Here is a 54,593-nt window from a genome sequence, read left to right as displayed (position 1 = left end):
CATTCCGCAAATATATAAAACTCAGATCATCTGATTACCTTTGCGGGTAATGAGAAAGTTAAGCATGGATGAATTGGGCCGTAAAACAGTGGCCGAGTTCAGGGCGGCCGATAAAACGCCCATCGTTCTGGTGCTGGATAATATCCGTAGCATGCATAATGTAGGATCTGTTTTCCGTACGGCAGACGCTTTCCTGTTACAGGGCATTGCATTGTGCGGCTATACACCGGTACCTCCGCACCGCGATATTCACAAAACAGCGCTGGGAGCAACGGAAACGGTGGAGTGGCAATATTTCCCCACGACTATGGATGCTGTGAATCAGTTGAAAGCAGAAGGCTACCGGGTGCTTGCTATTGAACAGGCGGTGAACAGCTCTTCACTGGATTTGTTTGTACCACCTGCAGATCAGCCATTGGCGCTGGTTTTTGGTAACGAAGTAAGCGGTGTGGATACAGACCTGATGAAGGTGGTGGACGGATGTATCGAGATCCCGCAGCTGGGTATGAAGCATTCGCTTAATATTTCTGTCAGCACCGGTATTGTAGTTTGGGATATATTTGTAAAACTGAAGTCTGTTTCCGGGTAAAACGGGGAAGCTAAAACATAAAAGCTATTGTCATTCATGTTCTCTACTATCAATAAATACTTATCGCTGGTGAAGTTCAGCCATACCATCTTCGCCATGCCTTTTGCATTGACCGGTTTTTTTATGGCCACTACTATCGGTGGCGGCAGTTTCAGCTGGCGCCTGTTTCTGCTGGTGGTGCTATGCATGGTATTTGCCCGTAGTGCAGCGATGGCGTTCAACCGCTGGCTGGATGTGGACATTGACCGGCTGAATCCGCGCACGGCTAAAAGGGAGATTCCCGCTGGCGTTATTTCCCGCGGTAATGCGATGGTATTTATTATCATGAATGTGATCCTGTTTATTGGTACTACATGGTTCATAAACCCCGTTTGCTTTTATCTCTCACCGGTAGCGTTGCTGGTGGTGCTGGGATATAGCTATACCAAGCGTTTTACAGCCCTGTGTCACCTGGTGCTGGGTGTTGGCCTTTCGCTGGCCCCGATCGGCGCATTTCTGGCGGTTACCGGCCATTTTGCGCTGCTTCCTGTGCTGATGTCGTGCCTGGTGCTTTGCTGGGTGTCTGGATTCGACATTATTTATTCCCTGCAGGACGAAGATTTCGACAAATCACAGCAGCTGAATTCTATCCCGGCATGGCTGGGACTTTCAGGCGCACTGCGTTTTTCTGAATTGTTGCATGTAATCACGGCAGCATTAGTGGTGACGATCGGGATCACCGGTCATTTTCACTGGCTGTACTGGATCGGCGCTGCTGTGTTTGTGGCGATGCTGGTGTCGCAGCACCTGCTGGTAAAACCCGATGATCTCAGCAAGGTAAATATCATGTTCATGACTACCAATGGTATTGCCAGTGTGGTGTTTGCGGTTTTTGCCATCAGTGACATGCTCATCTATCGGTAAGATATTAACATATCAACATTAATAAATTCAACAATATTCATGGCCCGCATACTGGCAATAGATTACGGAAAGAAGAGAACGGGACTGGCTGTGACAGATCCTTTACAGTTGATCGCCAGTGGGCTCACTACGGTAGCTACACATGAACTGATCCCGTTTCTTAAAAAATATTTCGCCGCCGAGGAAGTAGAAACTATTGTCATCGGTGATCCCAAAAGCCTGAGGGGTGAGGCCACCGATGCTACCGCGCTGGTGAAGGAATGTGTACGTATCCTGAAAAAAAACTTCCCGGATATCCCCATTAAACAGGTGGACGAGCGGTTCACCTCCCGTATGGCCTTCCAGACGATGATCGACAGCGGCCTGAAGAAAAAGGACCGCCAAAATAAGGCCCTGGTTGATGAGATCAGCGCTACAATTATATTACAGGAATATCTTCAGCATAAAGCGTAAATATTTTGGGATTCAGGGATTTTGAGATGTAGGAATTTTATAAATGCAGCGGAGATCCCCAAATATTGTCCAGCAAAACGTAATCTCTGCCGCATTTATAAAATTCCTACATCTCAAAATCCCTGAATCCCAAAATATTTTATGGTTATCTTTGCGGATTAAACCAAGAACAAGATTATGATTTTGCCAATAGTTGCTTACGGACATCCGGTATTAAGGAAAGTGGGAGAGGACATTACGCCGGATTATCCCCAACTGAAAGAGTTGATTGCCAACATGTGGGAAACCATGTACGCCTCCAATGGCGTAGGTATTGCTGCACCTCAGGTAAATAAGGCTATCCGCCTGTTTGTAGTGGACAGCGAACAGATTATCAACAACCTTGAAGACGACGAAAAGAATGAGTATCCTGGCGATAACGGTGTCAAGGAAGTGTTTATCAATGCGCATATTGTGGAAACAGGTGGAAAAGACTGGGCTTACAATGAGGGCTGTCTGAGCATTCCGAAGGTGAGAGAAGATGTGAACCGTGCCGAAACCGTTACGCTTCGTTATGTAAATGAGCAATTTGAACCACAGGAGAGAACCTTCACCGGCGTTACTGCCCGCGTGATCCTGCATGAATATGATCATATAGACGGAAAATTGTTCATAGATCACCTGAAACCGTTGAAGCGCAGAATGCTGAAAAGCAAGTTGGACGATATTACCAAGGGCAAAATAAGAGTGGATTACAGGATGATGTTCCCTAAATAGGAAATAATTTTGTAATGTAAAGAAAACCCGTTATTTTGGTAGTATAAAGACAACATCCGTATCCATCTTGGGAGCCACCATAACATATACTGAACTAGAACTTGTACATGGCCTGCAGGCCAGGGATGAAAAAGTATTCAGCTATTTGTATGACCATTACTCTCCCGCATTGTATGGAGTAGCGCTCAAGATCGTTACGGATGAAGCTTCTGCAGGAGACGTGTTGCAGGAAGTGTTTATAAAGATATGGCGTAATATAGACCGCTACGATGCTACCAAAGGCCGTTTATTCACCTGGATGCTCAATATTACCAGGAATACTGCGATAGATAGCCTGAGATCCAAGGCTCACAAACTGGAACTTAAAGTTCAGGATGTAACAAGCACCTCGCTCATGCATGAACCCCAGCTGGCTGTGCATCTTCCAGTGGATCATCTCGGACTGACAAAAGTATTGGATGGTCTTCCTAAAGACCAAAGAGCGATAATCGATTTTGCTTATTTTAAAGGCTGTACACAAGAAGAAATTGCAAAAGTTCTGGATATACCTCTGGGCACCGTTAAAACGCGGATGCGCAATGCTATTATACAATTGAGAATTTTGTTAAAACAATTGTGACATAAGTGGATGTCCAACACTACATATCATCTGGTATCCTTGAAAGCTACGTATTCGGCCTCCTGTCATCACCTGAACAGGAGGAGATAGAATCGATTGCGTCTCAATACCCCGAAGTGAAAGCCGCTGTGGATGCCCTGCAGGAGGACAAGGCGAAATTTGTGAAACTCTTTGCTGTTGTGCCGCCCGTGGCTATCAAAGACAGGATGTTGGATGTACTCAGACATGAAAACACGCCCAATGGCCATCAGTTGCTGCCAGCAGAGCTTCGTACAGTCGCTCCCGTAGTGAATGGGAAGGCCCGGAATGGCAAGCATACCCCGGTTGTGAAGCTACAATCTCCCAAAAAGAAAAGAGACCATATCTGGAAATACCTTGCTGCCGCCATAGTAGTACTTTTGCTGGGCAGCGTCTTCATGAACTTCTTCTTTTACAACCGATCCACCGATTATAAAAGCCGATACAAGTCGTTGATTGCCGCCAGGGAAAAACTGGAGGCAGAGAAGGCACAACAGTCATTGACCAGTCAACCACTTGTTGAAAAAGAACCGGCCATACTCAAAGACCCCGCTTACCGCCAGTTCAGACTGGAAGGGAGTGGCCGTTTCAGCAATTATGTTGCTACTGTCTGCTGGAATCCCCAGACGCATATGCTGTTTCTGATCGCGCAGCTGATGCCTGTTCCTCCTGAAGGCAAACAGTTCCAGCTCTGGGCAGTACTCAATAAAAAACTGGTCGATGCCGGCGTATTTGAGAGTGGCGCCGCTCTTGCCGGTAAGCTCCAGCAAATGAAACCCATTGCCGATGTCCAGGCCTTTGCAATAACCCTGGAGAAAACAGGTGGAAGCACCAGCCCCTCTTTGGACCAGTTGTGTATGGCAACCAGACCGACGAAGTAGAAGTTCGCGGTCTGCAGCCCAATCTTTTTGCCTTGTAGTGTTATGTCGTGTGATGAAGTTACCTGTAATTTATTCGTAAACCATTATACCCTCAGCATTGTGGAATATTCTGCCACATACACAGAAGCCGAACTGATTCGCGGATTACGCGACCATGATCAGAAAATTTTCAGCTACCTGTATGATCATTATTCACCCGTTTTTTACGGCGTGATAGTGAGAGTGCTGAATAATGACAACAACGTTAGTGATGTGCTGCAGGATGTTTTTCTGAAGATATGGCGCTATTCAGACAAGTACGATGAGAATAAGGGCCGCCTCTTTACGTGGATGCTTAACATCACCCGTAACACGGCCATCGATATGCTCCGTACAAAATCCCATCAACCAGATCTCAAAAGCCTGCATCTTACAGATGAAACATCCACAGACAGCCATCTTGCCGTATATCCCTACATCGATCATGTAGGCCTTGCCAAAGTACTGGAATCCCTTACAAGAGAGCAGCGCCTCCTGATTGATCTTGCTTACTATAAAGGTTGTACGCGCGAAGAAATTGCCAACATTCTTGAAATACCGCTGGGAACTGTTAAAACAAGAATCCGTAACACGATCCAGCAATTGAGAAATATCTTAAACAAATAACCTATACCATCCCATTGAACGCACAGGACTTCATATCATCCGGACTGATCGAGCTGTATGTTACAGGTATCGCCACTGAACAGGAAGCAAGGGAGCTGGAAGCTGCCATGCAAACCTTTCCGGAAGTAAAAGAAGCGGTGGAGTTATACCGCCGCAATATGGAAAATTATGTGAGCCTCCAGGCGATGAAGCCCCGTGACGACGCCAAAACAAGTTTATTTCATCAAATCAATAATGTATCCGATTTGCAGGACGGTAACTCTCTATCCGACCAGCCCCTGCATCAACCAAAAAAAGAGTCCATGAAAGAAACAAAAAGCATGTCCTGGAAACTGATCGCTACGCTAGCCGCGTTGCTGCTGGTGATCAGCCTTATTTTGAACTATGTGTTCTTCAACCGCTACAAGGAATTCAGAGAATACAAAGACAAATATGAGTCTTTGCTATTGTCCCAGAACTCCATCCTCTCAAAAAGCAACGACTACAAAACGCGGTTAGAGCAAATGCAGGAGTCATTGGATGTGATCCAGGACCCCAATGTATTAAAAGTTAAACTGCCTGGTACAAAACCATTCCCTGAAGCATTGGCTACTGTATTCTGGAACCCTGGCAGCCAACAGGTTTACCTGAAGGTTAACAACCTGCCGGAACCTGCTGCCGACAAACAATACCAGCTGTGGGCCATCGTCGACGGCAAACCTGTGGATATGGGTGTGTTTGAAATGGGCGATACAGCTAAAGTGCTGCAGAAGATGAAGGTTACCGGCAAAGCGCAGATGTTCGCAGTTACCCTCGAGAAGAAAGGTGGTGCGGTATCTCCGACAATGGATCAGATGTATGTGGCCGGGAAAATTCCTGGATGAGTTGAATAGCTATCAGCCAATTGGCTTTTAGCATATAATCACAGCGAAAATGATGGCAGATGAAAGGTCCGCCGTCGTTTTCGCTGTGATTTTTTAACAGGTCCTTAACGGCTAAAAGCTAAACCCTGACGGCTCTTTTTACTGTCTATTTCCCTAAATTGCAGGTATGTCGCATTTTTGGAAAAGTATAGCCGCTACCGTAGTGGCTTGTTTGATGTTCAACCTGAACCTGCATGCCCAGGATACAGCCTTATATAAAGGAATGACTGTAAACCTTGACGAAGTAATCGTTGCCGCAAAGCGTATAGGCTTTGACGTTAACAGCTTCATCAAAAGAGTGGAAGAAGACACTACTTTTTACCGTGCTTTTAAGAATCTGCATATCATCAGTTTCAGCGCTGAGAATGACATCCGCATCACCGATAAGCATGGCGCACCGCAGGCCTCCCTCAAAAGCACTACCCGCCAGGAAGTTACCGGAAGATGCCGCAGTATGAAAGTGCTGAATGAAAAAACAACTGGTGATTTTTATACCCGTAAGGGCAATTACAACTATTATACTGCAGAACTGTACGCCAATCTCTTTTTCACACAAGGTACCATATGCTCTGACGCCAACGGCGATTCACCGGATAACTCCGGCGGCAGCCTCGCCAAACATAAGGCACAGCTGAAACAGCTTATATTCAACCCCGGCAAGCCTATCAAAGGTGTGCCTATCGTGGGGCAGAAGGTGGCTATCTTTAATCCTGATGTGATCCGCTTCTACGATTTCTCCATTACCGCTGAGAATTATGTGGATGGCACCCCCTGCTACGTGTTCTCCGCCAAAGCCAAGCAAGACCTGGGGCGTATAGACCGCGCTGAAGTAGTGATAGATGAACTGATCACCTATTTCAACAAAGATAATTTTGAGATCGTAGGCCGGAAATATGCGCTTTCCTACAGAACGCTGCTGTTTGATTTCAATGTGAAGATGAATGTACAGATGACCAAACAGTTTGGCCTGCTGATACCGGCACTGGTTGCTTATGACGGTACCTGGAATGTACCTTTCAAAAAACGGGAAACTGCGTCATTTACGGCAAAATTCTACGATTTTAAGGCCGCCAACTAGGTTTTAATTTAATTCAGCAGTGTAATGGTGCCTGTTTTGTGCACCGCTATTTTGGTATCTACTTCTTTGTAATCCAATATCCATACATAAGTACCGATGTCGGCAGTATTGCCGTTCACGCGGCCAGTCCAGCCAATCTGTGGATCGGTGGTATAAAATACTCTTTCCCCCCATCTGTTATAAACACTGAGCGTATACTGGTAGATAGGACAGCGGTAGACCGGCCTGAAGTAATCGTTCCGTCCGTCGCCGTTGGGTGTGAAGGCAGTGGGGAAATTCACGGCGCAAGCACAGTCGTGATACTTCACCACGATGGAGTCTGTGGTTTTGCCACATTCATTATAAGCAGAAACTGAGTAGTAGCCGGGCTGCGTAACTGCGTATACGGGAACGCTGGTGCTATCCTGCCATTTGAACGTTCCGCCTCCGATGCCTGCCGGTCTTAGCAGGAGGACTTCATTCCTGCAGAGTAATGTATCAGGTCCGAGCCTTGCCCGCAGCGTATCAACAAAGGATACATGGATGGTGTCAGTGGATTCGCAGCGGCCTATCTGTGCATGCACATAATAGTTGCCAGGTTTAGTAACATAGTAGGTAGCCTGGTCTGATCCGTCCTGCCAGCGGTACTGTCCATTGCCGAAATCGGCGGAGAGGACAAGGAAGTTGCCTTTGCAGATAGTGGTATCATTCCCGAGATTGAGTTTTTTGAGACGATTGAAGTTGATGAAGATGGTATCTATCACATTACAGATATGATTAATCTCCACCATTGCCCATACATTAGCCTGGTAGTTGATGGTCACGGAGGGAGCCGTGGAGCCGGTGCTCCATTTCCAGGCGGTAGCCTCAGGCACACGGGGCGCCAGCGTGATGGATTCGCCCGGACACATCAGTGTATCAGGACCCAATGAAAATGGGTATTGCGGACCGGTAAAAGTAATGGTTACCTCATCATCAATCTCACTGCACCCTTTTGGAAAAATGCGAACACGATACGTGCCGGAAGTGCGTACATCCTGCGTTGGTTCTGTATTTCCGGTGCTCCATTGATAGGTGCAGTTCTGTGCAGTGGCATCGAGCATGATCTGTTCACCGGTACATAAGGTGAGATCAGGGCCCAGATCTATTTTGGGAATGGGTGTGTAGAAAACGTTTACGGAGTCGCGTACCAGGCAACCGTTGATCTTCACTTTGTAGGTAGCAGAGGTATCCACGAGGATGGATGATGCCGTGGAGCTATCCTGCCACAGATAGGTGGCGCCTGGTATATCCGGCGCAAACAGTGTAGTGGTACCGCCCTGGCAGAGTGTAAGGTTATCGGGTCCGATATCCGCCACCACCGGTGTTACAATGGTAATGGGTTGTATGGTGGTGTCTGGAATGCCGTTGCGCCAGCAGATCAGCGTATCGTTGTAAGTCCCTGTGGCTGTGTAAACGTGCCAGGGTCGCCTGTTCACAGACGAATCTCTGGCACCGGAGGCAGGATCGCCGAAATACCATTTTACGGAATCAATACCCGTAGGGTTGGTGATTCTGAAATTTACAGTATCGTTGAGACAAGTGGTAGAAGCCGTAAAAGCGGTGGCACGGTTGCCTGCCTTTACATGCTGGGGTATTACTAAACCCGCCAGCAGCGCTGGCGATATAAATATTAAGATAGTACGGAGCAATTGAAGGAGCCTCATGTGATGACATGGTAATGCCCGCTAATATATGTAAATTAATATTAATAATACTATTAAGTTTTAAGTATGCAGCTGTCAGCCTTCGGTAAATAATGCTAACAGCTGCGTGCTTAAAACTTAACGTTTATTCCCACTTCAGTGGTTTATCGGGCAGTTCGTCTTCCTTAGGCCTTGCGGAGGAGTAGCGGCGCCATTTTTCCAGCACAGTGGTGAAGTCTTCCGGGAGCGTGCTTTCAAAGTAAAGCTGCTTGCGGGTGCGGGGATGTATAAAGCCAAGCTGCTGCGCATGTAATGCATGACGCGGCATGATGGTGAAACAGTTTTCCACAAATTGTTTGTATTTGGCGAAGATGGTGCCTTTCACAATACGGTTGCCACCATAGGTATCGTCATTGAAGAGTGAATGACCGATGTGCTGCATGTGGACACGTATCTGGTGGGTGCGGCCTGTTTCCAGCCTGCATTCCACCATTGTTACGTAATTGAAACGTTCGAGTACGCGGTAGTGGGTAATAGCTTCCTTGCCGTGCTCGCCGTCGGGATAGGCATCCATGATCTTACGGAACCGCTGATGGCGCCCCACATGGGCTACCACAGTGCCTTCCTCTTCTTCAAAATCGCCCCATACCAGCGCTATATACCTGCGATGTACGGTGTGATCAAAGAATTGTTTGGCAAGGTCCGTCATGGCCTTCTCCGATTTGGCCACCACCAGCAGGCCGCTGGTGTTTTTATCGATCCGGTGCACCAGTCCGAAACGTGGGATGGCAGGCTCCGTTGGCTGGGTTTTGTCGCCCAGGTACCAGGAGAGGCCATTCACCAGGGTGCCGGTGTAGTTGCCACATCCAGGATGAACCACCATGCCGGCAGGTTTGTCTACCACCATCACATCCTCATCTTCATACACTATATTCAAGGGAATCTCTTCCGGTATTACTTCAGTGCTTTCCGGGCTTTTACTGGAATATAGGACGATTCTGTCCAACGGTCTTATCTTATAGTTGGACTTTACCGGCTTATCGTTTACCAGTACCATTTCGGTATCCAGCGCATTCTGGATCTTGTTGCGGGTAGCGCCTTCTATACGCGCGGTCAGGAACTTGTCGATGCGCAAAGGCTCCTGGCCCTTGTCTACCACCATGTTGATCTTTTCATACAGTTCTTCACTGCCATCGCCGTTTTCCAGCTCATCTTCCAGTTCCAGCATATCTTCAGCCATCAATATAAGTTTGGGCAAAGGTAAAACAAAAGGAGGCTTCAGGCAAAGGAACGGCAGTAAAGGCGGACAGTATGCGTATAAGCAAACATTGAGTTACCTTTACACCGTTGCTTTGGCAACATTGCGCATATGGAAAAGATCAGGCAAGAGATTATACTGAAAGACCTTGGTATTATTGACTATCAGCAGGCATGGGATTACCAGGAGCAGTTGCTGAAAGCAAATGTACAGCTGAAACAGCAGTTCCCGGAAGAGCATCCCAGACCCACTACCAACTACCTCCTGTTTTGCGAACATCCTCCTGTATATACAATTGGCAAAAGCGGTCATATGGAACACCTGTTGCTTACTGAGCAGCAGCTGGAAGAGCGTGGTATCAGCTTTGTACCCACCAACAGGGGTGGGGATATTACCTTTCATGGTCCGGGCCAGATAGTGGGCTATCCGATACTTGATCTCGAGAATTTTTTTACAGATATAGGTAAATACCTGCGTTGCCTGGAAGAAGTGATCATACGCACGCTGGCGGAATATGGCGTAACCGGAGACCGGTCAGCGGGTGAAACAGGCGTGTGGCTGGACCCGCACGACAAAGGAAGGGCCCGCAAGATTTGCGCCATGGGCGTGCGTTGCAGCCGATGGGTCACTATGCATGGCTTTGCGTTGAATGTGAATACCCATATGGATTACTTCAGTAACATTGTTCCCTGCGGTATTGCAGACAAACAGGTAACCTCCCTCCATAAAGAAGTAGGACATGACGTATCTATAGGAGAAGTGAAAGCAAGGCTGGTAAAGCACTTTGCGGCCGTGTTTGAAGCGGAAACCGTTACTGCCTATAGTTCAGCGGAATAAAGAAACTCCACTTCTCTTTCAGTTTACCTTCTTCAAACAATTCAAAGTTGAACCATCCCGCATGCATGAATATGGCCTTTTCCAGTATGAGGAAGGGGCCTTTGAGGTGCTCTATATCGAAGAGGAAAGTGCCATTGGATTCATAGAACTTCACAGCGTATTTCTTCTGTAGTGCATCCGGCACCTTGATATTTATATTACCGTCTGCTGTAGTATAGATAAAGTTGGAAGGGTGCCAGGCTACTTTTTCAACGTTTTCTTCTTCTTTCCCGCGTAGCGCTTTGGAAGCGTCTTTGATATCTGTGTACTCCAGTTTCTGATCGGCACGGATAGTACTGTCCGGAAGGGCCAGCATCACTTTAGTATACATGAACCTGCCATTCTTAAAGAGTATAAAGAGGCGGTAGTAGTTGTTGCCCGGCAATGGTTTATTGTCGAGGTAGGCATTGCGCGTTTGTGTAGGATAGCTGGCATAGCCAATAGTGTTGAAGTTCAGTACGCTGTCCAGCGAGCGCTGAACACCGATCTCTTTAACTTCTGTAAAACCGGAGATCCAATCCAGTTGTATCTTCCCTGTTTTAATGGATGCACTGAAAGCCGGCAGTACCGGAGGCATATATCCCTGTTCCTGGGCTTTTGATGCTAATGCTGTCAATATAAAAAATCCTATAACAAAAGATATACGAGCTATCTGCTTCATACTAAAAATCCATGATCTCTTAAAGTTGGCAAAAATACACTACGGTTCAAATATAATGAACAGTTTTTACAAGGAGAGAACGCCTGAAGGTAGCGAAAGATTGCCTTGCAACCCGCCTGTATGTATTAACAATACTTTGCTATTGTCCGGAAAGTGGTGCTGCGACAATAATTCATGGAAAGCCATGATAAGTTTGCCTGTATAAATAATATCTGTTGGAATACCGGTTTCTGCATAAAAACTATTGATAAAATCTATCAGCTGCGGAGAGGTTTTAGCATACCCGCCACCGTGGTAGTTGTATAACAGCTGCCAGTGGTCGGTATGACCGGGTTTCACCAGATTCGTCACTTCGGCATCGAGGTATTGTGCGCCCTTCAGTACGGCAATGCCTGTTACCTGCTGATGGGGGAGTGCACTGTTGGCAAGTCCGGCAAGCGTAGTACCGGTGCCGGCGGCACAGAGTATGTGAGTGAACGATTGAGTGGAATGTATGGAGAGAATTTCTTCGCAGCCCTTTGCACCGGCTGCATTGTGCCCGCCTTCCGGAATGATATGGAAACCGGGATACTGTGCTTCCCATTTCGTGCAGGCGTTCCTGTTTCTGTATTCCTCGCGGGAAACGAACACCAGTTGCATGCCATTTGCAGCAGCCATTTGCAGGGTGTGATTGCTGCCTGCATTATTTTCTTCCCCGCGGATAATCCCCGTGCAGGGAATATGAGCTTCCATGCATGCAACAGCAGTGGCTGCAATATGATTGGAGTATGCGCCGCCGTAAGTAAGGATGCCGCGTGCATTTGCTACCTGGGCGGCTTCAATGTTATACTTCAGCTTAAACCATTTGTTACCGGAGATCCCGGGATGCAGTTTGTCCAGGCGTAGTATGGCAGCTTCTATACCGGCAGGCAGCCACTTTGTGGTGAAATGGTCGAGGGTGATATTGTTGTAACTGGTATCCATAAAAATTGCTTTTAGGCATCAGCTTTTAGTATTTAATGACGCTAAATACTAAAAGCTGATACCTTTTTTATCATCCGCCGGTGAGGAATCCTCCCTTACCGCGATACAGCTTAACAGGCTTGTCCAGTTTCACTTTGAGCACGGTCACGTATTTATCCTGCACATTCTCCGGTACATCAATGTATACCAGACCGGGTACGCTGCTCCAGGATATTTTTCCTACTACTTTATGCGTAAGTTTAGTGCCATTGCCTACTACGGTGATGTCTTGTATTTTGTTGTCCAGACCTTTGATCATTACTTGTCCGCTGGTTTTGCCGGGGAGGAAGAGATACAGGGTACTGGAATCTTTAGAGAGCGTGGTGGGGCCATAGAAGTGGCCTTGCGGTATACCGCCCACTGTATTGAAGATCGCTTCACCGTTCTTTTTATTCCAGGCGCCCAGTTCTTTCAGCACATGCACCTGCTCATCAGGGATGGAGCCATCAGCTTTAGGACCTATATCGAGCAGAAGGTTGCCACCATTGCTTACTGCATCCACAAAGATGGTGATGATTTCGTAGGGTGTCTTCCAGTTAGTGTCCTGTGGCTGCCATCCCCAGTTATTGTTAATGGTCATGCACAGTTCCCACCAGTGGTAATGCGGGCGTGTAACGGGGAAGTTTTGTTCTGGTGTATCGTAGTCGCCAAATCCTTGCAGGCGTCCGTTGATGATGGTGTTGGGATTGTGCGTGGTAAGCATGTTACGCATTTTGGCTGCTTCCCATTCTTCAGCAGAATGCTCCCAGTCGCCGTCAAACCACCAGAGGTCAGGGTTGAAGTTGTTCATCACTTCAGCCATCTGACCTTCATAGAATTTCAGGAAGCGCTGCCATCTTGCAGGGTCTTTCCTGGCATCATAGCGGCTGCTGTCTTTCAGGAATCCCGGGTAATCGGGATGGCTCCAGTCTATCAGGGAGAAGTAGGCGCCACATTTGATGCTATTGCGCCTCAATGCAGCGTAGAGTGGGGTGAGTACATCTCTCTTTGCAGGAGTGCTTTTAGCGGTGTTTAGTTTGCTGAAGCGGGTGTCCCACAAAGCCACGCCATCGTGGTGTTTGGTGGTCATTACCGCGTAGCGGGCGCCGGATTCTTTGATGAGGTCTGCCCATTCCTGCGGATTGTAGTTGCTGGCTGTAAAGCCTTTCAGCTGCTGCATGTAGTCGGTGTAGGGGATCTTTCTGTTGTGGAAAGACCAGGACTCGTCAACGCCCTTGACTGAGTAAATGCCCCAGTGGATGAAGATACCGAGTTTGGCATCGGCAAACCACTGCATTTTTTCTTTAATGTCTTCAGGATTGGTTTTCTGTTGCCCTTTCGCGGTGAAAAGCTGCATGACACAAGCTCCCAGCACTAAAAATCTTTTCATCGTTCTGTTTAAATTTATTCTTAAAATATGTGTTGTATGCAAAAGAAAAGTGTGAAAATAGTTTTTAAAAGCTAAATTTAGCGCCGATATTTTCGGGTAAATCATTGAAAAATATAAACTAATAACTAAAAAATGCAACCGACTTTATTGATCTTGGCGGCCGGAATGGCCAGCCGGTATGGAAGTTTAAAGCAAATCCAGGCATTTGGTCCAAGCGGTGAGACTATCATTGACTACTCTATTTATGACGCTATCCGTGCCGGTTTTGGCAAGATAGTGTTTATTATCCGCAAGGAATTTGAAAAAGAGTTCAAGGAGATTTTTGAGCCTAAGCTGAAAGGCCGCGTGGCCACGGATTACGTATACCAGGAAATGGACGCATTCCTTGGTAATCACACTGTGCCTGCGGAAAGAACAAAGCCCTGGGGTACCGCACATGCAATTCTGTGCGCGAAGAATGCCATCAATGAGCCGTTTGCAGTGATTAATGCAGATGATTTCTATGGCGCTGATGCCTTTGTAAAAATGGCTGCTTTCCTGAATGGCGAAGCTAAGGCAGATATCTACAGCGTTGTAGGTTATGAATTAGGTAAAACAGTGAGCGTGCATGGTTCTGTATCCCGTGGCGTGTGCCAGGTGAATGATCAGGGAAACCTTGCTGCTATCAATGAAAGAACTAAGATCTATACAGAAGATGGTCAGATTGTTTATGAAGAAGCTGATGGCAGCAAGCATCCGCTTGCAGCAAACACGCCTGTGTCCATGAACTTCTGGGGATTCCATCCCAGCGTATTTGAACTGAGCCAGCAACTGTTCATTGAGTTCCTGGATAAAAACATCGGTAATCCTAAATCGGAATTCTTCATCCCGATTGTGGCAGATGAGTTTATCAGCCGGAATGTAGGACAGGTAAAGGTGTTACCTACCACAGCACAATGGTTTGGGGTTACTTACAAAGAAGATGCACCGGGCGTGCAGGCCAGCTTGTCGGCTTTGGTTAAAAATGGAGAATATCCCGACAATTTATGGAAATAAAACCCAACAAACTGATCCTTCAGGCTTTCGGACTGGGGCCTGAAGGATTGCAGATCCGCAAATTCGGATCAGGCCACATCAATAACACCTTTTTGCTCGAAAAGAAGCAGGACGGCAGCAAGTATGTTCTACAGAAGATTAATGTAAACGTATTCAGGGAACCAGAGGTTATTGCCGCCAATCAACGTATGGCAGCTGATTATCTCGCAGTACATCATCCCGGCTATCTGTTCATCACGCCGATCCCTACAGTGAACGGGGAAGAGCTTTTTGTGCTGGACAACGAATACTGGCGTATGATTCCATTTATTGCCGATTCCGTGACGGTGGATCAGGCCGACAGCCCAAAGCAGGCATTTGAAGCAGCTAAACAGTTTGGCCGCCTTGCCGGTTACCTTTCGGGCATCGATCTGAAGCCGTTTAGAGCTTCAATTCCGAACTTTCACAATCTTACCCTCCGCTACAGTGCTTTCCAGGAAGCCATCCGTACGGCCAAGGAAGACAGAAAGGCAGCAGCAGAAGCGCTGATTGAGGCCTTCCTCCGATATTCTGATATCGCAGTCACGTATGAACAGTTAAAAACAAATCCTGAATTCAGGGATCATCTCATGCACCATGATACCAAAATCAATAATGTGCTGCTCAACAAAGAGTCATATGAAGGTATCTGCGTGTGTGACCTGGACACACTGATGCCGGGAAAAATCATCTCCGATCTTGGCGATATGGTACGCACTTATGTGTGTCCTGTTTCAGAGGAAGAAAGGGATGTCAAACAGGTCATTGTCCGCGAAGAATACTATGAAGCCCTGATGCAGGGATATCTTGGAGAAATAGGCGGAACACTGACGAAAGTAGAAAAGGAACAACTGTTCTTCGCCGGTAAGTTCATGATCTACATGCAGGGAATACGCTTCCTCACTGATTACCTTAATGGGGATGTTTATTACCCTGTGAAGTATGCGGAACATAACTACGACCGTGCACACAACCAGCTGGTGCTTTTACAGCGCCTCATAGAAAAACAGGAAATATTGCAGCAGATCATCGATAAGTGTCTGCATGTAAGCGAACAGGTTAGATAGTGAACAAATGAAATGAACTCATTTCGTCCCCCACGCCTTTTGGTGTGGGGGATTTTTTTTGCCTGGCCGGGTTCCGGGGTGGTATAGGGGCTAAAAGGAGTGTTCCCTGCCGGAAACTACCGTGCTACAACCGTGATCCACGGAGGAATAGAGGAGTATAGGCGGACTTGATGTGGACTTGATGTGGACTTGATGTGGGGATGTATGCCAGCCGGACGGGGCCGGTACGATTTTTCCAACCAGCCCTGAAGTATATAATTAACAATGTCTTTATAGTATGTTTAGAAAATACGCAGCTATTGAACTGTTTTTTTGAATATTTTCAAAAACGCTTTATGTGATTAATTTTTCACGAAAAATTTGACCGCTTGTTGTTTTTTATTTTTTTCACAAATACATTTGTATCGATAGAAAAAATCAATCGCCTCCATGTGGGTAAATAAAGACAATATAAAACTTAATCACATCGTACCTCAGCTCAACTGGGCTATCACGAAGGTCGTGATTATTGTCGTTGTCATTATTAGCCACCAGTATGGAGGATAGGTACACGTGCATAAAATCACAAAATGATAAACGCCTTCCTCCGCAAAGAGGAAGGCTTTTTTTTTGGGCCGGCGCCCTTCAACCAATAAACAGGATAATTCTAATTTTTATGTATAGCTACTACAACGACAACACCATTCTTTACATTAACGGTGAGTTCCGCAAGGCTACATCCACCACCACAGACCTTTTCGGTCAATCGTTACATTACGGCTATGCCGTGTTTGAGGGCATCCGCGCTTATAAAACAGCGAACGGAGAAGTGAAGATATTCAAGGCAAAAGAACACTTCGACCGCCTGCAGCGCTCTTGTGAGCTCATCCACATACCTTACAAATTCAATAACGAAGAGCTGATAGCCGCTTCTTACAAGGTACTGGAGATGAACAATATGGAAGAAGCATACATAAGGCCGCTGGTATTCTGTCCTCCTAACATGACCCTCAAGGCCGCATCGGAATCGCAGATACTGATATGCGCCTGGGAATGGGGAGCGTACCTCGGAGAGAAGCTGCTGCGCGTAATGACCTCCTCTTTCGAGCGACCAAACCCGAAGGCGTTCAAGATAGAATCCAAGTCGGCCGGTTTATATGTAAACTCGATACTGGCCTCACAGGAAGCAAAAGAGAAAGGTTACGATGAAGCGCTGTTACTGGATATGAATGGTTTTGTAGCAGAAGGCCCTGGCGCTAATATCTTCTTCGAAAAAGACGGCAAGATCTTCACCCCACCTGCCGGCAACATCCTCCCAGGCATCACCCGCGCCACCGTTATAGAACTTTGCAAAGAACTCAATATTCCTCTTGAAGAAAAACTTTTCACCATCGCTGAACTGAAAGAAGCAGAATGTGCTTTCTTCTGCGGTACCGCTGCAGAAGTGATTGGTCTTGAGTCACTCGATGGACAGGCATTCAGTAAGTCATGGCAGTCTTCTCTTGGTAAAGTACTGCAGCAGGCTTATAAGGCAAGGGTACTCGAAAAGTCCTTTCAGCGCGAAGCACAGCTGGCGTAATAGCTATCAGCTTTTAGCCATTAGCTTTTAAACTGTAAATCAAGAAACTGAAAGCTAACGGCTAAAAGCTAAAAACTATTCTATCAGGGTTGGGTCTTGTAAAACGAAAAACTTACAATTCTCTGTAGTAAAGGATTTGAGAGCCATAAGGGCAGATTTGAAGACCGGTTATTTTGGAATTGTTAGTTTGAATTTGACAACACTACCCGGTAATTTGTGCAGACATTTTTAAAATAGGATAACTATCCATAAAAGGTAATCCGGGAAATATCTATCAGCAATGGAATTAAATAAATACAGCAGAACGATCACGCAGGACCCTACGCAACCCGCAGCGCAGGCACAGTTATATGGCATCGGGCTTACGGAGGAAGATTTGAAGAAAGCGCAAGTCGGCATCGTCAGTATGGGCTATGATGGCAACACCTGCAACATGCACCTCAACGATCTCGCTAAAGAAGTGAAAAAGGGCGTATGGGACAACAATCTCGTTGGCCTTATCTTCCACACCATTGGCGTGAGCGACGGTATCAGCAATGGTACGCCGGGTATGCGTTACTCACTGGTAAGCCGTGATCTGATCGCTGATTCCATTGAAACTGTTTGCGGTGCGCAGTACTACGATGCACTCATCACAGTACCCGGATGCGATAAGAATATGCCCGGTTCAATCATGGCGATGGGTCGTCTCAACCGTCCTTCCATCATGGTTTACGGCGGAACTATCGCACCAGGTAAATACAAAGGCCAGGACCTCAATATCATCTCGGCATTTGAAGCACTGGGACAGAAGATGGCAGGCCAGCTGGATGAAGGCGATTTCAAAGGTATCATTCAGAACTCATGTCCGGGTGCAGGTGCGTGTGGCGGTATGTATACTGCCAACACCATGGCTTCTGCTATCGAAGCACTGGGTATGAGCCTTCCGTACAGTTCATCCAACCCTGCCCTGAGCAAGGAAAAGCAGGAAGAATGTCTCGAAGCAGGCAAGTACATCCGCGTGCTCATGGAAAAAGATATTAAGCCCAGGGATATTATGACGAAGGAGGCATTTGAAAATGCACTCACTGTGATTATGGCACTGGGTGGCAGTACCAACGCTGTACTGCATTTCATCGCTATCGCCAAATCAGTAGGCGTATCGCTTACACTGGAAGATTTCCAGCATGCCAGCGATAAAACGCCGCTCATCGGCGATCTGAAGCCGAGCGGCAAATACCTGATGGAAGACCTGCACAATATCGGCGGTATTCCGTTGGTAATGAAATACCTGCTCAAACAGGGACGCCTGCACGGACATTGCATGACCGTAACGGGTAAAACCATCGCCGAAAATCTGGACAGCATACCAGATATTGATTTCGGAGCGCAGGACATCATTACGCCGCTGGAGAAACCATTGAAAGAAACCGGTCATATACAGATACTTTACGGTAACCTCGCTGAGCAAGGCTCAGTAGCGAAAATAACCGGTAAGGAGGGTGAGCGGTTCAAGGGACCAGCCCGCGTATTTGATGGCGAGTTTGAACTGATAGCAGGCATTCAGTCAGGAAGAGTGCAGTCTGGCGATGTAGTAGTAATCCGCCAGGTAGGCCCCAAGGGCGCACCCGGTATGCCGGAAATGCTGAAGCCTACCAGTGCCATCATGGGCGTGGGGCTCGGCAAAAACGTAGCGCTTATCACTGACGGCCGTTTCTCCGGTGGTACACATGGTTTTGTGGTAGGACACATCACACCCGAAGCATTCGAAGGTGGAACAATAGCACTGGTAAAAGACAACGATATTATTGAAATAGATGCAGTGAACAATACGATCAATGTAAACATCAGCGCTGAAGAGCTGGCAGCCCGCAAGGCACAGTGGATACAGCCCGCATTGAAGGTATCCAATGGAATCTTATTTAAGTACGCAAAACTTGTTAAAAATGCAACAGAAGGATGTGTTACCGATGAAGGCTGAGACAGCTGATAAACGGTTGACCGCTAAACCTGTAATCACCGGCGCCGAAGCTCTTATACGCTCACTGATAGCAGAAGGAGTAGATACTATTTTTGGTTACCCCGGTGGCGCTATCATGCCTATCTATGACGCGCTGTATGATTTTCAGGACCAGGTCCATCATATACTTGTAAGGCATGAACAGGGTGCTACGCACGCTGCCCAGGGATATGCCCGCAGTTCAGGCAGGGTAGGAGTGGCTTTTGCTACTTCCGGTCCGGGCGCTACCAACCTGGTCACAGGGCTGGCAGACGCTTATATGGACAGTACCCCCATGGTGTGCATCACCGGCCAGGTAGCTGCTTCATTACTGGGTACAGACGCTTTCCAGGAAACAGATGTAATAGGCATCACCATGCCTATCACCAAATGGAATATTCAGGTTACACGCGCAGAAGATATTCCTGCCGCTGTTGCCAAAGCTTTCTATATCGCCCGCAGCGGCCGCCCCGGCCCTGTGTTGGTAGACATAACCAAGAATGCGCAGTTTGCCGAATGTGAGTATGAATATACACCATGTACCTATATACGCAGTTATCAGCCCGTACCAGAACTGAACCGGGAAGATATTTCCACAGCAGCTGAGCTGATCAACAATGCGCAGAAACCTTTTATTCTCTGTGGTCATGGCGTATTACTGGCAGGTGCTGAGAAAGAACTGATCGCACTGGCAGAGAATGCAGGCATCCCCGTAGCATCCACACTGCTGGGCCTTTCAGCGGTGCCTGTAGATCATCCGCAATACGTGGGCCTGCTGGGTATGCACGGCAACTACGCGCCTAATATCCTCACCGGTGAATGCGACGTGCTCATCGCAGTGGGTATGCGCTTCGATGACCGTGTAACCGGAGATGTAGAAACCTACGCCAAAAATGCAAAGGTGATACATATCGAAATAGATGCAGCCGAGATCAACAAAATCATCAAAGCAGACGTGGGTATACACGCTGATGCCAAAACCGCGCTGCAAGCATTATTGCAGGAAGTGAAGCTGGCAAAGCATGAAGCATGGATGGCTGAATTCAAAGCCGCTCACCAGAAAGAATACGATAAAGTACAACATAAAGAACTGTATCCGGAGGAAGGTGAACTGAAGATGGCCGAAGTTATTCGTCTCATCTCAGAAAAAACAAAGGGAGAAGCTGTACTGGTAACAGATGTTGGTCAGCATCAGATGGTCGCATCCCGCTACTATGGCTTTAAGAATCCTAATACCAACATCACCTCCGGTGGTATGGGAACCATGGGCTTTTCGTTACCGGCAGCCATGGGCGCCAAAATGGGCACGCCTGAAAAAGAAGTAGTGGCCATCATCGGTGATGGTTGCTTCCAGATGACCTTACAGGAACTGGGTACTATTTACCAGTCCAGCATCGGTGTAAAGATTGTCATCCTGAACAATAACTTCCTTGGCATGGTTCGCCAGTGGCAGCAGTTGTTCTTCGACAAACGTTATTCATCCACCGAAATGGTCAATCCTGATTTTGTGCAGATCGCCAAAGGATTTTTTATCCCGGGTAAGAAAGTAACAGCACGTGAAGACATTTCCGCCGCCGTCGATGAGATGCTGGCCCACAAAGGAGCTTACCTCCTGGAAGTGGTAGTGGAAAAGGAAGACAACGTATTTCCAATGGTTCCGGCCGGAGCACCAGTTGCGGCCATCAGACTGGAGTAGTACCACCGGATTTTTCAGCAGCGACAGATAATTTTTTAATCAGAAATAAACCTTCTCCTCACCGCAGTGAAGAGAGGGACCGACCAAGCTTTTTCTTATGCAAAAGGAATATACAGTAACGGTATATACGGAAGACCGTATAGGCATCACGAACCGTATCACTATCATATTTACCCGCAGGGGTATCAATATTACCAGTCTCACAACGGCTGAAACTGAGATCCCTGGCGTGTATAAGTTCATTATAACGGTGATGTCTACACGTGAAAAACTGGATAAGGTGGTTGGCCAGATCGAAAGGCTGATTGAAATACACCGCGCCTTTGTTCATGACGAAGACGAGGTGGTGTACCAGGAGCTGGCCCTGTATAAAATATCTACCAAATCACTGCACACCGGTGACATCGAAAGACTGATCCGCGAGAACCAGGCACGCATCCTGACTATCACCGCCGATTATTTCGTGATCGAGAAAACCGGTCATCAGCAGGAGCTGACAGACTTTATTAAAAAGCTCGAACCATACGGGCTCATAGAATATTCCAAAAGCGGCCGTGTAGCCATTGTGAAATGGAGCCGCCGCTTCCATGATCATCTGAAAGAGCTGTCCAAAACCGAAGCGGGCAGTCTGTAATTCTGTAAACAACTAATCTTTTTAAAAACAAACATTATCAAAACATGGCAACTATCAATTTTGGAGGGGTTCTTGAAGAAGTAGTAACCAGGGAAGAATTCCCTATGGAGAAAGCAAGGGAAGTACTGAAAAATGAAGTGATAGCAGTGATCGGTTACGGCGTGCAAGGCCCCGGTCAGGCTCTGAACCTGAAAGACAACGGCTTCAACGTTATCGTAGGACAGCGTAAAAATTCCAAAACATGGGATAAAGCAGTAGCTGACGGATGGGTTCCTGGTGAAACCTTGTTCGAGATCGAAGAAGCTGCACAGAAAGGTACTATCATTCAGTTCCTCCTGTCTGACGCTGGTCAGATCACCCTCTGGCCTGTGCTGAAACCATACCTGACTCCAGGCAAGGCATTGTATTTTTCTCATGGATTTGGTATTACGTATAAAGATCAGACAGGTATCATTCCTCCTGCTGACGTTGATGTGATCCTCGTTGCGCCTAAAGGTTCCGGTACTTCTCTGCGCCGCCTGTTCCTGGCTGGTCAGGGTCTGAACTCCAGCTACGCTATCTTCCAGGACGCTACCGGCCGTGCAAAAGAGCGCGTAGTAGCACTGGGTATCGGCGTTGGTTCCGGCTACCTGTTTGAAACTGATTTCAGAAAAGAGGTATTCTCCGATCTCACCGGTGAACGCGGTTCCCTCATGGGTTGTATCCAGGGTATCTTCGCTGCACAGTACGAAACGCTGCGCAAGAATGGCCACTCTCCTTCTGAAGCTTTCAACGAAACTGTAGAAGAGCTCACACAATCACTGATGCCGCTGGTAGCAGAGAATGGTATGGACTGGATGTATGCTAACTGCTCTACCACTGCACAGCGCGGTGCGCTTGACTGGTGGAAGAAATTCAAAGAAGCTACCCAGCCTGTATTTGATGAGCTGTACTCCAGTGTAGCTGCAGGTAAGGAAGCTGCCCGCTCTATTGCGTCCAACAGCACTCCTGACTATCGTGAGCGCCTCAACGAAGAACTGAAAGAACTCCGCGAAAGTGAAATGTGGCAGGCTGGTGCAGCTGTTCGTAAGCTGCGCCCTAATGCGTAAATAGATTTATTTATCAGTACTAAAAGCTATCAGCTTTTAGTACTGATATCCAAACAACACGATTTTTATGTCCAATGTAGCAGCAGGAGTGAGTCCCCTGAATATCCTTGATGCAGCGGTAAAGCTGAAGCCGGTGGTGACACGTACGCCACTCACCTATAGCGCCACACTTTCGCGGCGTTATAACTGTGATATATATCTGAAAAGAGAGGATATGCAGATTGTACGCTCCTATAAACTGCGTGGAGCTTACAACCTGATCAGCAGTCTTCCTGCCGACCTGCTGGCCAAAGGCGTTACCTGTGCCAGCGCAGGTAACCATGCGCAGGGTTTCGCTTATGCCTGTAAAGCCATGAACATCAAAGGCGTGGTATTTATGCCTATCATCACACCCAAGCAGAAGGTGAACCAGGTGAACATGTTTGGCGGCGACAATATAGAAATACGCCTCGTTGGCGATACTTTTGACGATTGCTCTGCAGAAGCGCAGGCATTTACCAAAGAAAACGGAATGACCTTTATCCCTCCGTTTGATAACCCAAAGATTATTGAAGGTCAGGGCACTGTGGCAGTGGAGATCTTAGAAGATCAGTCAAAGATAGACTTCTTGTTTGTACCTGTTGGCGGCGGTGGCCTTGCTGCAGGTGTAGGTACTTACTTTAAAACTTACAGCCCCCGTACCCGCGTCATCGGCGTAGAGCCGGAAGGCGCCCCTTCCATGCTGCGAGCACTGGAAAACGGAGGCCCTGTTACCCTCGATGAAATAGAGCGCTTTGTAGATGGTGCTGCTGTGAAAAGAGTGGGTAACCTCAACTACGAAATATGCAGGGAAGTGCTGGATAAAATGCACCTGGTACCAGAAGGTAAGGTGTGTTCCACCATCCTTAAACTATATAATGAAGATGCCATTGTTGTAGAACCTGCCGGAGCGTTGGCTATCACGGCCCTCGATGATTTTGCTGAAGAGATAAAAGGTAAAAAGGTAGTATGCGTCATCAGCGGCAGCAACAACGACATTGACCGGATGCAGGAAATAAAAGAGCGCTCGCTGCTCTACGAAGGATTGAAACACTATTTCATCGTTCGTTTTGCCCAGCGTCCGGGCGCCTTGAAAGAGTTCGTGAATCACATTCTCGGCCCTACAGACGACATCACACGCTTTGAATTTATTCAGAAACATAATAAGGAAACAGGCCCCGCGCTGGTAGGTGTAGAGCTCAAGAACAAAGAAGACTACGATGTGCTGATCGCTAATTTCCGTAAGTATAACTTCCATTTCACCGAACTGAATAAAGACGATAACCTCTTCGGTTACCTTGTTTAGTATAGATGGATCATCATCTTTTGTCAATAGTTGTTTTAAGAATACATATAGCCTGGTCATGTTTTCATGTGCCGGGCTTATTTTTGATTCTGATGATTTTGAATGATGGTGATAAGCGAGGATGAATAAGCGTATAATAGTAATAATGATAAAAGCAAAGAACCCGTTTTGATAACCAAAACGGGTTCTTTATTTGTATTAACCAATCAACATTCATTCTTTACTGCAATCTATCACCATTCTCACCAGTCTTAGTTCTTTAGCTTAATCACATCAATTACACTAATTATTGTTTCGTCAGTTTTATCTGTGTTCTCTTAGTTCCCTGCCATACATCCAGGATATATATTCCGGGAGACAATGAAGAAACGTTATCCAGCTGTAATCTGTTGTTGCCTTTCACGACGGTGTTGCGCTGTTGTTTTACTTTATTCCCGTTGATGTCGTACAGGGTGATCAGTGCTGGATCTGATGATGCGGACTGATAATTTATGTAGATAACATCAGAGAAAGGATTCACTGCTGTGAGTGCAGTATGTACACTTTGTTCATTAACACCGGTGATGGCCTTTGCCATCATGGCGGTTCCATTGACTATCTGGATGGTGTAATCTTCCACTTCACCCTGATAGTTGTCAACGCCGCAGGGCTTCACATTACTGCCATAACCCATTCTCACGCGCATGAGCGTTGCTCCGGTTTTGGCATTGGCAGGTACGGTGATGGTTTGTTTGTAAGGACCAGAGGCACGTTTCACAAACACTTTTTCAGTGGTATCGTTCAGCAGTTTATCTCCATTCCAGTCGATCCATGCTGCTACAGAAATATCAGGCCAGTATTCGATGTTGAGGTTTATTTCCAGCGGGTATGACTGACCTGCGGTAACAGTGGCTTTCTGCGAAGTAAAGTCTTTGTAGCCGTTCCATCCGGAGCTGTTGTCGAGATTGGCGAAGCGCACACGTGTGATGGTGTTGTAGTTGAGCGCGGTGGAGGCGCTGCAATACTGTTGTGCGTTCACAGTTGTATCAACGCCGCCGGGTGGCTGGGTTTTCTGTCCTGTCATAATACAGGCGCCAGGTCTGGTGTTATAAGCGTAGTCCATCAGCGTATAGCTGTCACCGTTAGCAGATACTTTAAACCTGAACCAGCCGTAGAATGTTTCTCCATCTGTGGTGAAGTTGAAGCCGGCAAAACCGGTTTTACCTTTCCAGGCTGTATAGTCAGTGCTATACAGCATATGTTCGTCCGGAAAATCGCCGCCTGCCACGAAGTGGGAGCTGTCACTGATGAAGGTGTTAACCGGTAGGAGGGAGATGTTTTTGGTAGTGCCGTTGCATACCATTGGCTTCCTGTAGGTTTCAAATCTGAGGTTACCTGTACCGTTATTGTCTATCCACAGGCCGTATGAAGCATCCTGAATGTTATCCACGAGGAAGTAATACCAGTTACTGGATGCATTGGCGGTGTAAGTAGTGTCGTTAACATCTACATATTTGATCTGATATGGATCGCGGAAGGCAATGCTGATCTGCTTACTGCTCTCAGCAACGGACACGTTGCCGGTAAAGGCGGCAGGGAGGAAGGTAACGGTGACGATGGTGTTATCTATTGCCGCGTTGTTGGGTGCTATACCGGTCAAGGTAAGCCTTGCGAGGGAGTTATTTACAGCCTGCAGACGTGGTGTCATACCAGCAGGGATGCCATTTATCGTGTAATGGGTATTGTTGATGAACAGTCCGTTGCTGATGGCAAAGGATGCGCCTCGCACAGATACCTCAATTGTATCACGGATGGAGCCATTGTTGGCTTTGTATTCTTTCATTTGTGAAGCAGACCAGGATAGTGAGGCAGGATCACCAGCATTAATTCCGGCATCAGGTGTTTCGTTATAGGCATAGTCTCTTATAGTGAGGGTACTGCCGTCGGCAGATACAGTCATGCGTATCCAGCCGTAGTGGGTTCTTCCGTTGAGCGTGAATTTGATACCGGCATAAGCAGTTTGCCCAACCCATTTCGTATAGGTGGAACTGTAAACATCGTGCTCGTCCGGATAGGCGCCGCCTGCCACGAAGGAAGAAGCACTGGATATAAGCGTTCCGAGAGATAACGGAGAAATATTACGGGTGGTGCCTTCACACACAGCGGCTTTCTGGTAGGTTTCCAGTCGCAGTTTACCATTGTTAAACCAGCCGCCAAATTTGGCGTCGCCCGGGCCTAAATCCAGTGCAGTCCAGGTGCTGGTACTGTTGACGATAATATCAGGAATGTCTCTATAAACGATTCTGTACGGATCTATGAAATTTATGCCCAGCATGGCATACGGCCGGTATATGCTACCAGCACCTCCCTGTATGGCAGGATCAAGGAAGGTGATTCGTACGCTGTCGGTGTTAGCGGCTGCATGCTGTGACGCTTTGCCGGTAAAGGTAAGTGCAGCAGTGGTGTCATTAAGTACTGCAATAGTAACTGTAAGTCCGGCAGGCAATCCCTGTGTGGTGAAATGAGTACCGCTGCTCATAGTACCGCTGCTGACAGCAAAATGGGCGCCACCTGTGGCTCTCAGTGTATCCGTTCCGGGTACACTGCCATCATTGACGTCACTTTCATCAAACCTGCTCGTGGAGAATATAATGCGGCTAACGGGCTGGGGCAGCAACGTCGCTGCCAGGTTGGCTGCAGACCAGAGGTTATTGCGTTGTACCACATTACTGTTGAGCGCTGCCAGCATACGGTCTTTCTGACCTTGCGTGAACATACGCGCGCACTCAGAATAATCCATATAGTTTTCCACATTGGCTACTACACCGCATGAGCTGGCGTTGACATCACAGTTGCCATAATTTGATTTGGTAGGCGGCGTATCATCTACTTCATCGCCTGGTGCATTACATTCATTCTGGAAGGTATGTTGCAGGTTTAGGAAGTGACCTATTTCATGCGAGAGCACGCGTTTCATATAGGGGTATCCATTCTCTGAACAGCCAACGCCGGGGCGGCCCAGGTAGCGCCAGTTGTACACAACGCCATCCAGGTGTTGGCTAGCTGCCCATTCGTCTGGTAGAAAGGTCCATCCAGAGTTGTTGTATACGCCTTTTTTCTCCACTTCACTCACTATCCAGATATTGAGGTATTTTTCACTTGGCCAGTAGGAGACACTTTTTACAGCACGTCCTGCTCCTTCTATATCAGGTTCGCGGCCGGTATAGCTATTGTAATGATAAGTGACACCGGTAGTAGGATTACCTAACGGGTCTATATCTGCAAGCCGGAAGGTGATATGAATATTGGCCATCCTGCCTGCAAACCTCGGATCAATCAATGACCGGTCTGCATTCAGCAGGTTATAATCTTCATTAAGGATGTCGATAGCGGAACGAATTTGTTCCATCGTTACCTTGTACGGATTCGCCGGATCGTTGACGTGAAATACAACGGGGATTGTGTATTGCACATCCAGTGCATCTTGTGACGATTGTTGTTTGGCTTTGGCAATAAATGTTTTGGTGTATGATGCAAGCTTAGCGGCTGTTTTCCGGGATTCAGGATGTTGTTTGTACAGGTCCTCCATAGCTTTGGCTGATGTGCAGTGATCGGGAAGGGGCGCCGAAGGCCGTGGTTGTTGCGCCAGCACTGGCAGGCTGGGAATAAGACATAGGAATAGCCTTATTATCGTTGTAGATAATCGTGACATAAAAATTATTTAAGAAGATGAAAAAAAGATAACTGCCCGTGCGTGGTGCACGGATATGTTTTTCAATAGCGATAACGGGAATGCTTATACGATTTTGTTGGTTTTACAGGGAACTACTTCATAATGGTGTTTTTATAATAAATGAAAGGATAGATATTGCGTGGTTAATTTCCTTGCTGACAGTCTTACAACTGATCTATAAATTACATGGTTGAATGCTGGTTATTTATTCAGAGCTCTCACAAAAAGTGGCAGTATTCACAATGCAGGACTGCATTTGCAGGCCCTCGGGTAGTTTGTGGTGCTTACAAATTTAGGGTATGTAACAACGCTGTCCTGTTCTGAAATTGATGATTTCTTTGCAAATTTTAACTTGTTTGGCAGAAGCAATTAGCCGTTAGCTGTTAACTTCATTAAAGTTTAACAACTAACGGCTAATTACTGAAAGCTAAGATTTATTTCTTCAGACTTGCAATGTCTATCACAAAGCGATATTTCACATCACCTTTCATCATTCTCTCATATGCTGTATTGATGTCTTCGATGTTGATAACTTCCACATCACTGGCGATATTATGTTCCGCGCAATAGTCAAGCATTTCCTGGGTTTCGCGGATACCGCCTATCATAGAACCTGCAACGCTTTTGCGGCCCATAATCAGATTGAACGCCGGTACCTGGGAAGGTTCTGGCGGAATACCCAGTACGATCATCACACCGTTTATTGTCAGCAGTTTCAGGTAGGTATTATATTCATGCGGAGCAGAGATCGTATTGATTATGAAATCAAACTTACTGCGCAGGGATTTCATTACATCCTTATCTGTGATCAAAGCAAAATGATGCGCGCCCAATTTTCTGGCGTCTGCTTCTTTTGACGGAGAAGTACTCAGCATAGTTACCTCTGCACCGAAAGACGCGGCCAGCTTTACCGCCATGTGACCCAAACCACCAAGACCCAATACTGCTACTTTGTGGCCTTTGCCTACTTTCCAGTGACGCAATGGAGAGTAGGTAGTTATACCTGCACATAATAAAGGTGCTACACCTTCCAGCGGCAGTTTGTCGGATACTTTGAGCGTATATTTTTCATCCACTACGATACTGGTAGAATAGCCGCCATAAGTGAGCGTTTTGCGGTCCATCTCATAGCCGTTGTAAGTACTGGCGTTCCCTTCTGCACAATACTGTTCTTCACCAGCTTTGCATGGGTCGCAAACGCGGCAGGAATCAACAAAGCAGCCGATACCTGCCAGGTCGCCTACTTTAAATCTGGTCACATGATCACCAACTTTTGTGATACGCCCTACAATCTCATGTCCTGGCACCATGGGGTAGATGGAACCGCCCCATTCATCTCTTACCTGGTGGATATCAGAGTGGCAAACACCACAATATGAAATCTCGATCTGTACATCATGGGGACCCGGTTCCCGGCGCTCAATGTTCCACGGACCGAGCGGTGCTGTGGCGCTCTGCGCTGCATAAGCTTTTGTTGCAATCATTGGATTTTAATTTGAACCGAATCTACGAAAACTATATCTTATCATGATATGAAAAAAAGACGACGACCGGTTGTAAACGCCGTCGATGCAGGCAGTTACAACCGGTCGTTATGATCTTTTTCTATTGATCAATCTACTGGTTCAAAACAAGGAAAATTACCAGAAATAGTATAGATGCGGCTCTTGGAACCATCGCTGAATACATACTCATAATAACAGTACCAACGGGTTCCTGCATGATGAGAGGGCAGCCATACCTTCCTGCCTGTTTCACAAATACCGTTCACCAATTTCTGACCTTCGCCTGTACAGGTGTCGGTGGCGGCGGGTTTAAAAGCTAATAGCATACAAACAGCAATGATACATACTGTGATGAGGGAAATACAAGTTTTCATACAAATGTTTTTAGGGTAATTGTAATGAGGATAACCGGAGTTATAAAACAAGTATACGGATTCAGGTATGCTACCTAATTTAACCAATTCTTCCGGTATCTGAACAAAAATCTGAAGCTCGAAAAGATAGCAAATGTGTGTACTTCATCTTTCAGCTTTTTATTAACTTTATTTTGTGTGTCTCATCATCAAAGACTGTCCTGTTTCCCGTCAGAACCTGCTCATACTTAAATCTACATATCATGACAACAAAAGAACTACTGGACATTTACTATGCCGGCTTCGCAAAGAAGCAGGGCTGGGAATCAGTGATAGCTGATGATTTCAGGTTCATTGGCGGAGATATGACCAAACGGGAGCCGTTTGTTGGTAAAGAAACATATATCGGGATCATTGGCAGATTTTCGCAACTCTTTACAGACATGCGTGTGAAGGAAACTTTCGTGGCGGGTAACAGGGCCTGCGTCATCGCAAACTACGACTATGTTTTTCCGCGGGGAAAGATCAATGGGGATGTGGTGGAGCTATGGAACGTTAAGGATGATAAGCTCGATTCTCTTACGATTTATTTTGATACGCATACTTTCATGGAGATGTCGACCTGATACCGTAGGTTAATCAGGTAAATGAAATTCACATATAATCTTTATTTTTAAAGAGGCTATTAGCTTCCAGCTGCTAATATTAACGGCTAACGGCTAATAACCTCTTTAAAGGAGTGCCCTATATAAACCTCTATCCATGCTGAGTTATTGGGAGAAGCAAAGTCTACTTAAATATGATTACATCGTTGCCGGCAGCGGTATCGTTGGACTATCAGCCGCTATCACGCTGAAAGAGCGGGAGCCCAAATCCAGGGTATTGGTACTGGAAAGGGAAATATTGCCCACAGGCGCCAGTACCAAGAATGCCGGCTTTGCCTGCATTGGTAGCCTCACGGAGATCCTGGCCGATTTGCAAACAATGCCGGTGGAGGATGTACTGAACCTGGTGGCGATGAGGCTTTCCGGGCTTGCGTTGCTGCGGGAACGCCTGGGCGACAAGCATATCGGCTACCGGGAGAACGGCAGTTATGAGCTGATTGGTACCAAACAGGAATGGGCGCTGGATCAGCTTAAAGAGATCAATGAGATGATGCGCTTCCTCTTCAACGACCTTCCTGCTTTCACACTCACGAACGAAATGCTGACTCCCTTCGGCTTTGCAAAAGAGTACATCAAAGCCGTTATCCGTAACAACTTTGAAGGTGAGCTGCACACCGGTATGATGATGCGTGCCCTGATAGATCTTGCCATCCATAGCGGTGTAGAAATAAAAACCGGTTGCCTGATAGACCACGTAGAAGATTTTCATACAGGCGTCAGCGTTGTTGTGAATCATCATACCCTGAAGGAGTCAGTGGTATTTGAGGCCCATAAGCTGTTGATTTGCACCAATGCATTCACCAAACAGCTGTTTCCTGATGAAGATGTAGTCCCTGGCAGAGGGCAGGTGCTGATCACCGAACCGGTGAGCGATCTGCCTTTCAAAGGCATCTTTCATTTTGAGGAAGGCTACTATTATTTCCGTGAACTGGATGGGCGCATCCTGCTGGGTGGCGGCCGTCAACTGGATTTTGCAGGGGAGACGTCTACAGCGTTTGTCTTCAATGACCGTATCCATCATGAGTTGGAAGAGTTGCTGCACCGGGTAATATTGCCTGGCCGTAGGGTAGCCGTAGCTGACAGATGGACCGGTATTATGGCCTTTGGAAAAACTAAGCAACCTATTATTAAAACATATTCTGAAAATATTATCTTAGGGGTCCGTATGGGCGGAATGGGCGTTGCGATCGGCTCTGTCATAGGAGAAAAGATAGCAGCGCTTGCACAGGGAGCAATCAGCAGAGAGCTATAGGCAGGCTTTAGAGGGACAATGAAAACAAGGATAACGTCCGTGTGCCCATTCAAGTGTATTTTTTACGTTTATTTCCGTTTTATTACTATATTGTTCCATTTTATCATCATTCATAACCACGTTTGAACAGTTATGCAAAATTTACTTCACAAAGTGGATTACCTGGTATTCCTGGTATACTTTGTTATTGTGGCCGGTTACGGTTATTACATCTACCAAAAAAAGAAAAAGGCTTCTACTGACTCCAAAGACTTCTTCCTTGCTGAAGGTTCCCTTACCTGGTGGGCTATCGGTGCTTCGCTGATCGCTTCCAACATTTCAGCAGAACAGTTTATCGGGATGTCCGGTTCCGGCTTTACTATGGGCCTGGCCATTTCTACCTATGAATGGATGGCAGCTGCAACACTCATTGTAGTGGCGGTTTTCTTCCTTCCCATCTACCTGAAAAACAAAATCTACACTATGCCTCAGTTCCTGGAACGGAGGTATAACCAGACGGTTAGCACCATTATGGCGGTGTTCTGGCTGCTGTTATATGTGGTGGTGAATCTCACATCCATACTATACCTGGGTGCGCTGGCTATCAACAAAATTTCCGGTATTAACTTCTATGTATGTATGGTGGCATTATCCTTCTTCGCGGTGCTGATCACACTGGGCGGTATGAAGGTTATCGGTTATACGGATGTGATACAGGTATTCTTCCTTATTCTCGGCGGTCTTGCTACTACTTACCTGGCGTTGCAACTGGTGTCGGAACACTTCGGAACTACCGGTGTGCTCAAGGGGTTCAGCCTGCTGCGTGAACATGCAGATGATCATTTCCACATGATCTTTAAAAAGGACCAGCCGCATTATCTAGATCTACCGGGACTCAGTATTCTCGTAGGGGGTATGTGGATTGTGAACCTTAACTACTGGGGATGTAACCAGTATATTACGCAGCGTGCGCTGGGTGCGGATCTCCGTACTGCCCGCAGTGGCCTGCTCTTTGCCGGCTTCCTCAAACTGCTGATGCCGGTGATTGTGGTATTGCCTGGTATTGCTGCTTATGTATTGTACCAGCAGGGTTTATATCATAATGAGATGTTGAAAGACGGATCACTGAATCCGGATAACGCTTATCCTGTGTTGCTTAACCTGCTGCCTATAGGGCTGAAGGGGCTTGCATTTGCGGCGCTCACCGCAGCAGTAGTAGCTTCCCTGGCAGGTAAAGCCAATAGTATTTCTACTATTTTCTCACTGGATATTTATAAGAAGATTTATAATAAAGATGCCGATGAAAAGACTATCGTGCGGGTGGGTCGCACCACGGTGATTGTCGCGATGGTTATTGCAATCATAATATCCAACTTCCTGGGTATCGACAAAAAAGGCGGATTCCAGTTCATACAGGAATATACCGGCTTCGTTTCTCCGGGTGTATTTGCGATGTTTATCATGGGCTTCTTCTGGAAGCGTACTACATCAGGTGCAGCTTTATTTGCGATGATCGCTGGTTTGCTGATGTCGTTTGTGCTGAAGTTCCTGCCGTTGTGGGTGGATCTGCAGCCGCTTTACCAGATTGGCTGGGCTGCTCCGAATGCGGCTGGTGTTTATGAAATGGCATTTATCGATCGTATGGCCATAGTGTTTGTGGTGTGTATCGTTGGTATGATCGTCATTTCGCTGGCAAATCCGGCAAGTAAGAATAATCCGAAAGGGCTGGAAGTGGATGGCAGTATGTTTAAAACCGCTATGCCATTTACAATCGGCGCCCTGCTCATTATAGGTTTGCTGATCGCGTTGTACACAGTTTATTGGTAACCTATATAAATGAGAAAATGTATTTTATTGGTTTTGATATAGGTTCCTCTTCTGTGAAGGCAGCTTTACTGGATGCGGCGAGTGGCAAATGTGTAGCGGCTGCATCCAGTCCGGCAAAGGAAATGCCCATCCGGGCGCCACATACCGGCTGGGCAGAACAGGACCCTGAAAGTTGGTGGCAGGAGCTGATCAATGCTACCAGCCTGCTGCAAAAGCAGTATCCTTTTGATTCCGCAGCGGTAGGTGGTATTGGTATCGCCTACCAGATGCACGGACTTGTATGTGTAGATAAGAATCAGGAGGTATTGCGTCCTGCCATTATATGGTGCGACAGCCGGGCAGTGAACATTGGAAACAATGCTTTTAAGGAGTTGGGAGAAGAATATTGCCTGACACATTTGCTGAACTCTCCGGGAAATTTTACCGCATCCAAACTGCGATGGGTATGCGAAAATGAACCGCAGGTATACGAGCGCATACATAAGATTATGCTGCCCGGCGATTACATCGCCATGAAGCTGACTGGCGAAATTGCTACTACTGCTACAGGATTGTCGGAAGGCACTTTCTGGGACTTTAGGGAAGGCGCTGCCAACAAAGCTCTGTTACGCCATTATCATATTGCGGATGAACTACTGGCGCCACTGGCGCCGGTCTTCGGACTGCAGGGAACACTCTCTGCTGCCGCAGCTGCTGCATTGCAGTTGAAAGCAGGGACACCTGTCACTTACCGTGCCGGTGATCAGCCCAACAATGCCTTTTCGCTGAATGTGCTGCAACCTGGCGAAGCTGCCACCACCGCAGGTACTTCAGGTGTGGTGTATGCTGTGCACGATCAAAATACTTTCGATCCGAAGAGCCGTGTGAACACTTTTGTGCATGTAAACCATACTGCAGCGCAACCGCGTAACGGCGTACTCATGTGCCTCAATGGTACGGGTATCGCCAATAGCTGGCTTAAAAATATCCTGGGTAATGTCTCTTATGAAGAGATGAATAGCGTTGCAAACGGGGCGCCGGCAGGTGCTGGTGGTTTGCGGGTATATCCCTTTGGAAATGGCGCGGAGAGGATACTGGAAAATAAAAGTATAGGCGCTTCCGTTAGCCATCTCGATTTCAATCGTCACAGCCCGGCGCACCTGATGCGTGCTGTGCAGGAAGGGATTGTGTTTGGTCTTAAATATGGTATGGATATCATGGCGGATATGTCGCTGGATATAAAACGGGTACGGGCTGGCCATGCCAATATGTTTCTTAGCCCGTTGTTCCGCCAGGTATTTGCGGATACATCCGAAGCAGTAATTGAATTATACGATACAGACGGCGCCCAGGGCGCTGCACGGGGAGCGGCTGTAGGGGCCTCTCACCTGGATATGAACAATGCATTCAGAGGCATGGAGTGCCTCGCCGTAATAGAGCCGGATGCTACCCGCAGCAAGCAATACAGAGAGATTTATTTCTCCTGGCTGGAAGGGTTGCACCGTATGTTGCCCTAGCGGTTACTACTATACGACATTTTAAAATCCACATTTATGAGCATTACACTTGGTAACCATGAGTATTTCAAAGGCATTGGCCGTATTCCATACGAAGGTCCGCAGTCGGACAACCCGCTGGCCTATCGTTGGTATGATGAAAACCGTCTCGTGGCAGGCAAAACAATGAAAGAATTATTCCGCTTTGCGGTGGCCTACTGGCACACACTCTGCGGCACCGGTGGGGATCCCTTCGGCCCCGGCACTAAAAAATTCCCCTGGCTCGCGGCCACAGATCCCATTCAGAGCGCAAAGGACAAAATGGATGCGGCGTTTGAATTCATCACTAAACTGGGGCTTCCTTATTACTGCTTCCACGACGTAGATCTTGTGGATGAAGGCGCCAACATTGCTGAATACGAAAGCCGTATGCAGCAGATTGTGGATTATGCAAAACAAAAACAGCAGGCATCAGGCGTTAAGCTGCTCTGGGGCACTGCCAATGTTTTCAGCAACCCGCGTTATATGAATGGCGCAGCTACCAACCCGGATTTCTCTGTGGTGGCTCATGCCGGCACACAGGTGAAAAACTCCCTCGATGCCACTATTGCGCTGAAAGGTGAGAACTATGTGTTCTGGGGCGGCCGCGAAGGCTATATGACCCTGCTCAATACTGATATGAAACGTGAACAGGAACACCTGGCACGCTTCCTCACTATGGCCCGCGATTATGCACGCAAACAGGGATTCACCGGAACTTTCCTCATAGAGCCTAAACCCTGTGAGCCTACAAAACATCAATACGATTACGACAGCGCCACAGTGATAGGTTTCCTTCGGCATTACGGCCTCGACAAAGATTTTAAACTGAATATAGAAGTTAACCATGCAACCCTCGCAGGGCACACCTTTCAGCATGAGCTGCAGGTGGCTGTTGATGCAGGTTTCCTGGGTAGCATAGATGCCAACCGCGGCGATCAGCAGAACGGATGGGATACTGACCAGTTCCCCATGAACCTCAATGATCTCGTGGAAAGCATGCTCATCATATTGGAAGCCGGTGGCTTCGGCAGCGGCGGCGTTAATTTCGACGCTAAAACCCGCCGCAATTCAACAGACCTTGAAGATATATTCCATGCCCATATCGGCGGTATTGATGCGTTCGCCCGTGCTGCTGTCATCGCAGAGAAAGTGCTGACGCAGACGGCTTACCGCAAGTTCCGTCATGATCGTTATGCATCCTTTAACAGCGGCCAGGGTAAAGCCTTTGAAGAAGGCGGCCTCACGCTGGAAGATCTGCGTACTTTTGCCATCGCGAACGGAGAGCCGGTGCTTGTGAGCGGCAAACAGGAATGGCTGGAGAATCTAATCAACGCATGTATCTGATAAAAATCTATTATGACCATACAAACGTTTCAGCAGGATGGGTTTGACATCATCGCCCTGGTAGATCAGCAATCCGGCACACAGGTAGAGATAGTGCCTGCACATGGTGCGCTCCTTCATGCATTTAAAGTGAACCGCAACGGTGAAGCCATCAACCTGATAGACAGCTACAGCAGTGTGGAAGATCTGCAGAACAACCTGCACGATAGTTTTAAGAATGTGAAACTGAGTCCTTTCGCATGCCGTATAAAAGATGCGCAATATCAATGGGAAGGTACTACCTACAGTATTGAAAAAACTATTGCGCCGGGAAATGCTATCCACGGCTTGTTATATGATGCCGCATTCACTGTAAAAGCGCAGCAGGCTGATAGCAACAGCGCTTCGATTACGCTCACTTACAGCTTTAATGAAGGAGATACGGGCTATCCATTCAGCTATGATTGTGAAGCCACCTATACACTGCGTCCGGGAAATGACCTGACAGTTACCACACAGGTGACTAACCGCAGTAAAGTGTCTATCCCATTGATGGATGGCTGGCATCCGTACTTTGCCACAGGAACGCCGGTTGATGAGCTCGTGCTCACTTTTGCATCAAAAGAGATTGTGGAGTTTGATGCGAAACTGATTCCTACCGGAAAGGTGCTGCCCTTCACTGAATTCGTTCATGGTAAAAAACTGGCAGGGGTGGAACTGGATAATTCATTTGTGCTGGATTTCGTGCAGGCGCAACCGTTAGCTACCCTGACGGACCCTGTAAAGAATATCAGCATTGCTTTCTTTCCTGGTGACAACTATCCCGTTCTGCAGGTGTATATTCCCCCGCATCGCAAAAGTATTGCAGTGGAAAACCTCAGCGGCGCACCCAATGCATTCAATAATGGGCTGGGACTGGTTACCCTCGCAGCGGGAGAAAGCAGGACATTTGATACCCGTATCAAAATCACTGTCTGATCTCATTCTGATAATAATGATGGAAATCCTCCGGCTGCAAAGCGGAGGATTTTTCATTTTTGCCAATACAATTTTCTTTAATTTGTGAATGGATTAGGAGATGAACAATGTACATACTGAAGTGTTTGTTCAGGAGAGGAAGGATAGTCAGGATTTTTAAACAGGTTCAAATTTTATGAAGGTACTCACGCGCATTATTGCATTAGGCTGTATACTCAGTATGTTGTCCGTACAACTGGTAAAGGCGCAGGTTACGGTTACGGGGCAGGTATCAGACAGCAACAGGCTGGTATTGCCTTACGCGACTATAACAAACGTCAACACCGGCAGGCACGCCCAGTCTGACCAGGGTGGTTTCTATAAAATACAGGCATCCCGTAACGACAGGATCGTGATCTCTTTCGTGGGGTATCTGCCTGATACTTTCAGGGTCGCCCGGAATGAAGGCACCGAAACCGTGAATGTAAAGCTGGTGGTGGCCGGTAAGTTCCTGAAAGGCGTGGAGATCACTTCACAGTATACACCTTATCAGCTGGACTCCATGGAGCGCCGTCGTCAGTATGCATACCTGCTTGACCTGCCGGATAAACACCTGGTAGGTGAGAGCACCCCTGTTGGCGCCGGGATCGTTTTCAGTCCGATTACCCGTTTTTCAAAGCGTGAAAAGCAGAAGCGGCAGTTTAAGAAGAATTATGAAGACATGGAGAAGGAAAAATACATTGACTCCCGTTTCACGCCGGTGCTGGTGAGCCAGGTAACAGGCCTGAAAGGTGATTCACTGCAGCTGTTTATGCGCGACAACTACCCTGATTATGGAACTATACGTTTATTGGGTAACAATGATCTGCTGTATTGGATCACCGACAGATACAAGGTGTGGAGTAAAAAGAAATAACTACATACCTAAATAAAATCAGTTGTACACTTTCACCAGGTACACAAAGTCTTCGAGTTTTTTGATCTGATCTACCCGGTTTAGACCATCGAGGTGGCTGGGGTGGTGAGAGGCCCATTCTTTCTTTGTGCCTTTATCTTTAGCCATTTCATCCAGCAGGCGTTTCAGGTGAGCAGATTTTACAGCGAAGGCAATACCATCTGAGGTGGTCTGCTTGCCGGTAACAATACCGATCACATCTCCTTTATTGTCCAGGAGGGGAGCGCCACTGTTGCCGGGATTCACAGGGATGGATACCTGGTAGGCAGTAGTATCGCCGTTGAAACCTGTTCTGGCGCTGATGTAACCTTTGCCATAAACCACTTCATCGCGGGGGAATCCCATAGTGAAGACTTCTTCACCTACTTTAGCGGTTTGAGGCTTGAATGCGTATGGTAGTGGCTGGCCTTTGAAGGTGGAGTCGGCAATTCTTAATACCGCCAGGTCGCTGGAAATATCTTCAAATACGCTGACTGCTTTAAAAGCTTCGCCTTTGGTGTTCTGTACGTAAACGGAGTCAGCCCCGGCAACTACATGATAGTTGGTAACTATATAGCCGTTGCCGGAAACTGCAAAGCCGGTACCTCCGTATGTGCCCGGATTAAGGGGCGCTTTATTCTTGTTGTTGTTAATATCTTTTATAAGAGCGTTCTGGGAGCGTTGAATGTTGTTCAAAACCCGTCTTACGTCCTCATATTGAGCGGTAGTATTTTTCCGGGCTGCGTTCTGCATGACAGCAATGGTAGACAGGGATGTTACCAGGGCAATGCAGGCAGCGGCTGCCAGGTTGGTAATGGTTCTGCGGCGGATGGAAACCACTTTGGCTGTATGGGTAGCTTCAGCGGCTTGTTTGCGGAGGGTAGGCATATCCAGTTGCTGGTGTATCCTGTCCATTTTATCCTGCAGAGACTGACGCTGGCCAAAGGTTCCTAGTTGCTGGAGGAAGAAAATGTGTTCCTCCACTTGTTGGTTAATGAGAGGGTTGTTGCGGCGCAGTTCTTCAAAAGCGGCTTTTTCCTGTACGCTCATTTCCCCTTCCAGGTAACGTTCAATTTCACGTAATAAGATCATATCTTCTTTCATAGCCGTTTGCTGCTTATAGTGATGTATTATACTGATCAAAAAATAATTTCTTCAGGCGCATAAGGCACTTGTATTTCTGGTTTTTGGCATTTTCGGCATTGGTATAACCGAATTTGTCTGCTATTTCCTGCATGGATCTTTTATGCAGGTAATAATCTTCCAGGATGGTTTTACAAGGCTCTCCTATGCTTCCCATGGATCGTTCCATTATCCTGAACTGTTCATCCCTGGCTTCGTGGTCATCTAATGCTTCTGTTGCCGGGATCGTTTCTTCCATTTCAGGTGGAATGGCGTATATTCCATAGGTGCTTTGCATTTTCTTTAGCCAAAGGTGGCGGGACACAGCATATAAATATGTTTTTAACCGGCTGGTTAAAATAAATTCGCTGTTGCTCGCTTTTTCATAAAGAACAATGATCGCTTCCTGGAAAATATCTTTTGCGTCGTCTTCTGATCCGTTATGCTGAAGGATCATCCTTAGTACTACCGGAAAGTTCTCTGAATAAATGGTTTCCAGAGACTTATCATCGTTCTTTGCCAATCCCAGCAGTAATTCCCGGTCTCTTGTTATGTCTTGATTATGCTTCACTCTTAATACTATTATTAGGCATTTGGTAACCCAAAGTACCGAAAAAAAAATTTTTAAAAGTTTGGGTTACCTTTTGTTGATCCCGGTATAAAGGGTAAATCATTCAAAAAACACCTTAAATTATTGTACGATGAAGAACGTAATTAAATTTGGTTTCTTAGCACTTTCTTTTGGTCTGTTCGCAGTTGCTTGCGGTGGTGGTGAAAACAAATCTGCTGTTGACTCTGCTGCTACTACTGCTACCAGCGCTATCGATTCAGCTGCTCACGTAGGCGATTCAGCTGTTAAAGCTGTTGTTGACAGCGCTAAAGCTACTGTTGATTCAGTTGCTGCTAAAGTTGATTCTGCTGCTGCAAAACACTAATTAGATTACCGAAAGGTTTTATATCAACCGTTCCGGCTTAAACCGGAACGGTTTTTTTATGCCTGTTCCTATACGATTACATATTATTTTCCTTTAATGGATTGGATTAAGCCATTGGGAGGATTACCATACAAATATGTTGCCTGAAAGCGGATGTCAGTAGCGGTGCCGGACGAAAGACGGGGATTATTCCTGAAAAACCACCACGCTACAGCCCTGATCAGTACAAGAATACAGGAGTATAGGTGGACTTGATGTGGACTTGATATGGGGTGTTTAGCAGGTATGCATCAATGAGGCGGTTTTCTTCCAACCTGATCCTGCTTACTATTCAATGTTTTGAAAATATTCAATTATCCAGGGGGTTCATTAGAAAAAACCTATATTTTGAATAAGGGGGTTGGATAATTAAAATCGTAACGTATTTTTGTCGTGCATTCAAAAGCAACATAGCATAATGACTACTTCACAAGCGACTTTTGGCTTTTTTGGCTTTTATTATTTCTGGTACCAGGAATAGGGAGGTCGTTTGTAAGTAAAAAATAAAAGACTACAAAAAGGCCTCCCGGAAAGGGAGGCCTTTTTAATTATCAAATATCGCTATATGTCTAACCGTCGATTTAACACTTATTATTTTTATTACTTCTTTTTTGCGAAGAAGACGGGGACTCGTTTGCAGTAAAATAACTTTACATAAAAAGTAACAAGCAAAGGGTCCCGCAGGTCGGGGCCCTTTCTGTTTCAGGTAGCTAGTTGCTACAGCAACTATAAAAAATAAAATCAATCAGATACACATGAAAATCGCCATACAGGGATTCGAAGGAGCTTTCCACCAGGTAGCCGCTCAGGGATATTTCGGTAAACAATCGGAAATAGAAGCCTGTGCCTCTTTTCCTGAGCTGATACGCAAGGTAAAACAGCAACCGGACGTGGACGGGGGCGTAATGGCCATCGAAAACTCCATCGCTGGCAGTATCCTGCCTAACTACACCCTTATCAAAAACTCCGGGCTTCACGTGATTGGTGAAATATACCTGCAGATCAACCAGCACCTGATGCTGTTGCCAGGCCAGACCATGGAAGATATCCGCGAAGTGCATTCCCATCCTATGGCGCTTTTGCAGTGCATGGATTTCCTGGAGAAATACCCGCATATCAAACTGGTGGAAACAGAAGATACCGCCCTCAGCGCTAAGCACGTACGCCAGAAAAAGCTGAAGAGCGTGGCAGCCATTGCAGGGAAGCTGGCGGCAGAGATATTCGAACTGGATATCATCGCTCCCAACATACAAACCAATAAAAACAATTATACCAGGTTCCTGGCACTTTCAAGAAACGAAGTACCAGTACCTCCTGACGCCAATAAGGCATCCGTATATTTCCAGACCAGCCACGAGCGCGGCTGTCTGGCCAAAGTGCTCACCAGAATTGCAGACGCAGGCATCAACCTCTCCAAACTGCAATCTTTTCCGATACCGGCGAAAGAATGGAACTATTATTTCCATGCCGATATGGAATTCGAAAACCTGGCGCACTTCGAAAAAGCGCTCACCAAAATAGAACCGCTTACCGAACACCTGAAAGTGCTGGGTATTTATAAAAAAGGGAAAACGCATTAATCAGTTTCAGCTATGCAGATACAGGTTGCTAAAAGATTACAGGGTACAGAAGAATACTATTTCTCAAAGAAATTAAGGGAGATAGATGAAATGAACCAGACAGGCACCAGGGTGATCAACCTCGGGATCGGTAGCCCGGATCTCCCTCCTCACCCCTCTGTGGTGGCTACTTTACACGAGCAGGCTGCCCTCTCCACTACCCATGCATACCAGGGGTACAAGGGCATCCCGGCTTTACGTAAAGCCATGGCCGACTGGTATCAGCGCTACTATCAGGTGACGCTGAACCCTGATACGGAAGTGCTGCCGCTCATTGGCTCTAAGGAAGGCATTATGCACATCTGCATGACGTACCTGCAGGAAGGTGATGAGGCATTGATTCCTAATCCGGGATACCCCACTTACCGTTCAGCAGTGAACCTCAGCGGGGCTACAATTGTAGAATATGACCTGGAAGAAGCGAATGGCTGGCTCCCTGATCTGGATGCCCTTGCGCAGAAAGATCTGAGCCGCGTGAAACTGATGTGGGTGAACTACCCGCATATGCCTACCGGCGCTAAAGTGAATAAAGAATTTGCCGCAAAGCTCATTGCTTTTGCCAAACAGCATAACATCCTCATCTGCCATGATAATCCGTACAGCTTCATCCTGAATGAACAGCCGGAAAGCCTGTTGCAGTTTGAAGGCGCCAAAGATGTGGTGCTGGAGCTGAACTCGCTCAGCAAATCATCCAACATGGCCGGATGGCGTGTAGGTATGCTTGTGGGTAAGGCTGCCTGGATTTCGGAGGTGCTGCGTTTCAAAAGCAATATGGACTCAGGCATGTTCCAGCCGCTGCAGATGGCTGCTGCCACTGCATTACAGCTCGATAAAAGCTGGTACGATGACCTGAATAAAATATACCGTGCACGCCGAGAGAAAGTATTCCAGCTGCTGGACCTCCTCGGATGTACTTATGATAAAAACCAGGTAGGCATGTTTGTATGGGCTAAAATTCCGGCGATTTATGCTGACGGCTATACACTGAGCGACGAGGTGCTGCACAACGCCCGTGTATTCATCACGCCAGGCGGAATATTCGGAAGTAACGGTAACGGCTATATCAGGATAAGCCTTTGTCAGGATGAAAAGGTTTTCCAGGAAGCCATTGACAGGATTAAAACAGCAAGGCAATGATTGTAACAATATTAGGAACAGGTTTGATCGGTGGTTCGCTGGCCATCACCCTTCGTGAGAAGGGCGTTGCAGAGCGTATCATCGGTGTGGATAACAAACCAGAGAATCTTCAGCGTGCAATTGAGCTGAACATTATTGATGAAGGTGCATCACTTGAAGATGCGATGCTCCGCTCAGACCTCGTTGTACTGGCCATCCCTGTGGATGCACTGTTGCAGGTGCTGCCGGTAATTATGGATAAAGTTCGTCCTGGTCAGGTGATCATGGATGTAGGATCAACAAAAGAAAAAATTCTGGATCTCGTTGCCGGTCATCCCAACCGCGGCCGTTTTGTTGCTGCCCACCCGATGGCCGGCACGGAGTATTCCGGCCCGGATGCAGCTATACGCAACCTCTTTACACATAAAACCATGGTGCTGTGTGATGTGAAGAACAGCGATGACGATGCACTGGAAATGGTGGAAGATATGGTCGACAAATTGCAGATGCGTACCGTATACATGAATGCGGAAGAACACGACCTGCATACTGCCTATGTTTCGCACATTTCGCACATCACCTCTTTTGCGCTGGCACTGACGGTACTGAAGAAGGAGAAAGAGTCCGGCCGTATCTTTGAGCTCGCGAGCGGTGGTTTTGAATCTACCGTAAGGCTGGCAAAAAGCTCACCGGATATGTGGGTGCCCATTTTCAAGCATAACCGCCATAATGTGCTGGATGTGCTGGATGAGCATATTAATCAGCTTCAACAGATCAAAACATTACTGGAAGAAGAAGACTATGATGCCTTCTACAAGCTGATCCAAAAATCTAATAAAATCAGAAAAATCCTTAAATAAATAAATTCTAACAATCTACTTAACTTCAATACTATGGTACAGACAATGGAAGAAATATTATCAAAGACCAAATTCTCAGATCCTTCCTCTGACAAGAAGCCGCTGATCATTTCAGGCCCCTGCAGCGCAGAAACAGAAGACCAGGTGTTAGCTACAGCACTGGCCTTACAGAAAACCGGTAAAGTGGATGTGCTCCGCGCCGGCATCTGGAAACCCCGTACCCGCCCCGGTTCCTTTGAAGGTATCGGTACCAAGGGTCTTGCATGGTTGCAGAAAGCACGCGAACTTACCGGCCTGCCGCTGGCTGTGGAAGTAGCTACTGCAAAACAGGTTGAAGACGCGCTGCATTTCGGTGTAGATATTCTTTGGGTAGGAGCCCGTACTACTGTGAATCCATTCTCTGTACAGGAAGTGGCTGACGCCCTGAAAGGAGTGGACACTACGGTGTTGATCAAGAACCCGATCAATCCTGATCTGGAACTGTGGATCGGTGCAGTGGAAAGAATCCAGAAAGCAGGTATTAACAAGGTAGGTCTGATCCACCGCGGATTCTCCAGCTACGGTAATACGCAGTACCGCAACGCTCCCATGTGGCACCTGGCTATTGAGCTGAAACGCCGTATGCCTGAATTGCCGATGATCTGCGATCCAAGCCATATCTCCGGCCGCCGCGATATCTTACAGGAAGTATCCCAGGAGGCAATTGACCTCGACTACGATGGTCTGATGCTCGAAACTCATGTGGATCCTGATAACGCATGGAGCGATGCCAAACAGCAGGTTACTCCTGAAAAACTGGCAGAACTGCTAGATGGTATTGTATGGAGAAGAGAGCATACCGATAAGAAAGATTTCAACTCTGCACTGGAAAAACTGCGTGCTCAGATCAACCAGGTGGACGATGAAATCATGCTGCTGCTCAGCAACCGTATGAAGATCGCTGAAAAGATCGGTCTGTACAAGAAAGAAAATAACATCACCATTCTCCAGACTAACCGCTGGAACGAAATACTGGACCGCAATATCGCTAAAGGCGAAAAACTGGGTCTGACAAAAGAGTTCATCCTGAAATACTTTGACGCGGTACACCTTGAGTCTATCAACCGTCAGAACAGGGTGATGAATGATGAGAAATAAAACGGCTAATAGCAAACAGCTATTAGCTGTTTGCTGATGGCATTTACTGACAGCTAAAAGCTAACAGCCAGATGATTAAAGAAACTCACCGGTTTCAGCAGCAGGAAACTACTTACCTGTTAGGTGAAAGCCTGCTGCAGCTGGGTAATCATATAGACAGGAACAGGGCCGTGGTGGTGATTGATGAAAATGTGGAAAGACATCATGGGTATCACCTACATAACTGGAAGAAAATAGTGGTGCAGGCGGGTGAAGATGTGAAGAACATGGCCACCGTTGAAAAGATCATAGATGGACTGGCAGCATTTGAGGCGGACCGTAAAACTACGCTGGTAGGTATTGGCGGAGGTATGATCACAGATGTGGCCGGCTTTGCAGCGAGTATTTATATGCGTGGCATACCGTTCGGCTTTGTGCCCACCACTTTACTAGCGCAGGTAGATGCGTCTATTGGCGGCAAGAATGGGGTAAGCCACGGCAAGCATAAGAATCTGCTGGGCATTATCCGTCAACCTTCCTTTATTCTCTTCGATTACGCGCTGCCGCTCACTATGCCGGATGAAGAATGGCATAACGGGTTTGCAGAGATCATCAAATATGCATGCATCATGGATGCCCCGTTATTTGATTACCTGGAAGTGAACCGTGAGAAGGCGCTTTCCCGTGATGTAGCTGTATTGCAGCATCTCGTGGAAAGATCGGTAGCGGCGAAAACGAAAGTGGTACTGGAAGATGAATTTGAGAACGGGCCGCGTCGCTGGCTGAACTTTGGGCATACGCTGGGGCATGCTGTAGAAAAGCTGGAGCATATTGCACATGGTAAAGCAGTTGCTATTGGTATGGTAGCTGCAGCACGCTTTTCTGAAAAGCTGATGGCGCTGCCGCAGGAACAAACGTTGCGCCTGATCCGGCTGATCAGCGATTATCATTTGCCGGTTGCTTTCACATCCGATAAGGAAGCAGTATTTGATATTTTCAAACTGGACAAGAAACGCGATAAAGATGCCATCCATTTTGTTTTGCTGGAAGAGATAGGAAAGGCCACCACATTGGCGGTGCCTATCACTGAGTTGAAACAGCTGATGGAGGAACTGTAATTTTTAAACTTAATAAAGCGGACGATAATATATTATGCAAGTCACTGTATCACCGGGCAGCATCAGGGGCGCCGTTACGGCCAACCCATCCAAAAGCGCGATGCAGCGCGCAGTAGCCGCAGCGCTGCTGGCAAATGGAAAGACCATCATCCGTAACCCCGGCCTCAGCAATGATTGCCTGGCTGCACTGGAAGTAGCCGAAAACCTGGGCGCAAAGATCAAAAGGGAACACGATTATTTTGAAATCACCAGTAACGGTGTAAAGCCCTTCTATGATGAGATCAACTGTGGAGAATCCGGACTAGGTATCCGCATGTTCACACCCATAGCTGCGCTGGCCTCACTGGCTATCACTATTTCGGGACATGGCAGCCTCACCACCAGGCCCATGCATTTCTTTGAAGAGGTGCTGCCTCAGCTGGATGTAAAGTGTTCCACACAGGACGGCAAGCTGCCACTGCACATACAGGGACCCCTGCAGCCCAAAAACATCACCATAGACGGCTCACTCAGTTCACAGTTCCTGACAGGCTTGCTGATGGCTTATGGTGCTGCCGCAGAAGATGTTACCATCACCGTAAAGGATCTGAAAAGCAAACCATACATTGCGTTAACCCTTCAGCTGATGGAACATTTCGGTGTTACTGTCAGAGAAGAAAATTTTGAACAGTTCCATTTCGGAAAGAAGCAGGCTTATAAAGCATGCGACTATACCGTAGAAGGAGACTGGAGCGGCGCCGCCTTCCTGCTGGTAGCCGCTGCAGTAGCAGGAAAAGCAGAGATACAGCATCTCAACAGCGCCTCTGCACAGTCAGACAAGGCTATCCTGGAGGCGTTGGAAAAAGCGGGCGCATATATCCTGCCCGGTGTGTTTACCTTCAATATCGAGAAGCATAGTCTGCGTCCATTTGAAATGGATGCAACAGACTGTCCTGATCTGTTTCCTCCGCTGGTGGCGCTGGCTGCTAACTGTAACGGTACTACGAAGATAAAAGGTGTAAGCCGTCTTGCTCATAAAGAGAGCGACCGTGGTCTCACCCTGCAGCAGGAGTTCGGCAAGATGGGTATAAAAATAGACCTGGAAGGCGATTATATGCTGATACATGGAGGCACCGGTATCAAGGGCGCTACCGTATATTCGCATAATGATCACCGCATTGCTATGGCCTGTGCCGTAGCTGCGCTTACTGCCAGCAGTCCTGTTGTGATTGAAAACGCGGAAGCGATCAATAAATCCTATCCGGAGTTTTATGATCACCTGCAGTTATTAGGCGCAAATGTAGATACAGTAGCAGTAAGCTGATAGCTATCAGCTAAACTTATAAATCATCAACTTGTGAACAGTTTTGGCAGAATATACAGAGTAACCGTTTTCGGGGAATCCCATGGCGCCAGTGTAGGCGTGAACATTGATGGCATTCCTGCCGGTATTCCTTTGAAACAGGAAGATTTCTTAGCAGACCTGGAACGTCGCAAAGGCGGTGCAAAAGGCACTACGCCCAGGAAGGAAGAGGATCTGCCTTTCATCAAATCCGGCGTTTTCAATGATCATACTACAGGCGCACCCCTGACAATTCTCTTCGAAAATAACAATACACGCAGTACAGATTATGAGAAACTGCGTGAGTTCCCAAGGCCCGGCCATGCAGACTTTGTAGCTACTGAGAAATTCGGCGGCTTTGAAGATTACCGTGGCGGCGGGCATTTCAGTGGCAGGCTTACATTGAATCTGGTAGCTGCCGGCGTAATTGCCAAGAAGATACTGGGAGAAGATATAAAGGTGAATGCCTTCATCAAGGAAGTAGGTGGTTATGCGGATCCGGAAGAAGGCCTGAATGCAGCTATCGCTGCAAAGGATTCTGTAGGCGGCATTGTGGAATGCACGGTGGACGGGCTGCCTATCGGCCTGGGCGAACCTTTCTTTGATTCGCTGGAATCAGCATTGGCACATGCGGTGTTTGCAATACCGGCTATCAAAGGCGTTGAGTTTGGTGCAGGTTTCGCTGCGGCCAAAATGAAAGGACTTGAACACAACGACCCCATCATCGATAAAATCGGTAAAACGGCTACCAACAATGCCGGCGGGGTAGTGGGAGGTATCACCAACGGTAACCAGCTGGTTTTCCGTATAGCCGTGAAGCCTACGTCCAGCACGCCAAAGGAACAGCAGACGCTCAACATTAAAAGCGGTGAAGTGGAAACCTTCAGTGTTAAAGGGCGTCATGATCTCTGCATTGCCCTGCGTGTACCGGTAGTACTGGAAGCCGTTACAGCCATGGTACTGGCGGATTTCATGCTGCTGGAACAAAGGAGGCCGAGAATCTGGAAATAGTCTTCCATCATAGAGCGAAGGCCCGTTAAAGTATGATCTTTAACGGGCCTTCGCTTTTCTATCTAAAAGTAATCTTATGTCCTCATCTCTATCTCACTCATCAAAAATCATCGTCCTACTTAACGATCTCCAGCAGTTCTACGTCAAATACAAGTGCGCTGCCAGGACCAATTTTAGGGCCTGCCTGACGATCGCCGTATGCGAGATCAGCAGGAATGAACAGTTTCCATTTGGAACCAACCGGCATCAGCTGCAGTGCTTCTGTCCAGCCTTTGATAACGCCGCTCACCGGGAAGGAGATCGGTTCGCCTCTTTCTACTGAGCTGTCAAATACAGTACCATCGATCAGCGTGCCGTGGTAATGTGTTTTGACTTTATCATTGATAGTAGGCTTAGGACCATCGCCAGCTTTCAGTATCTGGTACTGTAAACCGCTGGGAAGCGTTACGATTCCGGGTTTGGTTTTATTTTCTGCCAGGAATTTCTCACCGGCTTCGCGGTTCTTTGCAAATTTTTCAGCTTTCAGCTTTTGCAGGTAGTTACTTATACTCATATCACTTTGCTCTTTTGAAAGTACTAATTTCTGGTTCTTTAACACATCCTGTATTGCTTTTGTGAGCAGGGCGGCATTGATATTTTCCAGTCCCTGGGCTTTCAGGTTGTCGGCTATATTCAGACCGATACCATAGCTTACGGAATCTATCTTGCTTTTCAGGACAGATGTGCCTGCAGCGGCTTTCACAGCAGGTTTGGATTTAGGTGCAGGCTTGGTCTGGCTGAAGGCCGGTAGTACGAGTAACCCCAGCATACCTGAAAATAAATATCTTTTGTACATAAATGTGTAATTGTCAGTAATATTGATTTTAAAATAAGGTTGTTTTTGACAAGGTCTACGCAAGTTAACGAATAAACCATTTACCAGGCAAGCCTTTTGCTGTAATGCAAAAAATCTGCTTCAGCCGGCTCTGCGTACATTATTATCATGATGTGAATCTATGAGAAGAATATTACTAACCTGTTTGCTACTCTTAACCGCATACTGGCTGCAAGCCCAGGATACCATTGTTACTGACCTTTGGAGCAGGGCTAAGAAGAACCCCAACCTTGGCCGGTTCAAGTTTATTGAGATGAAGATACACAGTGGCTCGCATCTCTATAACGGGGATGCCCTTTCCGAATTTCTTGAAAGAGGGTACGAGTCTGTGGAAGTGCGTCTTGGCTGGCAATCCACCGGCATGCATGATTGGGAAAAGGCGTTTAACTATCCCAGTTATGGTCTGGGTTTCTATACTGGCTGGATAGGTGATCCTACTATACTTGGCAATCCCAGCGGGCTATATAGTTTCTTCAATGTGCCGCTGCACCGCCGCAAGCGTCATCATTTCGAGGCCGGGCTTGCATTGGGCTTCACCTATGATCTCAACACCTACAATCCTAAAACGAATCCGCTGAATGACGCTATCAGCTCCAAAGTGGATGTGTACTTCAACCTCAGCGCCGGTGGCGTGTGGAAGGTATCCGAACAATTTGACCTGATGTACGGTGTGGATCTTACGCACTTCTCCAATGGGCGCACACATACGCCCAACCTGGGACTTAATATGGCCGGGGTGAATATAGGCGTACGCTATCATTATAACACGATCCGCAAGGTGGTGCAGCAACTGATAGACAGCACCTACCTGGCGCCGTTGCGACCAACCTTCATTACCTCTCCGATGAAGCCGGTGAGGTATGGCGGACAACTAAGCCTGTATGGTGCTTTCGGCGTTGTGCAAAACGACAGCCATGAAAGCAACGGCGGTTTTTATGGAACGGCATCGGTAGTGCTGGACTATAGCTGGCGCTACGATCATATCGGCAGTTTCGGGGGCGGTATCGATGGCTTTTATGATGGTTCACTGGGTACAATCTATGCCAAACGTTTTGGCCGGGTGAGAACATCTGATAAGATGCTGGCAGGTGCACATATCGGACATATCCTGCACATACAGCGATTTGATATCGTTACACAGGCAGGTACTTATTTCTGGCGAAGAGATGGGGAGAAGGGAGACATGTTCCTCAGGGTTGCCTTGCGTTATAACGTCAGCAAATATGGCTTCCTGCAAGTAGGGCTGAAAACGCTTAACGGCGCTGCTGCCGACTGGATTGAATGGGGTGGCGGAGGAAAGATCGGCCTGTGACGGGGGCCACAGTCCGAAGTATTTTGTTATTTGGGTATTTTGTTATTTAGGTATTTATTTAAGTATGGGCAATTCTATATGTGAAGGATGCTGCGCATCGTGATAGATGCGGATGGTAGCTTTCCTGAAATCTTTGTCATCTGCATTGTAAATATCCATGAACTGCTGCGGATTGCGGTCCACGAGCGGGAACCAGCTACTCTGCACCTGTATCATGATCTTATGTCCTTTTTTGAAGGTATGCGCCACATCCGGTAAGGTGAATTTCACCTCTGCAGGCTGGTTGGGCACAAAGGCTTCCGGCTTCTCAATGCTGTTGCGGAATTTGCCGCGCATGATTTCGCCGCGTACCATCATCTGGTAACCACCCATCGGATAAGTGGAAGAGGGTACTCTGCGATGTTCGCTTGGCGCATCTTCTTCATAGGTGAAGTTATCGGGAAACACGTCAATCAGTTTCACTACAAAATCTGCATCTGTGCCGGAAGTGCTGGCAATAATATCTGCTACTACCGGACCTGCCAGTGTAATATCATTTTCCAGCACGGTAGTTTCAAACGCCACTACATCCGGACGGCGTGCAGCAAAGCGCTGATCGTCGGTCATATAGGTGATGGTACGGTTGAAGTGTACATCTTCCGTATAAGGAACGGGCTTCGCGGGATCGCTTACGTACTCGCTGAAGCTATTGGCTGCAGCTGGTTTGGTGAAGGCCAGCCTGCCATCAGGCTGCAGGTAGATCGGTTGCTGCTGTATAGGTGCAGGAGGCCATTGTTGAAGTTTTCTCCAGTTATTTTCACCTGTGAAGAAGATAGTTGCTTCCGCAATATCCGGCGCTTGTCCTTTCCCTTTCAGGTAATAGTTGAAGAACGGCACTTCGATGCTGTCTGCATAGTAAGTGGAGGTATTGCTGCCAAAGCGCACATTGCCGAGATGGGTACCATCATTGGAGGCCCACTGACCGTGATACCACGGTCCCATTACAATACGATTGTTTGCTTTGGGATTTTTTGCTTCAATGGTTTTATAGGTGTTCCAGGCGCCGAAGCAGTCTTCCGCATCAAACAGACCGCCTACTTCCAGCATGACGGGTTTTACATTGGTCAGGAAGTTGCGTACGTTGCGCGCTTTCCAGAATGCGTCATAAGTGGAATGGGCGTACATCTCATGCCAGAAGGGAACTTTATCGCCGATGATCTTTGCAAAGTTTTTCAGTGCGCCTGTTTCCAGGTAGAATTTGTAGTTATCGCGGCTGTAATAATCATAACCTTTTGGGCCTACTTTAGTAGGCGCAGGATGAGGGTGATCAAATACCGTGTAGAAAGAGAATGCATCTGCGATGAAGAAAGCGCCATTGTGGTGGAAATCATCACCAATGAACCAATCCGTAACGGGGGCCTGGGGGCTTACTGCCTTCAGGGCAGGATGACCGCTGAGTGCGCTCATGGTGGAGTAGAAACCGGGATAGGAGATACCGAATATACCGACGTTGCCGTTGTTACCTTCAAGGTTCTTTACCAGCCAGTCGATGGTGTCATAGGTGTCGCTGGCTTCGTCAATATCATTCTTACCTTTCTTGTCAGGATTAAAAGGGCGTACGTTTACAAATTTGCCTTCGCTCATCCAGGCGCCTCTTACGTCCTCTATCACCATGATATAACCTTCGTGCAGATACTTGTTGTAGTGATTGCGGTAAATTGCGCGGAAGTCATCGCCATAAGGTCCGGCGGAGTAGGGCGTACGCGTCATCAGGATCGGATGTTTCTCTGATTTGTCGTTCGGCATATAGACAGATGCGAATAATTTTACGCCATCCCGCATGGGTATGTACACTTCTTTTTTGGTGTAGTGCTCGCGCATCCAGAGTGAATCCTGGTTAACGGCCTTTGTTGTAACCGGCAACAGGAACAGGCTGGCGCAGGCCAGCTGCAGCCATTTTCTCATAAACATTATTATTTTTTGGTAGGGGCTAAAGTACCAAAAAAAACAGGGAATAGAAGGAAGAAATGGGTGAACGGTTACCTGAAGAGTTTCTCTCTTTCTTTTTTGGGCAGGCTGGCCACAACAAGATCATATGAATTTCTGATCCATTCCTGCAGCAGTTTATTGGAAATACCTGCGCGTACAGCTACGGTATTCCAGTGTTTTTTGTTCATATGGTAGCCAGGAGTTACGCCTTCGTAGCGTTCGCGCAGTTCTACTGCTTCGTCCGGATCACATTTCACATTGATGCTTTCAAACTCTTCGATGTTGGTCAGTGTAAACATCTTCCCGGAAACTTTATATACCAGTGTTTCTTCTCCAAAAGGAAATTCTTCTGTTACACCTGGTAATGAAAGGCAATATTCCTGGAATTGAGCGAGATCCATACGTATGTATTTTTCGCGAAGATAATTATTTGTGTGGAGTTAGCTATCAGCAGACAGCTAATAGCTAACTCTCTTTGTTCCTTAGTTCAATACATTGTAGGTGTAAGTGATTTTCACCGGACCTTCCGGTGATGTGTAGGATTGTTCGCTGATGTAATTGGTGTTGCTTACTGTTTTGTTGGTGATGATAATATCGCCAGGGACATCTCCGTCAATAATTTTCATTTTCACCACATCATTGGCTCCCCATAAAAAGTGATATTTGACATCCAATACTTCCAGTGCCAGTGGAGGATTTTTGAGAATTTCAGCATAGAGGACATTCCGGTTGTTCCCATACTCCAATGTGTATTTTGACGTGAATACATCCTTGCTGCCTGGACCAGAGAGAGACTCGTAGTAACCATTATAGTCAAACATTGTGAGATTGTTGCCGGTAAAGGTTATCTGGATATAATCCACTGACTTGCTCCATTGTGTACGAATGGTGTCTTTACTCCCTATAGCCACAATTCTGTTGGAGGCATCGAGTACAGTGTTGGTGGAATCCGTGCCTCTGGGCTGACCGGTTGCCTCATCAAAGAATTTGTGGTAGACAGCCAGCTTGCCGGTACTCCGCACCACAGAATCAATTGATGCAAGAAACATTTTTTGGGTAGTTCTGGAGGTCTGGTAGTTTTCAGACCTGGTGACCAATCCATCTTTATAAATGTAATTGCTGTACTCCCAGTCTTTACCTTTTTCATCGTAGAACCAGGCGGTTTTAAGCAGGCCGTTATCATAAATGAAACTGTCCAGTCGGGTGCCATTCACATACACAGCTCTCATCTGATAGATAGGGCCGGTTGGCGGATCTACTGGCACAGGATCTTCTTTCTTAGAGCTACATGCTGTGGTGGCAGACAGTAAAAACAGGGCTGCTGCAAATTGCAACAGGCGGTTGTGGTTAAGTTTTAACATGGCGTGATAGGTATGATAGAGGGTTTATGAAAAACATGTTACACTTGATGGGTTAATCGGGGTTGATAAAATCGTATAGTCCTGTACGTATAACGTACAGGACTATTGGCAGCTTTGGATTATAATTTCTGTATGCTGATAATTACACGGGAATAGCGGGCGTAGGTGATTTCCACCTCCTGTCCGGCGCGGTAGCCATCGAGTGCTCCGCGCATCCAGTAGTACAGGCGTTTCTTCCTGTTCTCGTTAAGTATCATAATATTAGTCTGTGTATCGTTGTTCTCCAGGTACACCGCTTCCATAGGCGCCTGCAGGGTACCTTTCTGTAAAGCAACCAGGTCCTTCTTTAAGGCCCAGTAGCGTATATCCGTTACCTTGATCAGTGCAAACACAAGCGCAATCACAAAACATATCAGCCATACCCAGAACCAGATATTCTTGTATGAAAACAATGACTCATCTGCATCTCCAAGCCGGTTATGTGTGTACAGGTAAAGCTGAGGGATTACAGCAGCCACAAACATCAGGCTTACACCTATCGACGCAAATTTAGTTAGTTGCTGTTTGTTCCTTTTTAATGCCTCTTGTAAAAGAAAGTTTTCCTCAGTAGTGATAAAAGTATAATCTGGCATATTTTCAGATGGTTTTTCAGTTGGCTAATATATAGATAAACAATTAATTAACATAATTTATATATATGATTTTTTGTGAGTTGATTGTTATTT

49 protein-coding genes are annotated in these 54,593 nt (G+C 47.0%); 34 read left to right on the top strand and 15 right to left on the bottom strand.

Annotated features, from left to right (window positions below; genetic code table 11):
• The first annotated feature begins 49 nt into the window (after positions 1-49).
• From VM802_RS30245 to VM802_RS30205, 9 genes are all read left to right on the top strand, one after another.
• On the top strand, positions 50-589 hold the full coding sequence (locus VM802_RS30245) for an RNA methyltransferase (RefSeq protein ID WP_325537908.1): 540 nt from the start codon (positions 50-52) through the stop codon (positions 587-589).
• Between the two features lie 36 nt (positions 590-625).
• Positions 626-1,492, top strand: coding sequence for a UbiA-like polyprenyltransferase (locus VM802_RS30240; protein ID WP_325537906.1), 867 nt, complete (start codon positions 626-628; stop codon positions 1,490-1,492).
• A 39-nt stretch (positions 1,493-1,531) separates the two neighbouring features.
• Positions 1,532-1,945 carry a Holliday junction resolvase RuvX gene (gene ruvX / locus VM802_RS30235; RefSeq protein WP_325537904.1) on the top strand — a complete coding sequence of 138 codons (414 nt, stop codon included), beginning with the start codon at positions 1,532-1,534 and terminating at the stop codon, positions 1,943-1,945.
• Between the two features lie 177 nt (positions 1,946-2,122).
• Complete coding sequence (def, locus tag VM802_RS30230) at positions 2,123-2,701, top strand: peptide deformylase (RefSeq protein WP_325537902.1); 579 nt, start codon at positions 2,123-2,125, stop codon at positions 2,699-2,701.
• Positions 2,702-2,768: 67 nt separating this feature from the next.
• Entirely contained in the window at positions 2,769-3,320 is a 552-nt protein-coding gene (locus VM802_RS30225; RefSeq protein ID WP_325537900.1) for an RNA polymerase sigma factor, read from the top strand.
• A 5-nt stretch (positions 3,321-3,325) separates the two neighbouring features.
• Entirely contained in the window at positions 3,326-4,219 is an 894-nt protein-coding gene (locus VM802_RS30220; RefSeq protein WP_325537898.1) for an anti-sigma factor, read from the top strand.
• Positions 4,220-4,318: 99 nt separating this feature from the next.
• A complete protein-coding gene (locus VM802_RS30215) occupies positions 4,319-4,864 on the top strand; it encodes an RNA polymerase sigma factor (protein WP_325537896.1) in 546 nt (181 codons plus the stop codon).
• Positions 4,865-4,878: 14 nt separating this feature from the next.
• Positions 4,879-5,727 carry an anti-sigma factor gene (locus VM802_RS30210; RefSeq protein ID WP_325537894.1) on the top strand — a complete coding sequence of 283 codons (849 nt, stop codon included), beginning with the start codon at positions 4,879-4,881 and terminating at the stop codon, positions 5,725-5,727.
• Between the two features lie 166 nt (positions 5,728-5,893).
• Positions 5,894-6,844 (top strand): hypothetical protein, encoded by a 951-nt coding sequence (locus tag VM802_RS30205; RefSeq protein WP_325537891.1) that lies wholly within the window; start codon positions 5,894-5,896, stop codon positions 6,842-6,844.
• A gap of 8 nt (positions 6,845-6,852) precedes the next feature.
• Here the strand turns inward: VM802_RS30205 and VM802_RS30200 are convergent, their stop codons facing one another.
• Both VM802_RS30200 and VM802_RS30195 read right to left on the bottom strand, forming a co-directional pair.
• Entirely contained in the window at positions 6,853-8,529 is a 1,677-nt protein-coding gene (locus VM802_RS30200; RefSeq protein ID WP_325537889.1) for a T9SS type B sorting domain-containing protein, read from the bottom strand.
• A 124-nt stretch (positions 8,530-8,653) separates the two neighbouring features.
• Positions 8,654-9,748, bottom strand: coding sequence for an RluA family pseudouridine synthase (locus tag VM802_RS30195; protein WP_325537887.1), 1,095 nt, complete (start codon positions 9,746-9,748; stop codon positions 8,654-8,656).
• Positions 9,749-9,877: 129 nt separating this feature from the next.
• Here VM802_RS30195 and lipB point away from each other — a divergent pair, with 129 nt between their 5' ends.
• Positions 9,878-10,603 carry a lipoyl(octanoyl) transferase LipB gene (lipB, locus tag VM802_RS30190; RefSeq protein WP_325537885.1) on the top strand — a complete coding sequence of 242 codons (726 nt, stop codon included), beginning with the start codon at positions 9,878-9,880 and terminating at the stop codon, positions 10,601-10,603.
• Here lipB and VM802_RS30185 read toward each other — a convergent pair.
• The 3 genes from VM802_RS30185 to VM802_RS30175 form a co-directional block, all read right to left on the bottom strand.
• Positions 10,578-11,303 carry a hypothetical protein gene (locus VM802_RS30185; RefSeq protein ID WP_325537883.1) on the bottom strand — a complete coding sequence of 242 codons (726 nt, stop codon included), beginning with the start codon at positions 11,301-11,303 and terminating at the stop codon, positions 10,578-10,580. The genes lipB and VM802_RS30185 overlap by 26 nt on opposite strands.
• A 66-nt stretch (positions 11,304-11,369) precedes the next feature.
• The gene (locus tag VM802_RS30180) at positions 11,370-12,266 is read right to left on the bottom strand and encodes a 1-aminocyclopropane-1-carboxylate deaminase/D-cysteine desulfhydrase (RefSeq protein ID WP_325537881.1); all 897 of its coding nucleotides are present in this window, start codon (positions 12,264-12,266) and stop codon (positions 11,370-11,372) included.
• Positions 12,267-12,336: 70 nt separating this feature from the next.
• Positions 12,337-13,674, bottom strand: a complete 1,338-nt coding sequence (locus VM802_RS30175) for an alpha-L-fucosidase (protein ID WP_325537879.1) — start codon at positions 13,672-13,674, stop codon at positions 12,337-12,339.
• Positions 13,675-13,806: 132 nt separating this feature from the next.
• On the opposite strand from VM802_RS30175, the gene VM802_RS30170 reads away from it, so the two are divergent.
• The 8 genes from VM802_RS30170 to ilvA all read left to right on the top strand — a co-directional run bounded on the left by VM802_RS30170 (position 13,807) and on the right by ilvA (position 24,072).
• Complete coding sequence (locus VM802_RS30170) at positions 13,807-14,709, top strand: nucleotidyltransferase family protein (RefSeq protein ID WP_325537877.1); 903 nt, start codon at positions 13,807-13,809, stop codon at positions 14,707-14,709.
• Positions 14,700-15,794: a phosphotransferase enzyme family protein gene (locus VM802_RS30165; RefSeq protein ID WP_325537874.1), complete on the top strand. Its 1,095-nt coding sequence runs from the start codon at positions 14,700-14,702 to the stop codon at positions 15,792-15,794. Before VM802_RS30170 ends, VM802_RS30165 begins: the two co-directional genes overlap by 10 nt.
• Positions 15,795-16,449: 655 nt before the next feature.
• Complete coding sequence (locus VM802_RS30160; RefSeq protein WP_325537872.1) at positions 16,450-17,352, top strand: branched-chain amino acid transaminase; 903 nt, start codon at positions 16,450-16,452, stop codon at positions 17,350-17,352.
• A 280-nt stretch (positions 17,353-17,632) separates the two neighbouring features.
• On the top strand, positions 17,633-19,312 hold the full coding sequence (gene ilvD / locus VM802_RS30155) for a dihydroxy-acid dehydratase (protein ID WP_325537870.1): 1,680 nt from the start codon (positions 17,633-17,635) through the stop codon (positions 19,310-19,312).
• Positions 19,278-21,026 carry a biosynthetic-type acetolactate synthase large subunit gene (gene ilvB / locus VM802_RS30150; protein ID WP_325537867.1) on the top strand — a complete coding sequence of 583 codons (1,749 nt, stop codon included), beginning with the start codon at positions 19,278-19,280 and terminating at the stop codon, positions 21,024-21,026. Before ilvD ends, ilvB begins: the two co-directional genes overlap by 35 nt.
• A 97-nt stretch (positions 21,027-21,123) precedes the next feature.
• A complete protein-coding gene (gene ilvN / locus VM802_RS30145; protein ID WP_325537865.1) occupies positions 21,124-21,660 on the top strand; it encodes an acetolactate synthase small subunit in 537 nt (178 codons plus the stop codon).
• A gap of 44 nt (positions 21,661-21,704) precedes the next feature.
• Positions 21,705-22,748: a ketol-acid reductoisomerase gene (gene ilvC, locus VM802_RS30140; protein WP_325537863.1), complete on the top strand. Its 1,044-nt coding sequence runs from the start codon at positions 21,705-21,707 to the stop codon at positions 22,746-22,748.
• A gap of 67 nt (positions 22,749-22,815) precedes the next feature.
• Positions 22,816-24,072, top strand: a complete 1,257-nt coding sequence (gene ilvA, locus VM802_RS30135) for a threonine ammonia-lyase IlvA (RefSeq protein WP_325537861.1) — start codon at positions 22,816-22,818, stop codon at positions 24,070-24,072.
• 286 nt (positions 24,073-24,358) lie between these two features.
• On the opposite strand, the gene VM802_RS30130 is transcribed toward ilvA, so the two are convergent.
• From VM802_RS30130 to VM802_RS30120, 3 genes are all read right to left on the bottom strand, one after another.
• The gene (locus VM802_RS30130) at positions 24,359-27,763 is read right to left on the bottom strand and encodes a zinc-dependent metalloprotease (RefSeq protein ID WP_325537858.1); all 3,405 of its coding nucleotides are present in this window, start codon (positions 27,761-27,763) and stop codon (positions 24,359-24,361) included.
• A 455-nt stretch (positions 27,764-28,218) separates the two neighbouring features.
• The gene (locus VM802_RS30125) at positions 28,219-29,268 is read right to left on the bottom strand and encodes an NAD(P)-dependent alcohol dehydrogenase (RefSeq protein ID WP_325537856.1); all 1,050 of its coding nucleotides are present in this window, start codon (positions 29,266-29,268) and stop codon (positions 28,219-28,221) included.
• 128 nt (positions 29,269-29,396) lie between these two features.
• Positions 29,397-29,663 (bottom strand): hypothetical protein, encoded by a 267-nt coding sequence (locus tag VM802_RS30120; protein ID WP_325537854.1) that lies wholly within the window; start codon positions 29,661-29,663, stop codon positions 29,397-29,399.
• Positions 29,664-29,905: 242 nt separating this feature from the next.
• On the opposite strand from VM802_RS30120, the gene VM802_RS30115 reads away from it, so the two are divergent.
• The 7 genes from VM802_RS30115 to VM802_RS30085 all read left to right on the top strand — a co-directional run bounded on the left by VM802_RS30115 (position 29,906) and on the right by VM802_RS30085 (position 38,078).
• Positions 29,906-30,268: a nuclear transport factor 2 family protein gene (locus VM802_RS30115; RefSeq protein WP_325537852.1), complete on the top strand. Its 363-nt coding sequence runs from the start codon at positions 29,906-29,908 to the stop codon at positions 30,266-30,268.
• A 136-nt stretch (positions 30,269-30,404) separates the two neighbouring features.
• A complete protein-coding gene (locus VM802_RS30110) occupies positions 30,405-31,559 on the top strand; it encodes an NAD(P)/FAD-dependent oxidoreductase (RefSeq protein WP_325537850.1) in 1,155 nt (384 codons plus the stop codon).
• 132 nt (positions 31,560-31,691) lie between these two features.
• The gene (locus VM802_RS30105) at positions 31,692-33,365 is read left to right on the top strand and encodes a sodium/sugar symporter (protein ID WP_325537848.1); all 1,674 of its coding nucleotides are present in this window, start codon (positions 31,692-31,694) and stop codon (positions 33,363-33,365) included.
• Positions 33,366-33,382: 17 nt separating this feature from the next.
• Positions 33,383-34,861 (top strand): xylulokinase, encoded by a 1,479-nt coding sequence (locus VM802_RS30100; protein ID WP_325537846.1) that lies wholly within the window; start codon positions 33,383-33,385, stop codon positions 34,859-34,861.
• A gap of 36 nt (positions 34,862-34,897) precedes the next feature.
• Positions 34,898-36,226 carry a xylose isomerase gene (xylA, locus tag VM802_RS30095; protein WP_325537844.1) on the top strand — a complete coding sequence of 443 codons (1,329 nt, stop codon included), beginning with the start codon at positions 34,898-34,900 and terminating at the stop codon, positions 36,224-36,226.
• A gap of 12 nt (positions 36,227-36,238) precedes the next feature.
• Positions 36,239-37,183, top strand: a complete 945-nt coding sequence (locus VM802_RS30090) for an aldose 1-epimerase (protein ID WP_325537842.1) — start codon at positions 36,239-36,241, stop codon at positions 37,181-37,183.
• Positions 37,184-37,358: 175 nt separating this feature from the next.
• Positions 37,359-38,078, top strand: a complete 720-nt coding sequence (locus VM802_RS30085) for a carboxypeptidase-like regulatory domain-containing protein (RefSeq protein WP_325537840.1) — start codon at positions 37,359-37,361, stop codon at positions 38,076-38,078.
• A gap of 18 nt (positions 38,079-38,096) precedes the next feature.
• Here the strand turns inward: VM802_RS30085 and VM802_RS30080 are convergent, their stop codons facing one another.
• Together VM802_RS30080 and VM802_RS30075 are read right to left on the bottom strand one after the other, a co-directional pair.
• A complete protein-coding gene (locus VM802_RS30080; RefSeq protein WP_325537838.1) occupies positions 38,097-39,200 on the bottom strand; it encodes a S1C family serine protease in 1,104 nt (367 codons plus the stop codon).
• A gap of 13 nt (positions 39,201-39,213) precedes the next feature.
• Positions 39,214-39,789, bottom strand: a complete 576-nt coding sequence (locus tag VM802_RS30075) for an RNA polymerase sigma factor (RefSeq protein WP_325537836.1) — start codon at positions 39,787-39,789, stop codon at positions 39,214-39,216.
• A gap of 130 nt (positions 39,790-39,919) precedes the next feature.
• Here VM802_RS30075 and VM802_RS30070 point away from each other — a divergent pair, with 130 nt between their 5' ends.
• The 8 genes from VM802_RS30070 to VM802_RS30035 all read left to right on the top strand — a co-directional run bounded on the left by VM802_RS30070 (position 39,920) and on the right by VM802_RS30035 (position 48,353).
• Positions 39,920-40,153, top strand: coding sequence for a hypothetical protein (locus tag VM802_RS30070; RefSeq protein ID WP_325537834.1), 234 nt, complete (start codon positions 39,920-39,922; stop codon positions 40,151-40,153).
• Between the two features lie 794 nt (positions 40,154-40,947).
• Positions 40,948-41,772: a prephenate dehydratase gene (locus tag VM802_RS30065; RefSeq protein ID WP_325537832.1), complete on the top strand. Its 825-nt coding sequence runs from the start codon at positions 40,948-40,950 to the stop codon at positions 41,770-41,772.
• Between the two features lie 12 nt (positions 41,773-41,784).
• Positions 41,785-42,948 (top strand): pyridoxal phosphate-dependent aminotransferase, encoded by a 1,164-nt coding sequence (locus VM802_RS30060; RefSeq protein WP_325537830.1) that lies wholly within the window; start codon positions 41,785-41,787, stop codon positions 42,946-42,948.
• A complete protein-coding gene (locus tag VM802_RS30055; RefSeq protein WP_325537828.1) occupies positions 42,945-43,787 on the top strand; it encodes a prephenate dehydrogenase in 843 nt (280 codons plus the stop codon). Before VM802_RS30060 ends, VM802_RS30055 begins: the two co-directional genes overlap by 4 nt.
• Before the next feature lie 33 nt (positions 43,788-43,820).
• On the top strand, positions 43,821-44,924 hold the full coding sequence (locus VM802_RS30050; RefSeq protein WP_325537826.1) for a chorismate mutase: 1,104 nt from the start codon (positions 43,821-43,823) through the stop codon (positions 44,922-44,924).
• A 71-nt stretch (positions 44,925-44,995) separates the two neighbouring features.
• Positions 44,996-46,021, top strand: a complete 1,026-nt coding sequence (gene aroB, locus VM802_RS30045; RefSeq protein ID WP_325537824.1) for a 3-dehydroquinate synthase — start codon at positions 44,996-44,998, stop codon at positions 46,019-46,021.
• A gap of 34 nt (positions 46,022-46,055) precedes the next feature.
• The gene (gene aroA / locus VM802_RS30040) at positions 46,056-47,324 is read left to right on the top strand and encodes a 3-phosphoshikimate 1-carboxyvinyltransferase (protein WP_325537822.1); all 1,269 of its coding nucleotides are present in this window, start codon (positions 46,056-46,058) and stop codon (positions 47,322-47,324) included.
• A 33-nt stretch (positions 47,325-47,357) separates the two neighbouring features.
• Complete coding sequence (locus tag VM802_RS30035) at positions 47,358-48,353, top strand: chorismate synthase (protein ID WP_325537820.1); 996 nt, start codon at positions 47,358-47,360, stop codon at positions 48,351-48,353.
• A gap of 115 nt (positions 48,354-48,468) precedes the next feature.
• On the opposite strand, the gene VM802_RS30030 is transcribed toward VM802_RS30035, so the two are convergent.
• Positions 48,469-49,188, bottom strand: coding sequence for an FKBP-type peptidyl-prolyl cis-trans isomerase (locus VM802_RS30030; protein ID WP_325537818.1), 720 nt, complete (start codon positions 49,186-49,188; stop codon positions 48,469-48,471).
• Positions 49,189-49,348: 160 nt separating this feature from the next.
• Between VM802_RS30030 and VM802_RS30025 the strand changes: the two genes are divergently transcribed.
• Positions 49,349-50,539 carry an acyloxyacyl hydrolase gene (locus tag VM802_RS30025; RefSeq protein ID WP_325537816.1) on the top strand — a complete coding sequence of 397 codons (1,191 nt, stop codon included), beginning with the start codon at positions 49,349-49,351 and terminating at the stop codon, positions 50,537-50,539.
• A gap of 54 nt (positions 50,540-50,593) precedes the next feature.
• On the opposite strand, the gene VM802_RS30020 is transcribed toward VM802_RS30025, so the two are convergent.
• The 4 genes from VM802_RS30020 to VM802_RS30005 all read right to left on the bottom strand — a co-directional run bounded on the left by VM802_RS30020 (position 50,594) and on the right by VM802_RS30005 (position 54,500).
• Positions 50,594-52,483, bottom strand: a complete 1,890-nt coding sequence (locus tag VM802_RS30020) for a CocE/NonD family hydrolase (RefSeq protein WP_325537814.1) — start codon at positions 52,481-52,483, stop codon at positions 50,594-50,596.
• A 74-nt stretch (positions 52,484-52,557) separates the two neighbouring features.
• Positions 52,558-52,908 (bottom strand): MmcQ/YjbR family DNA-binding protein, encoded by a 351-nt coding sequence (locus tag VM802_RS30015; protein WP_325537812.1) that lies wholly within the window; start codon positions 52,906-52,908, stop codon positions 52,558-52,560.
• Between the two features lie 81 nt (positions 52,909-52,989).
• On the bottom strand, positions 52,990-53,868 hold the full coding sequence (locus VM802_RS30010; protein WP_325537810.1) for a hypothetical protein: 879 nt from the start codon (positions 53,866-53,868) through the stop codon (positions 52,990-52,992).
• A 119-nt stretch (positions 53,869-53,987) separates the two neighbouring features.
• Positions 53,988-54,500 (bottom strand): hypothetical protein, encoded by a 513-nt coding sequence (locus VM802_RS30005; RefSeq protein ID WP_325537808.1) that lies wholly within the window; start codon positions 54,498-54,500, stop codon positions 53,988-53,990.
• Positions 54,501-54,593 lie beyond the last annotated feature (93 nt).

The sequence above is a fragment of the Chitinophaga sp. genome, from assembly GCF_035538455.1.
GTDB lineage: Bacteria > Bacteroidota > Bacteroidia > Chitinophagales > Chitinophagaceae > Chitinophaga.
Note: the sequence above shows the minus strand (reverse complement) of the source record. Positions and strands in the feature narration are given on the sequence as shown.

Excerpts from the sequence above, each read along its gene's own strand:
- VM802_RS30245 (WP_325537908.1), top strand. The coding sequence starts at position 50 with ATGAGAAAGTTAAGCATGGATGAATTGGGCCGTAAAACAGTGGCCGAG.
- VM802_RS30240 (WP_325537906.1), top strand. The coding sequence starts at position 626 with ATGTTCTCTACTATCAATAAATACTTATCGCTGGTGAAGTTCAGCCAT.
- ruvX (WP_325537904.1), top strand. The coding sequence starts at position 1,532 with ATGGCCCGCATACTGGCAATAGATTACGGAAAGAAGAGAACGGGACTG.
- def (WP_325537902.1), top strand. The coding sequence starts at position 2,123 with ATGATTTTGCCAATAGTTGCTTACGGACATCCGGTATTAAGGAAAGTG.
- VM802_RS30205 (WP_325537891.1), top strand. The coding sequence starts at position 5,894 with ATGTCGCATTTTTGGAAAAGTATAGCCGCTACCGTAGTGGCTTGTTTG.
- VM802_RS30200 (WP_325537889.1), bottom strand. The coding sequence starts at position 8,529 with ATGAGGCTCCTTCAATTGCTCCGTACTATCTTAATATTTATATCGCCA.
- VM802_RS30195 (WP_325537887.1), bottom strand. The coding sequence starts at position 9,748 with ATGGCTGAAGATATGCTGGAACTGGAAGATGAGCTGGAAAACGGCGAT.
- lipB (WP_325537885.1), top strand. The coding sequence starts at position 9,878 with ATGGAAAAGATCAGGCAAGAGATTATACTGAAAGACCTTGGTATTATT.
- VM802_RS30185 (WP_325537883.1), bottom strand. The coding sequence starts at position 11,303 with ATGAAGCAGATAGCTCGTATATCTTTTGTTATAGGATTTTTTATATTG.
- VM802_RS30180 (WP_325537881.1), bottom strand. The coding sequence starts at position 12,266 with ATGGATACCAGTTACAACAATATCACCCTCGACCATTTCACCACAAAG.
- VM802_RS30175 (WP_325537879.1), bottom strand. The coding sequence starts at position 13,674 with ATGAAAAGATTTTTAGTGCTGGGAGCTTGTGTCATGCAGCTTTTCACC.
- VM802_RS30170 (WP_325537877.1), top strand. The coding sequence starts at position 13,807 with ATGCAACCGACTTTATTGATCTTGGCGGCCGGAATGGCCAGCCGGTAT.
- VM802_RS30165 (WP_325537874.1), top strand. The coding sequence starts at position 14,700 with ATGGAAATAAAACCCAACAAACTGATCCTTCAGGCTTTCGGACTGGGG.
- VM802_RS30160 (WP_325537872.1), top strand. The coding sequence starts at position 16,450 with ATGTATAGCTACTACAACGACAACACCATTCTTTACATTAACGGTGAG.
- ilvD (WP_325537870.1), top strand. The coding sequence starts at position 17,633 with ATGGAATTAAATAAATACAGCAGAACGATCACGCAGGACCCTACGCAA.
- ilvB (WP_325537867.1), top strand. The coding sequence starts at position 19,278 with ATGCAACAGAAGGATGTGTTACCGATGAAGGCTGAGACAGCTGATAAA.
- ilvN (WP_325537865.1), top strand. The coding sequence starts at position 21,124 with ATGCAAAAGGAATATACAGTAACGGTATATACGGAAGACCGTATAGGC.
- ilvC (WP_325537863.1), top strand. The coding sequence starts at position 21,705 with ATGGCAACTATCAATTTTGGAGGGGTTCTTGAAGAAGTAGTAACCAGG.
- ilvA (WP_325537861.1), top strand. The coding sequence starts at position 22,816 with ATGTCCAATGTAGCAGCAGGAGTGAGTCCCCTGAATATCCTTGATGCA.
- VM802_RS30130 (WP_325537858.1), bottom strand. The coding sequence starts at position 27,763 with ATGTCACGATTATCTACAACGATAATAAGGCTATTCCTATGTCTTATT.
- VM802_RS30125 (WP_325537856.1), bottom strand. The coding sequence starts at position 29,268 with ATGATTGCAACAAAAGCTTATGCAGCGCAGAGCGCCACAGCACCGCTC.
- VM802_RS30120 (WP_325537854.1), bottom strand. The coding sequence starts at position 29,663 with ATGAAAACTTGTATTTCCCTCATCACAGTATGTATCATTGCTGTTTGT.
- VM802_RS30115 (WP_325537852.1), top strand. The coding sequence starts at position 29,906 with ATGACAACAAAAGAACTACTGGACATTTACTATGCCGGCTTCGCAAAG.
- VM802_RS30110 (WP_325537850.1), top strand. The coding sequence starts at position 30,405 with ATGCTGAGTTATTGGGAGAAGCAAAGTCTACTTAAATATGATTACATC.
- VM802_RS30105 (WP_325537848.1), top strand. The coding sequence starts at position 31,692 with ATGCAAAATTTACTTCACAAAGTGGATTACCTGGTATTCCTGGTATAC.
- VM802_RS30100 (WP_325537846.1), top strand. The coding sequence starts at position 33,383 with ATGTATTTTATTGGTTTTGATATAGGTTCCTCTTCTGTGAAGGCAGCT.
- xylA (WP_325537844.1), top strand. The coding sequence starts at position 34,898 with ATGAGCATTACACTTGGTAACCATGAGTATTTCAAAGGCATTGGCCGT.
- VM802_RS30090 (WP_325537842.1), top strand. The coding sequence starts at position 36,239 with ATGACCATACAAACGTTTCAGCAGGATGGGTTTGACATCATCGCCCTG.
- VM802_RS30085 (WP_325537840.1), top strand. The coding sequence starts at position 37,359 with ATGAAGGTACTCACGCGCATTATTGCATTAGGCTGTATACTCAGTATG.
- VM802_RS30080 (WP_325537838.1), bottom strand. The coding sequence starts at position 39,200 with ATGAAAGAAGATATGATCTTATTACGTGAAATTGAACGTTACCTGGAA.
- VM802_RS30070 (WP_325537834.1), top strand. The coding sequence starts at position 39,920 with ATGAAGAACGTAATTAAATTTGGTTTCTTAGCACTTTCTTTTGGTCTG.
- VM802_RS30065 (WP_325537832.1), top strand. The coding sequence starts at position 40,948 with ATGAAAATCGCCATACAGGGATTCGAAGGAGCTTTCCACCAGGTAGCC.
- VM802_RS30060 (WP_325537830.1), top strand. The coding sequence starts at position 41,785 with ATGCAGATACAGGTTGCTAAAAGATTACAGGGTACAGAAGAATACTAT.
- VM802_RS30055 (WP_325537828.1), top strand. The coding sequence starts at position 42,945 with ATGATTGTAACAATATTAGGAACAGGTTTGATCGGTGGTTCGCTGGCC.
- VM802_RS30050 (WP_325537826.1), top strand. The coding sequence starts at position 43,821 with ATGGTACAGACAATGGAAGAAATATTATCAAAGACCAAATTCTCAGAT.
- aroB (WP_325537824.1), top strand. The coding sequence starts at position 44,996 with ATGATTAAAGAAACTCACCGGTTTCAGCAGCAGGAAACTACTTACCTG.
- aroA (WP_325537822.1), top strand. The coding sequence starts at position 46,056 with ATGCAAGTCACTGTATCACCGGGCAGCATCAGGGGCGCCGTTACGGCC.
- VM802_RS30030 (WP_325537818.1), bottom strand. The coding sequence starts at position 49,188 with ATGTACAAAAGATATTTATTTTCAGGTATGCTGGGGTTACTCGTACTA.
- VM802_RS30025 (WP_325537816.1), top strand. The coding sequence starts at position 49,349 with ATGAGAAGAATATTACTAACCTGTTTGCTACTCTTAACCGCATACTGG.
- VM802_RS30020 (WP_325537814.1), bottom strand. The coding sequence starts at position 52,483 with ATGAGAAAATGGCTGCAGCTGGCCTGCGCCAGCCTGTTCCTGTTGCCG.
- VM802_RS30015 (WP_325537812.1), bottom strand. The coding sequence starts at position 52,908 with ATGGATCTCGCTCAATTCCAGGAATATTGCCTTTCATTACCAGGTGTA.
- VM802_RS30010 (WP_325537810.1), bottom strand. The coding sequence starts at position 53,868 with ATGTTAAAACTTAACCACAACCGCCTGTTGCAATTTGCAGCAGCCCTG.
- VM802_RS30005 (WP_325537808.1), bottom strand. The coding sequence starts at position 54,500 with ATGCCAGATTATACTTTTATCACTACTGAGGAAAACTTTCTTTTACAA.